Source organism: Streptomyces sp. JLYT201, from assembly GCF_059448825.1.
Genome location: NZ_CM182551.1, coordinates 5,525,471 through 5,582,539 on the forward strand (window position 1 = coordinate 5,525,471; position 57,069 = coordinate 5,582,539).

At 72.8% G+C, this 57,069-nt stretch carries 49 protein-coding genes (2 of these 49 only partly in view); 19 read left to right on the forward strand and 30 right to left on the reverse strand.

Going from position 1 to position 57,069, the window contains the following annotated elements; translation table 11 throughout:
* Positions 1-151: the end of a MarR family winged helix-turn-helix transcriptional regulator gene (locus AC5WAM_RS23145; protein ID WP_366795974.1), read on the forward strand. 272 nt of this gene lie to the left of the window's left edge; only the last 151 of its 423 coding nucleotides appear in the window; its start codon lies beyond the left edge, outside the window; it ends in the stop codon at positions 149-151.
* 49 nt (positions 152-200) lie between these two features.
* On the opposite strand, the gene AC5WAM_RS23150 is transcribed toward AC5WAM_RS23145, so the two are convergent.
* From AC5WAM_RS23150 to AC5WAM_RS23160, 3 genes are all read right to left on the reverse strand, one after another.
* A complete protein-coding gene (locus tag AC5WAM_RS23150) occupies positions 201-1,022 on the reverse strand; it encodes an enoyl-CoA hydratase/isomerase family protein (RefSeq protein ID WP_366795975.1) in 822 nt (273 codons plus the stop codon).
* Positions 1,019-1,450, reverse strand: coding sequence for a Zn-ribbon domain-containing OB-fold protein (locus AC5WAM_RS23155; protein ID WP_495523636.1), 432 nt, complete (start codon positions 1,448-1,450; stop codon positions 1,019-1,021). The genes AC5WAM_RS23150 and AC5WAM_RS23155 overlap by 4 nt, the downstream gene beginning before the upstream one ends.
* A 105-nt stretch (positions 1,451-1,555) precedes the next feature.
* Positions 1,556-2,806 carry a lipid-transfer protein gene (locus AC5WAM_RS23160; RefSeq protein WP_495518662.1) on the reverse strand — a complete coding sequence of 417 codons (1,251 nt, stop codon included), beginning with the start codon at positions 2,804-2,806 and terminating at the stop codon, positions 1,556-1,558.
* A 106-nt stretch (positions 2,807-2,912) separates the two neighbouring features.
* Between AC5WAM_RS23160 and AC5WAM_RS23165 the strand changes: the two genes are divergently transcribed.
* On the forward strand, positions 2,913-4,523 hold the full coding sequence (locus tag AC5WAM_RS23165) for a FadD3 family acyl-CoA ligase (RefSeq protein ID WP_495523637.1): 1,611 nt from the start codon (positions 2,913-2,915) through the stop codon (positions 4,521-4,523).
* Between the two features lie 28 nt (positions 4,524-4,551).
* Here AC5WAM_RS23165 and AC5WAM_RS23170 read toward each other — a convergent pair whose 3' ends face one another.
* From AC5WAM_RS23170 to afsR, 4 genes are all read right to left on the reverse strand, one after another.
* Positions 4,552-4,938, reverse strand: a complete 387-nt coding sequence (locus AC5WAM_RS23170) for a VOC family protein (protein ID WP_495518663.1) — start codon at positions 4,936-4,938, stop codon at positions 4,552-4,554.
* Between the two features lie 141 nt (positions 4,939-5,079).
* Positions 5,080-5,283 (reverse strand): hypothetical protein, encoded by a 204-nt coding sequence (locus tag AC5WAM_RS23175; protein WP_138960301.1) that lies wholly within the window; start codon positions 5,281-5,283, stop codon positions 5,080-5,082.
* Between the two features lie 181 nt (positions 5,284-5,464).
* Entirely contained in the window at positions 5,465-5,644 is a 180-nt protein-coding gene (locus AC5WAM_RS23180) for a hypothetical protein (protein ID WP_495518664.1), read from the reverse strand.
* 222 nt (positions 5,645-5,866) lie between these two features.
* The gene (afsR, locus tag AC5WAM_RS23185; protein ID WP_495518665.1) at positions 5,867-8,761 is read right to left on the reverse strand and encodes an SARP-family global regulator AfsR; all 2,895 of its coding nucleotides are present in this window, start codon (positions 8,759-8,761) and stop codon (positions 5,867-5,869) included.
* Positions 8,762-9,595: 834 nt separating this feature from the next.
* Here afsR and AC5WAM_RS23190 point away from each other — a divergent pair.
* From AC5WAM_RS23190 to AC5WAM_RS23220, 7 genes are all read left to right on the forward strand, one after another.
* Positions 9,596-10,873, forward strand: a complete 1,278-nt coding sequence (locus tag AC5WAM_RS23190; protein WP_495523638.1) for an amidohydrolase family protein — start codon at positions 9,596-9,598, stop codon at positions 10,871-10,873.
* A gap of 58 nt (positions 10,874-10,931) precedes the next feature.
* Positions 10,932-11,573 carry a pentapeptide repeat-containing protein gene (locus tag AC5WAM_RS23195; protein WP_366795981.1) on the forward strand — a complete coding sequence of 214 codons (642 nt, stop codon included), beginning with the start codon at positions 10,932-10,934 and terminating at the stop codon, positions 11,571-11,573.
* A 262-nt stretch (positions 11,574-11,835) separates the two neighbouring features.
* Entirely contained in the window at positions 11,836-12,798 is a 963-nt protein-coding gene (locus tag AC5WAM_RS23200) for a TIGR03619 family F420-dependent LLM class oxidoreductase (protein ID WP_495518666.1), read from the forward strand.
* An 11-nt stretch (positions 12,799-12,809) separates the two neighbouring features.
* Positions 12,810-13,595 (forward strand): SDR family NAD(P)-dependent oxidoreductase, encoded by a 786-nt coding sequence (locus tag AC5WAM_RS23205; protein WP_495518667.1) that lies wholly within the window; start codon positions 12,810-12,812, stop codon positions 13,593-13,595.
* 110 nt (positions 13,596-13,705) lie between these two features.
* Positions 13,706-14,824 carry an LLM class flavin-dependent oxidoreductase gene (locus AC5WAM_RS23210; protein ID WP_366795984.1) on the forward strand — a complete coding sequence of 373 codons (1,119 nt, stop codon included), beginning with the start codon at positions 13,706-13,708 and terminating at the stop codon, positions 14,822-14,824.
* Between the two features lie 126 nt (positions 14,825-14,950).
* Positions 14,951-16,684 carry an N-acyl-D-amino-acid deacylase family protein gene (locus AC5WAM_RS23215; RefSeq protein WP_495518668.1) on the forward strand — a complete coding sequence of 578 codons (1,734 nt, stop codon included), beginning with the start codon at positions 14,951-14,953 and terminating at the stop codon, positions 16,682-16,684.
* Positions 16,681-18,138, forward strand: coding sequence for an aldehyde dehydrogenase family protein (locus AC5WAM_RS23220; protein WP_495518669.1), 1,458 nt, complete (start codon positions 16,681-16,683; stop codon positions 18,136-18,138). Before AC5WAM_RS23215 ends, AC5WAM_RS23220 begins: the two co-directional genes overlap by 4 nt.
* Positions 18,139-18,194: 56 nt before the next feature.
* Here AC5WAM_RS23220 and AC5WAM_RS23225 read toward each other — a convergent pair whose 3' ends face one another.
* On the reverse strand, positions 18,195-19,712 hold the full coding sequence (locus tag AC5WAM_RS23225) for a CehA/McbA family metallohydrolase (protein ID WP_366795987.1): 1,518 nt from the start codon (positions 19,710-19,712) through the stop codon (positions 18,195-18,197).
* Between the two features lie 224 nt (positions 19,713-19,936).
* Between AC5WAM_RS23225 and AC5WAM_RS23230 the strand changes: the two genes are divergently transcribed.
* Positions 19,937-22,534: a bifunctional FO biosynthesis protein CofGH gene (locus tag AC5WAM_RS23230; protein ID WP_495518670.1), complete on the forward strand. Its 2,598-nt coding sequence runs from the start codon at positions 19,937-19,939 to the stop codon at positions 22,532-22,534.
* Between the two features lie 148 nt (positions 22,535-22,682).
* Here the strand turns inward: AC5WAM_RS23230 and AC5WAM_RS23235 are convergent, their stop codons facing one another.
* The 9 genes from AC5WAM_RS23235 to AC5WAM_RS23275 all read right to left on the reverse strand — a co-directional run bounded on the left by AC5WAM_RS23235 (position 22,683) and on the right by AC5WAM_RS23275 (position 31,214).
* Positions 22,683-24,116, reverse strand: a complete 1,434-nt coding sequence (locus AC5WAM_RS23235; RefSeq protein WP_495518671.1) for an FG-GAP-like repeat-containing protein — start codon at positions 24,114-24,116, stop codon at positions 22,683-22,685.
* A gap of 155 nt (positions 24,117-24,271) precedes the next feature.
* On the reverse strand, positions 24,272-25,735 hold the full coding sequence (locus AC5WAM_RS23240) for an FG-GAP and VCBS repeat-containing protein (protein ID WP_495518672.1): 1,464 nt from the start codon (positions 25,733-25,735) through the stop codon (positions 24,272-24,274).
* 55 nt (positions 25,736-25,790) lie between these two features.
* Positions 25,791-27,242 carry an FG-GAP-like repeat-containing protein gene (locus AC5WAM_RS23245; protein ID WP_495518673.1) on the reverse strand — a complete coding sequence of 484 codons (1,452 nt, stop codon included), beginning with the start codon at positions 27,240-27,242 and terminating at the stop codon, positions 25,791-25,793.
* 111 nt (positions 27,243-27,353) lie between these two features.
* The gene (locus tag AC5WAM_RS23250) at positions 27,354-27,857 is read right to left on the reverse strand and encodes a hypothetical protein (protein WP_495518674.1); all 504 of its coding nucleotides are present in this window, start codon (positions 27,855-27,857) and stop codon (positions 27,354-27,356) included.
* Between the two features lie 81 nt (positions 27,858-27,938).
* Entirely contained in the window at positions 27,939-28,157 is a 219-nt protein-coding gene (locus tag AC5WAM_RS23255) for a DUF397 domain-containing protein (protein ID WP_495518675.1), read from the reverse strand.
* 119 nt (positions 28,158-28,276) lie between these two features.
* Entirely contained in the window at positions 28,277-29,107 is an 831-nt protein-coding gene (locus AC5WAM_RS23260) for a helix-turn-helix domain-containing protein (protein ID WP_495518676.1), read from the reverse strand.
* Positions 29,104-29,634, reverse strand: a complete 531-nt coding sequence (locus AC5WAM_RS23265) for a DUF6879 family protein (protein WP_495518677.1) — start codon at positions 29,632-29,634, stop codon at positions 29,104-29,106. The genes AC5WAM_RS23260 and AC5WAM_RS23265 overlap by 4 nt, the downstream gene beginning before the upstream one ends.
* A 307-nt stretch (positions 29,635-29,941) precedes the next feature.
* A complete protein-coding gene (locus tag AC5WAM_RS23270) occupies positions 29,942-30,466 on the reverse strand; it encodes a DUF6879 family protein (RefSeq protein WP_495518678.1) in 525 nt (174 codons plus the stop codon).
* A gap of 127 nt (positions 30,467-30,593) precedes the next feature.
* Positions 30,594-31,214, reverse strand: a complete 621-nt coding sequence (locus tag AC5WAM_RS23275; protein ID WP_495518679.1) for a DUF1707 SHOCT-like domain-containing protein — start codon at positions 31,212-31,214, stop codon at positions 30,594-30,596.
* A 216-nt stretch (positions 31,215-31,430) separates the two neighbouring features.
* Between AC5WAM_RS23275 and AC5WAM_RS23280 the strand changes: the two genes are divergently transcribed.
* On the forward strand, positions 31,431-31,730 hold the full coding sequence (locus tag AC5WAM_RS23280) for a hypothetical protein (protein ID WP_138960284.1): 300 nt from the start codon (positions 31,431-31,433) through the stop codon (positions 31,728-31,730).
* Here the strand turns inward: AC5WAM_RS23280 and AC5WAM_RS23285 are convergent.
* Together AC5WAM_RS23285 and AC5WAM_RS23290 are read right to left on the reverse strand one after the other, a co-directional pair.
* Positions 31,718-32,029, reverse strand: a complete 312-nt coding sequence (locus AC5WAM_RS23285; RefSeq protein ID WP_495518680.1) for a DUF397 domain-containing protein — start codon at positions 32,027-32,029, stop codon at positions 31,718-31,720. The two genes, AC5WAM_RS23280 and AC5WAM_RS23285, sit on opposite strands and share 13 nt — an antisense overlap.
* The gene (locus AC5WAM_RS23290) at positions 32,026-32,838 is read right to left on the reverse strand and encodes a helix-turn-helix domain-containing protein (protein ID WP_495518681.1); all 813 of its coding nucleotides are present in this window, start codon (positions 32,836-32,838) and stop codon (positions 32,026-32,028) included. Before AC5WAM_RS23290 ends, AC5WAM_RS23285 begins: the two co-directional genes overlap by 4 nt.
* A 125-nt stretch (positions 32,839-32,963) precedes the next feature.
* Between AC5WAM_RS23290 and AC5WAM_RS23295 the strand changes: the two genes are divergently transcribed.
* The 4 genes from AC5WAM_RS23295 to AC5WAM_RS23310 all read left to right on the forward strand — a co-directional run bounded on the left by AC5WAM_RS23295 (position 32,964) and on the right by AC5WAM_RS23310 (position 38,428).
* Positions 32,964-33,386 carry an ATP-binding protein gene (locus AC5WAM_RS23295; protein ID WP_495518682.1) on the forward strand — a complete coding sequence of 141 codons (423 nt, stop codon included), beginning with the start codon at positions 32,964-32,966 and terminating at the stop codon, positions 33,384-33,386.
* 223 nt (positions 33,387-33,609) lie between these two features.
* Positions 33,610-34,386, forward strand: coding sequence for a helix-turn-helix domain-containing protein (locus AC5WAM_RS23300; RefSeq protein ID WP_495518683.1), 777 nt, complete (start codon positions 33,610-33,612; stop codon positions 34,384-34,386).
* Positions 34,387-34,421: 35 nt separating this feature from the next.
* Positions 34,422-34,985 carry a hypothetical protein gene (locus tag AC5WAM_RS23305; RefSeq protein ID WP_366791596.1) on the forward strand — a complete coding sequence of 188 codons (564 nt, stop codon included), beginning with the start codon at positions 34,422-34,424 and terminating at the stop codon, positions 34,983-34,985.
* A 101-nt stretch (positions 34,986-35,086) separates the two neighbouring features.
* Positions 35,087-38,428 (forward strand): tetratricopeptide repeat protein, encoded by a 3,342-nt coding sequence (locus tag AC5WAM_RS23310; RefSeq protein ID WP_495518684.1) that lies wholly within the window; start codon positions 35,087-35,089, stop codon positions 38,426-38,428.
* Here the strand turns inward: AC5WAM_RS23310 and AC5WAM_RS23315 are convergent.
* Entirely contained in the window at positions 38,407-39,240 is an 834-nt protein-coding gene (locus tag AC5WAM_RS23315; protein ID WP_495518685.1) for an MmyB family transcriptional regulator, read from the reverse strand. The two genes, AC5WAM_RS23310 and AC5WAM_RS23315, sit on opposite strands and share 22 nt — an antisense overlap.
* Positions 39,241-39,461: 221 nt before the next feature.
* On the opposite strand from AC5WAM_RS23315, the gene AC5WAM_RS23320 reads away from it, so the two are divergent.
* Together AC5WAM_RS23320 and AC5WAM_RS23325 are read left to right on the forward strand one after the other, a co-directional pair.
* Entirely contained in the window at positions 39,462-39,902 is a 441-nt protein-coding gene (locus AC5WAM_RS23320) for a VOC family protein (RefSeq protein WP_495518686.1), read from the forward strand.
* A gap of 104 nt (positions 39,903-40,006) precedes the next feature.
* Positions 40,007-41,125 (forward strand): ADP-ribosylglycohydrolase family protein, encoded by a 1,119-nt coding sequence (locus tag AC5WAM_RS23325; protein WP_495518687.1) that lies wholly within the window; start codon positions 40,007-40,009, stop codon positions 41,123-41,125.
* 74 nt (positions 41,126-41,199) lie between these two features.
* On the opposite strand, the gene AC5WAM_RS23330 is transcribed toward AC5WAM_RS23325, so the two are convergent.
* The 4 genes from AC5WAM_RS23330 to AC5WAM_RS23345 form a co-directional block, all read right to left on the reverse strand.
* On the reverse strand, positions 41,200-41,976 hold the full coding sequence (locus AC5WAM_RS23330; protein WP_495518688.1) for a DJ-1/PfpI family protein: 777 nt from the start codon (positions 41,974-41,976) through the stop codon (positions 41,200-41,202).
* Positions 41,973-42,977 carry a GlxA family transcriptional regulator gene (locus tag AC5WAM_RS23335; RefSeq protein WP_495518689.1) on the reverse strand — a complete coding sequence of 335 codons (1,005 nt, stop codon included), beginning with the start codon at positions 42,975-42,977 and terminating at the stop codon, positions 41,973-41,975. Before AC5WAM_RS23335 ends, AC5WAM_RS23330 begins: the two co-directional genes overlap by 4 nt.
* Positions 42,978-43,148: 171 nt before the next feature.
* Positions 43,149-44,711: a sodium:solute symporter family protein gene (locus AC5WAM_RS23340; protein ID WP_366791603.1), complete on the reverse strand. Its 1,563-nt coding sequence runs from the start codon at positions 44,709-44,711 to the stop codon at positions 43,149-43,151.
* A gap of 299 nt (positions 44,712-45,010) precedes the next feature.
* Positions 45,011-45,796 (reverse strand): SDR family oxidoreductase, encoded by a 786-nt coding sequence (locus AC5WAM_RS23345; protein WP_366791604.1) that lies wholly within the window; start codon positions 45,794-45,796, stop codon positions 45,011-45,013.
* A 74-nt stretch (positions 45,797-45,870) separates the two neighbouring features.
* Between AC5WAM_RS23345 and AC5WAM_RS23350 the strand changes: the two genes are divergently transcribed.
* Positions 45,871-46,725, forward strand: a complete 855-nt coding sequence (locus tag AC5WAM_RS23350) for a hypothetical protein (protein ID WP_495518690.1) — start codon at positions 45,871-45,873, stop codon at positions 46,723-46,725.
* Positions 46,726-46,853: 128 nt separating this feature from the next.
* Here the strand turns inward: AC5WAM_RS23350 and AC5WAM_RS23355 are convergent, their stop codons facing one another.
* The 3 genes from AC5WAM_RS23355 to AC5WAM_RS23365 form a co-directional block, all read right to left on the reverse strand.
* Entirely contained in the window at positions 46,854-47,063 is a 210-nt protein-coding gene (locus tag AC5WAM_RS23355) for a DUF397 domain-containing protein (protein ID WP_138960271.1), read from the reverse strand.
* Between the two features lie 255 nt (positions 47,064-47,318).
* Positions 47,319-48,176 carry a helix-turn-helix domain-containing protein gene (locus AC5WAM_RS23360; RefSeq protein WP_242719125.1) on the reverse strand — a complete coding sequence of 286 codons (858 nt, stop codon included), beginning with the start codon at positions 48,174-48,176 and terminating at the stop codon, positions 47,319-47,321.
* A gap of 705 nt (positions 48,177-48,881) precedes the next feature.
* Entirely contained in the window at positions 48,882-49,664 is a 783-nt protein-coding gene (locus AC5WAM_RS23365) for a GOLPH3/VPS74 family protein (RefSeq protein WP_366791606.1), read from the reverse strand.
* 178 nt (positions 49,665-49,842) lie between these two features.
* On the opposite strand from AC5WAM_RS23365, the gene AC5WAM_RS23370 reads away from it, so the two are divergent.
* Positions 49,843-52,521, forward strand: a complete 2,679-nt coding sequence (locus AC5WAM_RS23370; RefSeq protein WP_495518691.1) for a D-alanyl-D-alanine carboxypeptidase — start codon at positions 49,843-49,845, stop codon at positions 52,519-52,521.
* 78 nt (positions 52,522-52,599) lie between these two features.
* Here the strand turns inward: AC5WAM_RS23370 and AC5WAM_RS23375 are convergent, their stop codons facing one another.
* The 3 genes from AC5WAM_RS23375 to AC5WAM_RS23385 form a co-directional block, all read right to left on the reverse strand.
* Complete coding sequence (locus AC5WAM_RS23375; protein ID WP_366791608.1) at positions 52,600-54,264, reverse strand: DUF8823 domain-containing protein; 1,665 nt, start codon at positions 54,262-54,264, stop codon at positions 52,600-52,602.
* A gap of 342 nt (positions 54,265-54,606) precedes the next feature.
* Complete coding sequence (locus AC5WAM_RS23380) at positions 54,607-55,443, reverse strand: MerR family transcriptional regulator (protein ID WP_495523639.1); 837 nt, start codon at positions 55,441-55,443, stop codon at positions 54,607-54,609.
* Positions 55,444-55,550: 107 nt separating this feature from the next.
* Positions 55,551-57,069: the 3' portion of a transglycosylase domain-containing protein gene (locus AC5WAM_RS23385; protein ID WP_495518692.1), read on the reverse strand. The gene runs 407 nt beyond the window's last position; the window shows 1,519 of its 1,926 coding nt (coding positions 408-1,926); its start codon lies beyond the right edge, outside the window — the gene reads right to left on this strand; its stop codon occupies positions 55,551-55,553.

Genomic DNA, 57,069 nt, shown 5'->3' on the forward strand with positions numbered 1-57,069 from the left:
GCTCTCCGCCGCGGGGCGGGCACTCCTTGAGGAGGAGCGGGGGCGCAGGGCGGACTGGCTCGCCCGGGCGATCGAGGCGGAGCTGACGCCGGAGGAGCGGAAGCTGCTGGCCCGGGGGATCGGCCTCGTGGAGCGGCTCGCGGCCCACTAGGGGCCGGGCGGCGGAGCCCGGCCGTGAGGGGGCGGCCGCCGGACCGCCCCTACCGCAGCCGGTAGCCCCCGCCCGAGCCCCCGCCCCGGGCGCGGGCCGCGAAGAGTGCCGCCTGTCGCGCGGGCGGCGCGTTGCCCAGGGCGATGAGGTGCGGCGCCTGGGCGAGGGCCTGGGCGCGGGCGGCCTCCTTCGTGGCCCACAGGGCCCGGACCGTGCCCTGTACGGACTCGGTGGGGTAGGAGGCGATGGTCGCCGCCGCCCGGAGCGCCGCGGGCAGGAGCCCGGCGCCGGTGCACAGCTCGGAGACGAGCCCCACCTCGTACGCCCGCCGCGCGGACATCCGCTCGGCCGTCCCCATCAGGGCCGTGCGCGCCACCTCCCCGAACGGCATCCGCTGCGCCATGTGCACGGTCTCGTACGCGCTGACCATCCCGTACGTCGTATGCGGGTCGAAGAACGTGGCGTGCTCGGCGGCCAGGGCGAACTCCGCCTCGCCGAGCAGGTAGAACGCCCCGCCGCAGGCCATGCCGTTGACGGCGGCGAGCACCGGCTTCCACAGGTCGTTGGCCTTGGGCCCGACCGTGAGGAGCGGGTCGTCGAGGGAGTACGGCGAGGAGGGCTGGGGCACCTCGGCCGCCCGGTCGATGCCCGTGCAGAACGCCCGGTCGCCCGCGCCGGTGAGGACCACGGCCCGCACCGCGTCGTCGTGGCGGAACTCCCGCCAGGCCGCCGCGAGTCCGGCGGCCAGGGGCAGGTCGATCGCGTTGTGCCGCTCGGGCCGGTCCAGGGTCAGGACGGCCACCCCGGTCGCCTCGTCCCGCTCGACCCGCAGCCCGGCGGCGGGCCCGGTTCCGCTCGCGGGCCCCGTCACGGCCGCTCCAGGACCCAGCGCGGCACGACGACGCCGCCCTGGTCGGCGAAGACCACCTGGACCCGGGCCCCGACGCGGGGGCGCCCTGCCGCCACGGAGTCCAGGGAGGCCCCCGCCCGCGCGACGAGGTTGCCGACGAGCCGGATGTGCGGGGCCTCGGACAGCTCCACGACGACCGGGTGGTACGGGGTGAGGGCGGCGTAGGCGGGCAGCAGCGGCGGGTGCGGGACGACGTACGACCAGATCCGGCCCTTGCCGCTCATCCGGCGCCAGTCGGAGGCGAAGGACCCGCAGTGCGGACAGCAGGGGCGCGGCGGGAAGCGGAGCGCGCCGCAGCCGTCCGCGGCGCAGGCCTGGACGCGCAGCTCGCCGCGGGCCGCGTACTCCCAGAAGGGGGCGCCGTCGTCGTCGACGACGGGGGTCAGCAGTTCGTTCATGGTCTCCCAGCTCCTCCCAGCTCCTCCGTGCTTCCGTGCTCTTCCGCGCTCCTCCGTGCTCTTCCGCAAGGCGCGCGAACGCGCGGCTGCCGACGCTCAGTTCCGCAGCAGGACCGCCGACGTCGGTACGCCTTCACCCGCCGTGACCAGGCACGTCGACGCTCCGGGCACCTGTGCCGTGCCCGCGCCGCGCAGCTGCCGCACGCCCTCCGTGATCAGGTTGAAGCCGTGGACGTACGCCTCGCTGAGGCCGCCGCCCGCCGTGTTGAGGGGGAGGCGGCCGCCGATCTCCAGGGCGCCGCCCTCGGTGAACGCGCCGCCCTCGCCCCGGTCGCAGAAGCCGTAGCCCTCCAGGGACAGCGGGATGAGCGGGGTGAACGCGTCGTAGATCTGGGCGACGTCGACGTCCTCGGGGCCGAAGTCCGCGTGTTTCCACAGGTGTCGGGCGGCGGTCCAGGCGGGCCCGGAGAGCGGGTCTTCGTTCCAGTAGTTGACCATGCCGTGGTGCTGGGCGGGCAGCCCCTGCGCGACGGAGTGGACGTACACGGGCCGGTGGCGGCAGTCGCGGGCGCGGGCGGCGGAGACGAGGACGCAGGCCAGCGCGCCGTCGGTCTCCAGGCAGTTGTCGAAGAGGCAGAGCGGCTCGCTGATCCAGCGGGAGGTCATATACATGTCACGCGTGAGCGGACGCTCGTACATGATCGCGGCCGGATTCTGGTTGGCGCGATTCCTGCAGGCCAGGGCCACGTTGAAGAGGTGGTCGCGGCTGGTGCCGTACTCGTGCATATAGCGGCGGGTGAGCATCGCTATCTCGTCGACAGGACGAAGGAGCCCGAAGGGCCGGGTCCACTGGGCGGGCGTGGGGAGCTGGACGGCGGTGTTCTTCCACGGCCTCGGGCCGCTGCCGCGCTTGCGGGAGCGCCAGGCGACGCCGACCGTGGCCTGGCCCGTGGTGATCGCGGCGGCGAGGTGGGCGAGGGTGGCGCAGGAACCGCCGCCGCCGTAGCCCGCCTTGCTGAAGAAGGTCACGTCCCCGGCGCCGATGGCCTTGGCCACCTCCACCTCGTCGGTCTCCTCCATGGTGTACGAGGCGAAGGCGTCGACCTCGGCCGGGGCGATGCCCGCGTCGGCGAGCGCGGCGAGGATCGCGCGGCAGGCCAAGGCCTTCTCGCTCTCGGGGAGTTGCCGGGCGAAGGCGGTCTGCCCGATGCCGACGATCGCCGTGGCGTCCTTGAGCGAGGCGGTTCCCGCGGGCCTTCTGGCGCGGCCCGCGGGGCGCGTGGCCCTATCCGCCGCCGCTGGTCCTGTGGAACCGTCGGTTGCCGGCGGTTTTCTGGGGGAAGTCATCCGGGTGCCTCCAGACGCCTCGCGGTGCGCCACGCTGCTGACAGCGCGCCAGGCTACAGCTAATCTGACGGATAGTCAGCTACGGGACAGAGGGGGATGGGTGAGGATGCGCGGTGACCTGGAGTGGGGCAGTGTCCCGGGCCTGGTCCGGGCGGCGGTGCGGCGCTTCGGCGACCGGGAGGCGGTCGTCGAGGGCCGTACGCGCGTGACGTACGAGGAGCTCGGCGAGCGCGTCGAGCGGGCCGCCGCCGCGTGTCTGGCGCGCGGGGTGCGGGCCGGGGACCGCGTCGCCGTCTGGGCGCCGAACACCCTCGACTGGATCGTGTCGGCCCTCGGTGCGGTCAGCGCGGGCGCCGTCCTCGTGCCGATCAACACCCGCTTCAAGGGCACGGAGGCCGCGTACGTCCTGCGCCGCTCGCGCGCCCGGCTGCTCTTCGTCACCGGCACGTTCCTCGGCACGTCGTACGTGGCGGCCCTCAGGCGCGCGGCCGGCGACGGCTCCGGCGACGGACCGCTGCCCGGCCTGCCGCACCTGGAGGAGGTGGTGGTGCTCGCCGACGACGCCCCCGCCGACTTCCGCACCTGGAAGGACTTCCTCGCGGGCGGCGACGCGGTGCCGGACGCCGAGGTGCGGGCCCGCGCGGAGGCGGTCGAGGGCACCTGGCCCTCCGACATCGTCTACACCTCGGGCACGACGGGCCGCCCCAAGGGCGCGGTGATCACCCACGCGCAGACCCTGCGCTGCTACGAGATCTGGAGCGACCTCGCGGGACTCCGCGAAGGCGACCGCTACTTGATCGTGAACCCCTTCTTCCACACCTTCGGCTACAAGGCCGGGATCATCGCCTGTCTGATGCGGGGCGCCACGATGATCCCGCAGCCGGTGTTCGACGTGGACACCGTCCTCGCGAACGTGGTCGGCGAGGGCGTCACGGTGCTGCCCGGACCGCCCACCCTGCACCAGGCGCTCCTCGACCACCCGGCCCGGGACGCCCACGACCTGTCCGCGCTCCGGCTCGTGGTGACGGGCGCGGCGGTCGTGCCGCTGCGCCTGGTGGAGCGGCTCCGCGCCGAGCTGGGCATCTCCACCGTCCTGACCGCGTACGGGCTCTCCGAGGCCAGCGGCGTCGTCACGATGTGCCGCAGGGGCGACCGGGAGGAGGTCGTCGCGACGACCTCCGGCCGCGCGATACCCGGCACGGAGGTCCGGATCGTGTCGGTGGCGGGGGAGACGCTGCCGCCGGGCAGCCCCGGCGAGGTCCTGGTCCGGGGCTTCCACGTGATGAGCGGCTACTACGAGGACCCGTCCGAGACCAAGAAGGTCCTGACCGGCGACGGCTGGCTGCGCACCGGCGACGTCGGCGTCCTCGACGAGGACGGCAACCTCCGCATCACGGACCGGATCAAGGACATGTTCATCGTCGGCGGCTTCAACGCCTACCCCGCCGAGATAGAGCAGCTCCTCGGCGTCCACCCCGACGTGTCCGACGTGGCCGTGATCGGGGTCGCCGACGCGCGTCTGGGCGAGGTCGGCAAGGCGTACGTGGTGCGCCGTCCCGGCGCGACCCTCACCGCCGACGACGTGATCGCCTGGTCGCGGCGCGAGATGGCGAACTACAAGGTCCCGCGCGAGGTCGAGTTCGTGCCGGACCTGCCCCGCAACGCGAGCGGCAAGGTCCTGAAGGGCGAGCTGCGCCGGCGCGGCGTGACCGGCTAGCCGGGCTGCGGCCGGGCGCCGCGGCGGATCAGCCGTCGGTCGCGGTCCGCTCGGCCGCGCTGCGCTCCACGCAGAACTCGTTGCCCTCGATGTCGGCCAGGGTCACCCAGCCGAGCCCGTCGGGCCGCCGGTGGTCGGCGACGAGCGTCGCCCCCAGCTTCAGGAGCCGCTCCACCTCCTCGTCGCGGGACCGCTCCTGCGGCTGGAGGTCGAAGTGCACGCGGTTCTTCCCGGTCTTGGCGTCCGGTACGGCGACGAAGAGCAGGTCCGACCCCTCCGGCGTCCTGAGCAGGGCCTCCGGGTCCCCGGGGGTGTCGTCCTCGGCGAGCGACCCGCCGAGCACCCCGGCCCAGAAGGTGCCGAGCGCGTAGGCGTCGTGACAGTCGAATGTGATGTGGCGCACCAGTGTGGTCATGCGGCGGACTATCCGACACGCGGCCCGGCCTGTCCACCGATTTCCGGCCCGGACTCCGGTCCTCGAACGGCTCCGGGCCTCGAACGGCTCCGGGCCTCGAACGGTTCCGGGGCCGAGCGGGCGGCTCGGCCCCGGGGGCGCTCAGCTTCGCGGCGGGGTCGGCATCTGGCCGTCACCGGGCGGTGCCGGGAAGTGCCCGTCGCCCTGCGGGGTGACCGGGGTGTGGCCGTCCCCGAGCGGCGCCGCCACCGGGGAGTGGCTGTCGGCGAAGGCCGTCGTCGAGGCTCCCGCTGAGGCCGCGGCGACCACGGCCAGGGTGACGAGGATCTTTCTGGTTCGAGTCATTCCAACTCCTTGGAGGGGGACGGACTTTCAACAACCGACTCTAGCCGTACATAAGCCCTATATTCGAACAAATGCTGCTTAATCTTGCCGAGTTGGCGCAATCGGGCCACTCCGGAAACGCCTCGGCCGCGGCGGCTCCCCCTCCGCGCCGCCGCGGCCGATCCCCGTCAGGATGAAAGTCTCAGGCGTCCTTCGCGGGCGGGGCCGGCATGTGGCCCTCCCCCTTCGTGGTCGCGCCGCCCTTGGGAGGGACGGGCATGTGACCATCGCCGGTCGGGACTATCGGTCCGTCCTCAGGCGGTGCGGGCATGTGCCCGTCCCCCATGGGCTTGAGGACCTTCTTCTTCTTGCTGTCGCTCATGCGTGACTCCAGCTTGGTGCGGGGCTCCGGGACTAGACCGCCCGCTCGGCAACTCCCCCGAGGGTCGCCGAGCGGGCGGTCCAGGGCCGCTCACGATAGCTGTGGGGCCCACGCGACCCGTCTGCCCCCCGACGCGACGGATCGTTGAAATAAGAGTGGCAGCCCGTCATAAACGTTCGATGAACGTGCTCGAAGACGGCCCTGTGCGCTGCGGAGAAGGCCCTATGCGGCCGCTACCGGACGCAGCAGGACACGCACCTCGTCCGCCTCCGGCGCCGCCGTCTGCTCGTGCAGGGCCAGGGCCTTGCTCCAGCAGGCCCGCGCCCGGTCGATCTGGCCGAGGCTGTCGAGCGCCTTGCCGAGCACGGTGAGGACGTTGGCGCGCATCCAGTCGCCGCCGACACAGCCCGTGGCGAGGGCCTGCTCGGCGTGTTTCGCGGCCTGTGCCGGGTGGCGGGCCGCCAGGTGGATCTGGGCGATGCGGTAGTGCGCCGTGCCCTCCCACAGCCGCTGGCGGTTCTCCGCGAAGATCCGCTGGGCGTCGGTGAGCTGGACGAGCGCCTCCGCGTGCCGGCCGGCCTGGTTGAGGCCGATCCCCAGCGCGTACCGGGCGTTGGCGACCCGGAAGCTGATGCCGAGCTCGTCGTAGAGGGCCACGCCCTGGCGGGCGAGCTCGATGGACTGCTCGGTGCGCCCCATCATGGCGAGGACCCGGGACCAGTTGCACAGGGAGCTGGCCTCGCCGTGGCGGTTGCCGTCGAGCCGGAAGGCCTCGATGGCGCGCAGGACGTGCGTCTCGGCGGTCTTGAGCGCGTGCGGATCGCTGCCCGCGTGCTGGTTCATGCAGCCCACGGCGATGGCCAGTTCGTTGGCCGCGTTGCCCCGCGTCCAGGGGTCGCCGGTCGTCTCGCCGAGGTCCGCGGCGCGCTGCAGCTCCACGGCGGACTGCTCGAAGGAGCCGAGCTTGTTGAGGACCTGCCCGAGGGTCACGCGGGCCCGGCCCTCGGCGTGCGGGTCCGCCGCCGCGTGCGCGGCGTCGCAGGCCGCCCGGGTCACCAGCTCGAAGCGGTGCGAGCTCGCCCCCGACTCCACCAGGTCCTTGGCCGCGAGCAGCAGGTCCACCGCGCGCCGCAGCCCGGCCCGGCCCAGGGACTGCTGGACGCACGCCAGGATGCAGGCCGCCTCCGCGTGCAGCCAGTCCAGGGCCCTGGCGTCGTCCTCGAAGCCCCGTACGGGGTGGTCGACGGACTCCAGGTGATCCACTGTCCGGTCACCGGGACGCTCGAACGCGTACACCCGGGCCGCCGAGGCCAGGTAGAAGTCGAGGAGCCGGGAGAGCGCGGCCTCGCGTTCGCTGGGCGGGAGTTCGTCGCGTTCGGCGCAGGCACGGGCGTAGAGGCGGACGAGGTCGTGGTAGCGGTAGCGGCCGGGGGCCGCGGACTCCAGGAGCGAGGTGTCGACCAGGGACTCCAGGAGGTCCTCGGCGTCCTCGGGCGCGAGGTCGAGCATCGCGGCGGCGGCCGTGAGGGAGATGTCGGGCCCGTCGGCGAGGCCGAGGAGGCGGAAGGCGCGGGCCTGGGCGGGCTCCAGCTGGCCGTAGCCGAGCTCGAAGGTGGCCTCCACGGCGAGGTCGCCCGCCTGGAGCTCGTCGAGGCGGCGGCGCTCGTCGGCCAGCTTCGCGGCCAGGGTGGCGACGGTCCAGGTGCGGCGGGCGGCGAGCCGGGAGGCCGCGATGCGGATGGCCAGGGGCAGGAAGCCGCAGGCGGCGACCACGTCGAGGGCCGCCTCCCGCTCGGAGGCCACGCGCTCCTCGCCGACGATCTTCGTGAACAGCTGGAGCGCCTCGTCGGGGGACATCACGTCCAGGTCGACGAGGTGGGCCCCGGCCAGGTCCACCATGCGGGTGCGCGATGTGACCAGGGCGGCGCAGCCCTCCGTGCCGGGAAGGAGCGGGCGGACCTGGGCGGCGTCGCGGGCGTTGTCGAGCAGGACGAGGACGCGGCGGCCGTCCAGGACGGAGCGGAACAGCGCGGCCCGCTCCTCCAGGGTGTCCGGGATGTCGGGGTCGGCCGTGCCGAGGGCGCGCAGGAAGGCGCCGAGGACCGTCTCGGGCTCGGCGACCCTGGGGCCCGCGCCCTGGAGGTCGACGTACAGCTGGCCGTCGGGGAAGTGCGGGCGCGCGGCGTGCGCGACGTGCACGGCGAGGGTGGTCTTGCCGACGCCGCCGATGCCGGCCAGGGCGGACACCGCCATCACCCGGCCCTCGGCCGTGGAGAGGATGTCGCTCAGCTCCTTGACGAAGGAGACGCGGCCGGTGAAGTCCTGCACGGTGGCCGGGAGCTGGGCGGGCCGGATGACGCCCGCGGACGGTTCGGCCGCGGGGGCCGAGGGCTCGGCCAGGGCCGGGTCGGCGGTGAGGATGCGCTGCTGGAGCTCCTGGAGGCCGGGGCGCGGGTCGACGCCGAGCTCGTCGGCGAGCAGGCGGCGGGTGTCCGCGTAGACGGCGAGGGCCTCGGCCTGGCGGCCGGAGCGGTAGAGGGCCAGCATCAGCAGTTCGCGCAGGCGCTCGCGCAGCGGGTGTGCGGCGGTGAGGGCGGTGAGTTCGGAGACGGACTCGGCGTGGCAGCCCTGTTCGAGGTCCATGTCGAGGCGGGCCTCGACGAGTTGCAGGCGCCACTCCTCCAGGCGGGTGCGCTGGGCGTCGGCGTACGGTCCCGGCACGTTCGCGAGGGGCTCGCCGTCCCAGAGGGACAGGGCCTTGTTGACGAGGGCGCGGGCCTGGCACAGGTCGCCCTGGGCGCGGGCCCGTTCGGCCACGGTCCACAGGGTCTCGGCCTCGGCGAGGTCGAGCGCGCCCTCGGCGGCGCGCACGGCGTAGCCGCCGGACTCGCTGACCAGGGCGCCGGGCGGCAGGACCTTGCGCAGCCGCGACGCGTAGGTGCGGATGGCGGCGAGGGCCTGCGAGGGGGGCTCCTCGCCCCAGATGGCGTCGATGAGTTCGGACGCGGTGGCCGTGCGGCCGTCGCGCAGCAGCAGGGCGGCGAGCAGCGCGCGCTGCTGCGGTGACCCCGTGGACAGCTGCTGCTCCCCGAGCCAGGCACGCACGGGCCCCAGCACGCTGAACCGTGCGGTTGGCTGAACGTCCCCCTCGGCCTCACCGGAGCTACCGCCCGAGCCCGCGCCGCTTGCGCCTGCGACCTGGGCCGCGCCTACGCCTGCGGAACCCGCGGTGCCCGGGGCGCCTGCCGCGGATGTGCCGCCCGCCGCGCCCGGGGCGCTCGCCGTGCCTGCGGCGCCTGCGGCACCCGCCGCGCCTGCCGCAGTCGCCGTCCCTGCGGCAGCCGGGATGCCTGCGGCGCCTGCCGTGCCCGGGGTGCCTGCCACGCCCACCGGGCCTGCGGCACCCCCGGCGTCTGGGCCTGCGGCGCCTGTCGTGCCCGGGACGCTCGCCGTGCCTGCGGCACCCGCCGCCCCCACGGCCCCCGCCCGCCCGGACAGCGGCCCCGCCGCCAGCCCCCTCTTGCTCCGGCCGCCACGTGTCGCCCGGCCCGGGGCAGAGGGCCTGGCGGGGGCGGGGTCCGGGGCAGGGGTGGGTCCGGCCGGGGCCTGGCCGGGGTCCGGCTCCTGGCCCGTGCCCGGCGAAGCGCTTCCCGCAGCCGGACGCCGCTGCTCCGGAACTCGCGGTAGACCGTCCATCGCTCCCCCTGCTGCCCTGCCGCACGCAGTTGCCTATGTCTGATCAAATACGCCCAACTGTGCCCGGCTGTGCCCGGTTCCTGCCTGCTGTGCCCGATACGGGTCTGCCCAGCCCGTACGACGTACTGCGGTGCACAGTTTGCCTTGTCGAGGGCGAATGCGTCAGCCGTGCGAGACGGCTCTCACAGGGCCATCGCACGAGTGACCGTATTCGGACAACTGACGGATCGTCAGATGCGCGCTACCGTGGGCGGCATGGAGACCGTGGAGAACACTGCGGAGAGCACCCAGGACACCGCCGTCACCAGGCCCCCCTTCCCCCGGATCATCTCGGTGGACGACCACACGGTGGAGCCCCCGCACGTCTGGGCGGACCGACTGCCGGAGAAGTACCGCGACCGGGGCCCGCGCATCGTCCGCGCCCCCCTGAAGGAAATGTCGTTCTTGGGCGGTAAGTTCGCCCCGGTGATGGGGACGAAGGGGGACGAAGGCCCCATCGGGGACTGGTGGGTGTACGAGGATCTGCACCGGCCCCTGACCCGCCTCGACACGGCCGTCGGCTGCGCGCGCGACGAGATCAAGCTGGAAGTCATCACCTACGAGCAGATGCGCCCGGGCTCCCACAGCGTCCCGGAGCGCCTCGCCGACATGGACGTCAACCACGTCCAGTCCGCCCTGTGCTTCCCCACCTTCCCGCGCTTCTGCGGCCAGACGTTCACCGAGGCCGAGGACCGTGACCTGGGCCTTCACTGTGTGCGTGCGTATAACGACTGGATGGTGGAGGAGTGGTGCGGGCCCGCCGCCCGAGGTCGGCTGATACCGCTCACCCTGGTCCCGCTGTGGGACGCGGACCTGGCGGCGGCCGAGGTGCGGCGCAACGCGGCCCGGGGCGTGCGGGCCGTCGCGTTCTCCGAGATACCGCCCCACCTGGGGCTTCCCTCGATCCACACCGACTACTGGGATCCGTTCCTCGCGGCCTGCGACGAGACCGGCACGGTCGTCGCCATGCACATCGGGTCGTCCAGCAGGATGCCCTCCACGTCGGCCGACGCACCGCCCGCCGTCGGCTCCACCATCACGTTCGCGAACTGTTGCTTCTCGATGGTCGACTGGCTGATGAGCGGCAAGTTCGAGCGCTTCCCGCGCCTGCGGGTCATGTACGCCGAGGGGCAGATCGGCTGGATTCCCTACATCATGGAGCGCGCGGACGTGGTGTGGGAGGAGAACCGGGCCTGGGGCGGCGTCGCCGACAAGGTCCGCAGGCCGCCCTCCGAGCTGTTCGCCGAGCACGTCTTCGGCTGCTTCTTCGACGATGCCTTCGGGCTGCGGAACCTCGACGCGATCGGCGTCGGGAACGTCCTGTACGAGACCGACTACCCGCACTCGGACTCCACCTGGCCGAAGTCGCGCGAGGTCGGCGAGGCCCAGATGGAACACCTGGCTCCGGACGTCGTGGAGCGGATCGTGCGCGGCAACGCCATCGATCTGCTCGGCCTCACCCCGGCGGGGCTGTGGCCGGGGCCCGGGGCCTGAGCGGGGCCGACCGCCGGCTCCCGGGCGGTTGTCAGTGCCCCGGGGTTCAATCGGAGGCATGGCGATCAAACGTGAGCGGGCCAGTGTCGATCCCTTCTCGCACGAGCCGCCCGTGCCGGACGCGGAGCGGGTGGTGCGGCGCGGGGACTGGTACGGAAGGGACCTGTCGGGGGAGGAGTACGAGCGCTTCACGTTCTTCGACACGGATCTGACGGAGGCGGTCGCCGAGGGGGCCGTGTTCGACGGGTGCACCTTCGCCGGAGTGAAGTTCAACGCGGCGCGGTTCACCTCGGCGGCCTTCACCAACTGCACCTTCAAGCGCTGCGTGTTCTTCGACACCCGGTTCGAGCAGTGCAAGGCGGTGGGCAGCCTCTTCCAGCAGTGCGCGTTCACGGTCTTCGAGGTGCGCGGCGGGGACTGGTCGTTCGTCGCGCTGCCGGGCGCCGATCTGCGCAAGGCCGTGTTCGACGGGGTGCGGATGCGGGAGGTGGACCTCACGGCGGCGCGCCTCGAGGAGGCCGTCGTGACCTGCTGCGACCTGTCGGGCGCGCAGCTGCACAGCACCCAGCTCATGGGGGCCGACCTGCGCGGCAGCGACCTGTCCTCCCTCGACCCGCTGACCGTGGCGATCGGGGGCACGAAGGTCGATCCGGACCAGGCGGGGGTGATCGCCGGGGCGCTCGGCTTCGAGGTGGGCTGAGCCGGGGCGGGCCCGGGGCCGGGCGGTCCGGTCGGTCCGGGCGGGCCGGGCGCTCGTGACCCTTGTCTGATGGGTCGTCAGGTACGACGATGTGGTCCGTCGGCGGCGTGGTCCGTGGACGACGCGGTCCGTGGATGGCGTGGTCCGTGGGCGACGGGGTCCGTGGACGGCGCGGGCCGTCGACGACCTGGTCCGTCGACGTGCGCGGCGGACCGCCCGCCGGACCCGGCGGGCGCGCATCACGGCGAGGGATGGAGTTCCTATGGCGCCGGTGCCCGACCTGGCGGACGTCTTTCCTCCGGGGCGTCTCGCCTACGGCATGCAACTGCCCGTGCAGGCCCGCAGCGTGCTCTTCGCCGAGCCCTGGGAGGCGGGCGCGGGCGCGGCCGACCTGGTGGCGGTGGCGCGGGCGGCCGACGCGGCGGGGTTCGCGTACGTGGCGTGCTGCGACCACGTGGCGATCCCGCGGCGGCTCGCCGACGCGATGGGCACGACCTGGTACGACCCCGTGGCCACGCTCGCCCACCTCGCGGCGGTCACCGAGCGCGTGCACCTGCTCAGCCACGTCGCCGTGGTGGCCCTGCGCCATCCGCTGCTCACCGCCAAGCAGTACGCCACCCTCGACCACCTCAGCGGCGGCCGGCTGATCCTCGGCGTCGGCGCGGGCCACGTGCCGGAGGAGTTCGCCGCGCTCGGCGTGGACTTCGCCCGCCGCGGGGCGCTGCTCGACGAGACCGTGGACGCGCTGCGGGCCGCGCTCGGCCCGGCCGAGTACCCCGAGCACCACGGCCCCGCCTTCGACTTCGCGGACCTCGGGCAGCGGCCGCGGCCCGCCCGGGAGCGGGTGCCGGTCTGGGTCGGCGGCTCGTCGCCCGCCGCCGTGCGCCGCGCCGCGACGCGCGGCGACGGCTGGCTGCCGCAGGGCGACCCGCGCGACCGGATGCCCGCCCGCATCGGGGAGCTGCGGCGGCTGCGCGAGCGGGCCGGGATCACGGAGCCGATCACGGTCGGCGCCCTCACCGAGCCCCTGTACGTGGGCGATCCCTCCTGGCCGGTCGGGCGGCGCACCCTCACCGGCAAGCCGGAGGCGCTCGCCGACTCGCTGCGCGCGTACGCGGCGATGGGCGTGCACCAGATCCAGGTGCGGTTCCGCAGCCGGAGCCGCAGCGAACTCATCGACCAGATGGCGGCGTTCGGCGCTCAGGTCGCACCGCTGCTCGGCTGAAGGGAACCGGGATGGGCAAGCTCGACGGACGCGTGGTCATCGTCACCGGCGGGGCGCGCGGTCAGGGGGAGCAGGAGGCGCGGCTCTTCGTCGCCGAGGGGGCGCGGGTCGTCATCGGGGACGTCCTGGACGAGCAGGGGGAGGCGCTGGCCAAGGAGCTGGGGGACGCGGCCCGCTACGTCCGCCTGGACGTGGGGAGCGAGGACGACTGGCGGGTCGCCGTCGAGGCGACCGAGGACGCCTTCGGCAAGGTCGACGGGCTCGTGAACAACGCGGGCATCCTGCGCTTCAACGAGCTCGTCAACACGCCCCTGGAGGAGTACCAGCACGTCGTCCAGGTCAACCAGACCGGTGTGTTCCTCGGCATCAGGTCCGTGGCCCCGCGCATCGGCGAGGCGGGCGGCGGCACGATCGTGAACACCGCCTCCTACGCGGGGCTCACGGGCATGGCGCACATCGGGGCGTACAGCGCGACCAAGCACGCGATCGTCGGCCTGACGCGCGTCGCGGCGCTGGAGCTCGCGGCCCGGGGCATCCGCGTGAACGCCATCTGCCCCGGCGCCATCGACACCCCCATGAGCAACCCCGCCCAGCTCGATCCGGGGGCGGACGCGGAGCAGGCGGCCCGGGGGCTCGACGCGCTGTACCGCAGGTACGTGCCGCTCGGCCGGGTCGGCAAGGCGCACGAGGTGGCGCGGCTCGCGCTGTTCCTGACCGCCGAGGAGGACTCGGCGTACATCACCGGGCAGCCGTTCGTGATCGACGGCGGCTGGCTGGCCGGGGTCAACGTCTTCTGACGGCCCGTCAGTTCGACGGGGCACCTCTCTTGACGCTCTCCGCGCCCGGTGGAACAGTCGAGTCACTCGATCTGACGGTGCGTCAGAAACGTAGAGGACGGTGAACCGCCTTGGAATTCGGGCTCTTTGTACAGGGATACGTCGGCAAGCGGGCGCAGACCGACCCGCTGGCCGAGCACAAGGCGCTGATGGAGGAGACCGAGTACGTCATCGCGGCGGACAAGGCGGGTTTCAAGTACGCGTGGGCCTCCGAGCACCACTTCCTGGAGGAGTACTCGCACCTCTCGGCCAACGACGTCTTCCTCGGCTATCTGGCGCACGCCACCGAGCGCATCCACCTCGGCTCCGGCATCTTCAACCCCCTCGCCCAGGTCAACCACCCGGTGAAGGTCGCCGAGAAGGTGGCCATGCTCGACCACCTCAGCGAGGGCCGGTTCGAGTTCGGCAGCGGGCGCGGCGCCGGGTCCCACGAGATCCTCGGCTTCCTGCCGGGCATCACCGACATGAACCACACCAAGGAGATCTGGGAGGAGACCATCGCCGAGTTCCCCAAGATGTGGCTCCAGGAGGAGTACGAGGGGTTCCACGGCAAGCACTGGTCGCTGCCGCCGCGCAAGGTGTTCCCCAAGCCGTACGGGTCCTCCCACCCCGCCATGTGGTACGCCGCCGGGTCCCCGCCGTCGTACGCGATGGCGGCGCGGAAGGGGCTCGGCGTGCTCGGCTTCAGCGTGCAGAAGGTCTCCGACATGGAGTGGGTCCTCGAGCAGTACAAGACCGCGATCCGGGACGCCGACCCCGTCGGCGGCTTCGTCAACGACAACGTGATGGTGACGTCCACGGCGATCTGCGCGCCCACGCACGAGGAGGCCGTGCGCACGGCGGTGAACAGCGAGCTCAACTACCTCCAGTCCCTGGTCTTCCGCTACCACGACACCTTCCCCCGGCCCGAGGGCATCCCCCGGTGGCCCGAGGTCCTGCCCCCCTACACCGAGGAGATCGTCGAGCTGCTCATCGCCGAGGAGCTGATGATCTGCGGCGACCCGGACGAGGTCCTCCGCCAGTGCAAGCGGTGGGAGCAGGCCGGGGCCGACCAGCTGTCCTTCGGGCTTCCCGTGGGGATCTCGGCGGAGGACACGCTGCGGACGATCCGGCTGATCGGGGAGCATGTGATTCCCAAGATCGATACGGATCCCGTGCATCGCACCAGCCGGTTCCGTGCCGGGGCTTAGCCCTCGCGGGTGCGCCCCAGGCCCGCCCCTTCCCGATCCGGGGGCTCCGCCCCCGTGCCCCCGTTTTTCGCGCTTCGCGCTCGTCCTCAAACGCCGGACGGGCTGAATGTCGGAAGGCCTCTCGTGATGCTGGACCATCTCATCAAAGGCGCCACCGTCGTGGACGGTACGGGTGCGCCGGCCCGCGTCGCCGATGTGGGGATCCGGGACGGGCGGGTCGCCGTCGTGGCCCCGAACGTCTCAGAGGAGAGCCGCACCGTCGAAGACGGCCGCGGCCTCGTGCTCGCGCCCGGGTTCGTGGATCCGCACACGCACTACGACGCGCAGCTGTTCTGGGATCCGTACGCGACACCGTCGTTGAACCACGGGGTGACGACCGTGGTGGGCGGGAACTGCGGGTTCACGCTGGCGCCGCTGCATCCGGGGCGGCCCGAGGACGCCGACTACACGCGCCGGATGATGTCCAAGGTCGAGGGCATGTCGCTGGTGGCCCTCGAAGAGGGGGCGCCCTGGTCGTGGCGGTCCTTCGGCGAGTACCTCGACGCGCTGGAGGGGCGGATCGCCGTCAACGCCGGGTTCATGGTGGGGCACTGCGCGCTGCGGCGGTACGTGATGGGGGCCGACGCCGTCGGGGGGCAGCCGTCCGCCGGGCAGCTGGAGCGGATGGTCGCGCTGCTGCACGAGGCGATGGCGGCGGGCGCCTGGGGCCTGTCCACGACGCAGTCGTCCACGCACGCGGACGGCGACGGGGCGCCGGTGGCGTCCCGGCACGCGCGGCCGCAGGAGCTGCTCGCGCTCGCGCGGGCGGTCGGCGAGCACGAGGGCACCCAGCTGGAGGCGATCGTCGCCGGGTGCCTGGACCGGTTCAGCGACGCGGAGGTCGACCTGCTCGTGGAGCTGAGCGCGGCCGCCGGACGCCCCCTGAACTGGAACGTGCTCACCATCGACGCGGCCGTGCCCGAGCGCGTGCCGCGCCAGCTCGTGCCCAGCGAACGGGCCCGGAAGGAGGGCAGCCGGATCGTCGCCCTGACCATGCCGATCCTCACGCCGATGAACATGTCCCTCGGCACGTTCTGCGCCCTGAACCTCATCCCGGGGTGGGGGGACGTGCTCGGCCTGCCGGTCCCCGAGCGCATCGCGCGGCTCCGGGACCCGGACGTGCGCGCGGAGCTGCTGCGCCGCGCCACCAGCGAGGAGGCGGGTGTCTTCCGGCGGCTCGCGCGCTTCGACCGGTACGTCATCGGGGACACGTACTCCGAGGCCAACGCCGGGCTCGCGGGCCGGGTCGTCGGCGACATCGCGGCCGAACGCGGCCAGGAGCCCTTCGCCTGCCTGGTCGACATCTGCGCCAACGACCGGCTGCGGACCGTCCTGTGGCCCATGCCGACCGACAACGACCCGGCGTCGTGGGCCCTGCGCGCCGAGACCTGGGAGCACGAGGACGTCCTGCTCGGCGGCTCCGACGCGGGGGCGCACCTGGACCGCATGTGCGGGGCGCCGTACACGACGCGCTTCCTCGGCGACTGTCTGCGCGGCCGCAAGCTGGTCGGCCTCGAGCGGGCGGTGCGGATGCTCACGGACGACCCGGCGCGCCTGTTCGGCCTGCGCGGGCGCGGCCGCGTCGCCGAGGGCTACCACGCGGACCTCGTCCTCATCGACCCGGAGACCGTCGCCGCGGGCCCCGCGACGCTCGTGCACGACCTGCCGGGGGACAGCCCGCGCCTGGACTCCAAGGCGCTCGGGGTGCGGGCCGTGTGGGTCAACGGCGTCGAGGCGATCCGGGACGACGTGGTGACGGGCGCGGTGCCGGGCCGGGTCCTCCGGTCGGGCCGGGACACACGGACGGTGGCCACCCGGTGACGCGCGCGGAGAGCCTGTTCATCGGCGGCGAGCCGGTCGAGCCCGACGGCGGCCACTACGACGTGATCGACCCGGCGAGCGAGGAGGTCGTGGGCCGCGCGCCCGAGGCGAGCCCCGCGCAGGCGCGGCAGGCCGCGGCGGCCGCGCGGGAGGCCTTCGGCCCGTGGTCGCGCACGGCGCCCGAGGAGCGCGCGGCCGTCCTCGACCGGGCCGCCGGGATCATCGAGCGGGACTTCGACGCGCTCGCCGCCCTCGCCCAGGCCGAGACCGGCGCGACGACGGCGACCGCACGCGGCATGCAGGTCGCGGTGGCCGCGGCACGCCTCCGGCGCTATGCGAAGGGCGCCCTCGAACCCGTCGAGACGGCCCTGCCGCCGCAGGTCAACGAGGCCGGGCCGCTGGGGCGCGCGGCCGCGGTCGGCGCCGTGGCGGTCCGCGGGCCGGTCGGCGTCGTCACCTGCGTCACCTCGTACAACAACCCCTGGGCCAACGCGGTGGGCAAGGTCGCCCCGGCCCTGGCGATGGGCAACACCGTCGTCGTGAAACCGGCCCCCCAGGACCCGCTGTCCGTCCACCGGATGGCCGCGGTCCTGGCCGAGGCGGGGGCGCCGCCCGGCGTGGTGAACGTCGTCGGCGGCACCTCCACGGCCGTCGGCGAGGCGGCCGTGGCGGCCGCCGAGGTCGACATGGTGAGCTTCACCGGCTCCACGGCCGTCGGGCGGCGCATCGGCGAGGTGTGCGGCCGCGGCTTGAAGCGGCAGCTCATGGAGCTGGGCGGCAAGGGCGCCGCGATCGTCTTCGCGGACGCGGACCTGGACGCGGCGGTCGCCGGGATCGGCACCACGTTCTCCTTCTACAGTGGCCAGATCTGCACCGCGCCGACCCGGGTGATCGTCCAGCGCGAGGTCTGCGCGCCCCTCCTGGAGAAGCTGACCGCCTACGCCTCGCACCTGAAGGTCGGCGACCCGCGGGCGAAGGGCACGGTGGTGGGCCCGGTCATCTCGGCGGCGCACCGCGACCGCGTCGAGGCGTACGTGGAGCTCGGCCGCAAGGAGGGCGCGCGGCTGCTCACGGGCGGCACCCGGCCCCCGGGCCCCGGCTTCTACGTCGCGCCCGCGCTCCTGGCCGACTGCACCCCCGACATGCGCGTGGTCCGGGAGGAGATCTTCGGCCCCGTCGTCGTGGTCGTCCCCTTCGACGGCGACGAGGACACGGCGGTGGAGCTGGCCGACGACAGCGACTACGGCCTGCTCTCCTACGTCTGGTCGGCGGACGTGGCCCGCGCCTTCCGCGTCGCGCGGCGCCTGCGCGCGGGCGGCGTCGGCGTGAACACGATCGCCCGCAACATGGAGGCCCCCTTCGGCGGCTTCAAGGCCAGCGGAGTGGGCCGCGACTGCGGCTCGTACGCGCTGGCCGCGTACAGCGAGACGCAGTCCGTGGTGTGGTCGGGGTGAGGGGCCTCGGCACCCACACGTTCACCGTACGCGTGGGTGCCTCGGCCGGGCGGTGATCAGCGGCCCAGGAAGATCGGGTTCGTGAGGGCCCGCATGGGGCCCGGGAGGGGCGGGGTCAGCTGGGGCTTGCGGACTTCGGCGCGTACGTAGGCGGCGTAGGAGGCCGTGGTCCGCCACTCGGCGGAGCCGGTGCCGGTGTCGTCGATGGGCGGGCCGGTGAACAGGACGCCCTGGTCGGTGACGAAGCGGATGACGCAGCCGGGGGCGCCCTTGACGTCCAGGCGCACCGTCACCGGGTCGTCGGCGTCCACGCGCAGGCGCTCGCCGATGCCCGCGTGGCGGCCCTTGCCGCCCGCCGCGGAGAAGGTCAGCTCGACCTCCTTGGCCTCGGCGATGTAGGAGCGGCCCGCGCGGATGCCCTCCTGGACGGCCTCGCGGGTCAGGTCGTCGGCGAGGACGACGGTCTGCGGGCGGCCCACCGGGTCCGGGTCGCGGTGGGCGTCGCTGTTGCCCATCGCGGGAGTCCAGCGGCGCCCGCCGCGCGCGGCCGCCACCAGGGCGTTGTCCCACTCGGAGAGGGCGACCTCGTCCTCGGGGGAGTAGGCGCCGTTCCACACCTCGACCGCGTCCGCCTCGCCGAAGCCGAACTTCCAGTTGCAGCCGACGCAGGTGGCGTGCGGGTGGGCGGGCACCACGAGGCCGCCGGAGCGGCGCACGGCGCGGGCGTAGTGGCCGAAGCGGTTGTCGCGGGCCCGGTAGCGCCAGTCGACGAAGGTGCCGGGCTCGGTGCCGATCGCGAGGACGTGGCCGTTGCGGGTGGTGATCTCCTCGCCCAGCAGGACGAGCAGGTCGTCGCCGGCGACATCGGACCAGTGGGCGTGCGACGAGTGCGTGTTGTGGTCGGAGGTGTTGATGAAGTCCAGGCCCGCCGCGCGGGCGAGCGCCCCGATCTCGGCGGGGGTGCGGCGCCCGTCGGAGTACCAGGTGTGCAGGTGGCAGTCGCCCCGGTACCAGGCGCGGCCCCGGCCCTTCGCCCGCTCCGGCGGGTACGACGGCTTCGGGGTGGTGCCGGGCTCGCCGTAGGTGAGGGTGATGGTCACCTCGTACGGCAGGCCCTGCGGGGCCACCGTGTACGGGCCGAGCGCGATGTGCCAGCGGCCCGCGCGCACCGGTCCCGGCAGATAGCCGGGGGTCGCGTCGTCGGCGCGCACGAAGAACTCCGTGCGGGCGCCGCCGGACCAGCCGCGGAAGCCCTTGCCGCCGAGGTCCGTGCCGCGCTCGTCGAAGATGCCGATGTCCAGGGCGTTGCCGGCGGTGCCCGCGGGGACGGGCGGCTTCTCGTAGGCGTAGGCGACGTGGATCTCCCGCACGCCGCGCGGCACGTCCACCGGGAGGTACACGAAGTCCGGTGCGCCGGTGGGCAGCGTGCCCCTGACGGTCTTCGTCTCCTTGCCGGAGCGCCGTTCGGCGGCCCCCGCGTCGTCTGCGAAGCTCACGGTTCCCAACGTAAGGGCCGTGGCCGCGCCCGTCACGAGCAGCGCCCGTCTGTTCAGGTGGCCTTCGTCCTGGCACATGGATGCTCCCCGGAGTCGGTGGCGACGGTGACGACGACACGTGAGTGGTGCCTGCAACTCTGGTATTGAGCCGTGAACTCCCTTGTAAGGGAAGGGGATCGACAGGTTGCCGCCCGGGGACGAGGGGGGCGCTCCGGGGTGGCCGCGCCGGTGCCCGCGAGACCGTCCCGACCTGGCGGAAGTGTCTGTGGGTGTCGCGTGTTGTCGCTCGTATGCTCAAGGACATGACCAACAGCGCACAGCCCCCCGAGGACGGACGTCCCACAGCCAACGCCATGCGGCGGGCCCTGCGGCGGGCCAGGGACGGGGTCGCGCTGGACGCGGCGGAGGCCGCCGTGCTGCTCCAGGCGCGCGGCGACGACCTGGAGGACCTGGCGGCCTCGGCGGCCCGGGTGCGCGACGCGGGTCTGGAGGCGGCGGGGCGCGCGGGGGTCATCACGTACTCGAAGAGCGTGTTCGTCCCGCTCACCCGGCTGTGCCGGGACAAGTGCCACTACTGCACGTTCGTCACCGTGCCGGGCAAGCTGCGCCGGGCCGGGCACGGGATGTTCATGTCTCCGGACGAGGTTCTGGACATCGCCCGCAAGGGCGCCGCGCTCGGCTGCAAGGAAGCCCTCATCACCCTCGGCGACAAGCCCGAGGACCGCTGGCCCGAGGCCCGCGAGTGGCTGGACGCGCACGGCTACGACGACACGATCGCGTACGTACGGGCCATATCGATCCGCATCCTGGAGGAGACGGGCCTGCTGCCCCACCTCAACCCCGGGGTGATGTCCTGGACCGACTTCCAGCGGCTCAAGCCGGTCGCCCCCTCCATGGGCATGATGCTGGAGACCACCGCCGAGCGGCTGTGGTCGGAGCCGGGCGGCCCGCACCACGGCTCGCCTGACAAGGAACCGGCCGTGCGGCTGCGCGTCCTCGAAGACGCGGGCCGCTCCTCCGTGCCCTTCACCAGCGGGCTGCTCATCGGCATCGGCGAGACGTACGAGGAGCGCGCGGACTCGCTGTTCGCGCTGCGCCGCGTGGCCCGGTCGTACCACGGCGTGCAGGAGCTGATCATCCAGAACTTCCGCGCCAAGCCGGACACGGCGATGCGCGGCATGCCGGACGCCGAGATCGACGACCTGGTCGCCACGGTCGCCGTCGCCCGGCACATCATGGGCCCCTCCGGCTGCATCCAGGCCCCGCCGAACCTCGTCGACGGCGAGTACGCCCGGCTCATCCGCGCCGGGATCGACGACTGGGGCGGCGTCTCGCCGCTCACCATCGACCACGTCAACCCGGAGAAGCCCTGGCCGCAGATCGAGGCGCTCGCCGAGCAGTCGGCGGCCGAGGGCTTCGAGCTGCGCGAGCGCCTCTGCGTCTACCCCGAGTTCGTGCGGCGGGGCGAACCGTGGCTCGACCCGCGCCTGCTGCCGCACGTGCGGGCGCTCGCCGACCCGGAGACGGGGCTCGCGGACCCGGACGCCCCGGTCCGGGGCCTGCCCTGGCAGGAGCCCGACGAGGGGTACGTGGCGTCGTCCGGCCGCACCGATCTGCACCGCACCATCGACACGGAGGGCCGCACCGCCGACCGCCGCGACGACTTCGACGAGGTGTACGGCGACTGGGAGGCGCTGCGCGAGCAGGCCGCGCCCGGCATGGTGCCCTCCCGCCTCGACGGCGACGTCCGCTCCGCCCTCGCCACGGCCGCCGACGACCCGACGCGCCTCACCGACGCCGAGGCCCTCGTGCTGCTGCACGCGGACGGCCCCGCCCTGGACGCGCTCTGCTCCGTCGCCGACGACGTCCGCAAGTCCGTGGTCGGCGACGACGTCACGTACATCGTCACGCGGAACATCAACTTCACGAACGTCTGCTACACGGGCTGCCGCTTCTGCGCCTTCGCGCAGCGCCGCACCGACGCCGACGCCTACACCCTGTCCCTGTCACAGGTCGCCGACCGCGCGGCCCAGGCCTGGGACGTCGGCGCGGTCGAGGTGTGCATGCAGGGCGGCATCCACCCCGACCTGCCGGGAAGCGCGTACTTCGACATCGCCGCGGCCGTGAAGGAGCGGGTGCCCGGCCTGCACGTGCACGCCTTCTCGCCCATGGAGGTCGTCAACGGCGCGACCCGCACGGGCCTTTCGATCCGCGAGTGGCTCCTGCGCGCCAAGGAGTCCGGCCTCGACTCCGTCCCCGGCACGGCCGCCGAGATCCTCGACGACGAGGTCCGCTGGATCCTGACCAAGGGCAAGCTCCCGGCGGCGACGTGGATCGAGGTCATCAAGACCGCCCACGAGGTGGGCCTGCGCTCCTCGTCCACGATGATGTACGGCCACGTCGACCAGCCCCGGCACTGGCTCGGCCATCTGCGCACGCTGGCCGGGATCCAGCAGGAGACCGGCGGCTTCACGGAGTTCGTGACGCTGCCCTTCATCCACACGAACGCGCCCGTCTACCTCGCGGGCATCGCCCGTCCCGGCCCCACCATCCGCGACAACCGCGCGGTGACCGCCATGGCCCGGCTCCTGCTCCACCCGCACATCCCCAACATCCAGACCAGTTGGGTCAAGCTCGGCACCGAAGGGGCCGCGGAGATGCTGCGCTCCGGTGCGAACGACCTCGGCGGGACGCTGATGGAGGAGACCATCTCCCGGATGGCGGGCTCCAGCTACGGCTCGTACCGGTCCGTGAAGGACCTCGTCGCCATCGCCGAGGCCGCGGGGCGGCCCGCGAGGCCGCGCACCACCCTGTACGGCGAGGTCCCCGACGAGCGCGTCCAGGCGGCCGCCGCGTCGGACGGCCACCTGCCGGAGTTGCTGCCGGTCCTCGACGCGTAGGCCCTGCCGGGGGCTTCCCCAATCCCGCCCCTTCCCGAAACTGGGGCTCCGCCCCAGACCCCGCTCCTCAAACGCCGGAGGGGCTGGATCTTCCAGCCCGTCCGGCGTTTGAGGACGAGGCGCGGAGCGCCGGAAAGCGGGGGGTGCCTCAGTAGCGGCCCACGTCCTGGCCGAACGTGGCGTTGGCCTCCGGGGCGCCGAGGGTCTTCGGGCCGAAGGAGACGAGGCCGGTCGTGGTGACTCCGGCGCGCGTGCCGGGGAAGTGCCAGGCGGCGCCGGAGTCCTTGTACGCGCCGTCCTCACCGCGCGCGGTGACGGTCAGGTCGTCCTTCCCGTCCCCGTCGACGTCGGACAGCAGCACCCGGTTCCCGAAGTAGTCGCGCTTCTCGGAGGCCCCGGGAACCCCGGGCTTGGACTGGTCGAAGGCCTGGGCACCGGTGCCGCTGAGCCCGGTGCGGGAGCCCTTGAGGAGGACGAAGGACCCGGCGTCGGAGACCTTCGCGGAGCCGCTGCCGATGTCCTCGCCGGGCACGCCGACGGCGATGTCGGCGTAGCCGTCGCCGTTGACGTCGCCCGCGCTGATGTCGGAGCCGAACTGGTCCCCGGTCTCGCCGACGCCGGGCACGCCCGGCGAGTCCTGGGTGATCTTCTTGGTGCGGGTGGCGGCGGGCCCGTTCTTGCTGCCGTAGTCGACGCGGACGGTGCCCTTGTCGCTCTCGTTGTCGTCGTTGCTGGTGCCGTTGTCGCGGGTGACGAAGTCGCCGTAGCCGTCGCCGTCGACGTCCGCGACGGCGCCGCCGAGGGAGGACTTGAGCTTCTGGGTGGTGCCGGTGAGCCCGTCCTTGGTGCCCTTCCAGAAGCGGCTGGGGTAGGCGCTCTCCTCGAAGCCGTGGGCGGTGACGAGGTCGTCGATGCCGTCGCCGTTCAGGTCGCCGGGGACGAGGTAGGCGGGACCGAACGTCTGGCTGGTGTGGATGGCCTCCTGCCGCTGGGGCTTGCCGTCGCGCGTGAAGGGGCCGTACGAGACGGTCATCCCCTCCTCGTCCTCGTCGTTGTCCGGGTAGTCGTTGCTGACGAGGTCGCGGTGGCCGTCGCCGTCGAAGTCCCCGGTGGTGAACCCGGCGGAGGTGGCGGGCAGTTCCTGGGCGGCGCCGGTGAGGCCGTCCTTCGACCCCCACAGGGTGACCAGCCTGTCGCTGTACCCGCTGCCCACGACGAGGTCGGTGAACCCGTCCCCGTCGAGGTCCCCGACGGTCACCAGCGTGCCGAAGGTGCCGTCCTTCTCGATCTCGCCCGGCACCCCGGCCGTGCCCCGGTCGAGGATCTTCGGGTGCGCCCGGTCGGGCCCGTTCTTCGAGCCGTAGACGACGGCGACGTACCCGGCGTTCGTCTTGCCGCCGACGGTGGCGTACGGCGCGGAGACCGCGAGGTCGGCGTACCCGTCGTGGTTGAAGTCGGTGACGGGGACGCGGGGTGCCGGCGCGGCGGGCGCGGCGGCGTGCGCCGTGCCGCCGACGGCGAGCGGTAGGGCTACCGCGGTCGCCGCGACGGCTGTGATGGCTGCGGTGAGAGAGCGTCGCACGGATCCTCCTGTGGCTGATGTGAGTTGCGCCGGTGCACTGGGGGAGACCCGCGAGGCGAAGGGACGGTTGCACACCGGTGAAGACGGGGCGTACGGCGGGCCGTTGCACTCCCCGGCCCGGGCCCCGGCCCCGGACGTCCGGGGCCGGGGCAGGGTCAGCGGCCCACCCAGGCGCCGAAGTAGGAGCGCTCGTCCGGGGCGCCCAGGGCGGCGGGGCCGAAGGACGTGCTGCCGGTGGCCGTCAGGCCGGACTTCGTGCCCTTGAGGACCCAGGCGGCGCCCACGTCCTGCACGGTGGTGTCCTCCAGGGGCGCAGTGCCGGTCAGGTCGGCCTTCTTGTCGCCGTCGACGTCGGAGAGCAGGACTTCGGAGCCGAAGCCGTCACCCGTCTCGGACACGCCCGGAACGCCTGCCGTGGACTGGGTGAAGGACTGCGCGCCCTTGCCGCTGAGGCCGCTCCTGGCACCCTTCAGCAGGACGACGCCGCCCGTGTCGTAGGCCTTCTTGCCGCCGGTGGTGACGTCCTTGCCGGGGATGCCGACGGCGATGTCGGCGTAGCCGTCGCCGTTGACGTCGGCCGCGCCGATCGAGGCGCCGAACTGGTCGCCGCGGTGGTACTCGCCGTCCGCGCCGGGGACGGGGCCGCCCCGCTCGCCCGCGCCGGGCACGCCCGGGCTGTCCTGGGTGATCTTCACGCTGCGGGTGGCGGCGGGCCCGTTCTTGCTGCCGTAGTCGACGCGGACGGTGCCCTTGTCGTCGGACTGCGCCTCGCCGTCGCCGCTGACCGCGCGGGTGACGAAGTCGCCGTAGCCGTCGCCGTCGACGTCCGCGACGACGCCTCCCCGGGAGGGCTTGAGGGCCTTCGCGGAGGTGCCGCTGAGGCCGTTCCTCGTCCCCTTCCAGAAGCGGCTCGCGAGCGGGCCGTCCTCGTCGCCGTTGTTGGTGACGAGGTCGTCGACGCCGTCGCCGTTCAGGTCCCCGGCCACGAGGTCCAGGAGGCCGGGCTCCGTCGGGACGCGCACGGCCTTCTTCCTGGCCGGGTGGCCCTGGGCCGTGAACGGGCCGTAGGAGACGGTCAGGGTCGCCACGTCGTTGCCGTGCTCCGGGTACACCTCGTTGACCAGGTCGCGGTTCCCGTCGCCGTCGAAGTCCCCGGCCGTGATGTTGCCGTAGGCCCCGTTGGCGACTTCGCCGGAGGTCCCGGTCAGACCGGCGGCGGAGCCCCACAGGAGGACCGCCTTGGTCAGGGGGTGCCCGCCGGCGACGAGGTCGGTGTAGCCGTCCTTGTTGAAGTCGCCCACGACCAGTTCGCTGCCGAACAGGTCGTCCTCACGGGCGTCACCGGGGACGCCCGGGGTGGTGCGGTCGATGAGGCGCGGGTGCGCGCGGTCGGGCCCGTTCTTGGACCCGTACACGACGGCGACGTACCCGGCGCCCTTCTTGCCTCCGGCGGAGCCGTACGCGGCGCTGAACGCGAGGTCGGCGTACCCGTCCTTGTTGAAGTCCGTCACCGGCGCCTTGGGGGGCCTGGGCGCTGCGGACGCGGTGCCCGTCGCGGTGAGCGTGAGCGGTACGGCGACCGCGGCCGCCGCGACGGCTGCGATGAGGGAGCGGCGCACTGTTTCTCCTGTTGGTGTGCGTACGGGGTGGTCGCGTGTCGGGGGTGGTGCGGGGCTAGCGCGCGAGGCGCTCGCCCAGGCGGGCTTCCTTCTGAGGGGCGCCGAGCGCGGCCGGGCCGAAGGAGGCGATCCCGGCCGTCGTCAGGCCGGTGGCGGCGCCCTTGAACACCCAGGCCGCGCCCGAGTCCTGGTACGTGCCGTCCTCCCAGGGCGCGGTGACCGTCAGGTCGGCCTTCTTGTCGCCGTTGACGTCGGCGAGCAGGACGCCCGCGCCGAAGCGGTCGCCCTTCTCGGACGCGCCGGGCACGCCCGCCGTGGTCTGGGTGAAGGCCTGCGCTCCGGTGCCGCTGAGGCCGCTCTTGGCGCCCTTGAGGAGAACGAAGCTGCCGCTGTCCAGAACGTTCTTTCCAGCGGTGGTGACGTCTTCGCCGGGGATGCCGACGGCGATGTCGGCGTAGCCGTCGCCGTTGACGTCGCCCGCGCTGATCGAGGCGCCGAACTGGTCGCCGCTGTTGAACTCGTCGCCGACGTACCCGCCCGTCTCGCCGACGCCCGGGACGCCCGGGCTGTCCTGGGTGATCTTCACGCTGCGGAGGGCGGCGGGGCCGTCCTTGCTGCCGTAGTCGACGCGGACGGTGCCCGCCTCGGTGTCGTTGTCCTCGTTGCTCGTGCCGTTGTCGCGGGTGACGAAGTCGCCGTAGCCGTCGCCGTCCACGTCCGCGACGGCGCCGCCCACGGAGGCCTTGACGCCCTTGTACGTGTGGCCGAGACCGGCCTTGGAGCCCTTCCAGAACCGGCTGCCGTACGCCCGGTCCTCGAAGCCGTGGCTGGTGACGAGGTCGTCGACGCCGTCGCCGTCCAGGTCGCCCGCGACGAAGTCGCCGAGCTCGCGGAAGGAGCCGAACCCGATCGCGTCCTTCCTGGCCGCCTCGCCGCCGCGCGTGAACGGCCCGTACGAGACGGTCATGCCCGTGTCGTCGCTCTCGGGCGCGGACTTGTACTCCTGCGTCACCAGGTCGCGGTGCCCGTCACCGTCGAAGTCGCCGGTGGCCAGCGACCCGCCCGCGCCCGGCAGTTCGGCGGCCGCGTCCGTGAGCCCGGCGGCGGAGCCCCAGAGCACCACGGTGGCGCCCGTGTACGAGCCCACGACCAGGTCCGTGTACCCGTCCCCGTCGAGGTCGGCGGTGGTCAGCTCCTGGCCGAAGGCGCCGTGCTCGCCGACCTCCCCGGGCACGCCCGCGCTCGACCTGTCGATGATCTTCCGGTGCGCCTGGTCCGCCCCGCTCCTGGACCCGTACACCACGGCCACGTACCCGGCTTCCTGCTTGCCGCCGACCGTCGCGTGCGGGGCGCCGAGCACGAGGTCGGCATAGCCGTCCTTGTCGAAGTCGACGACGGGGGCCGCGGCCGCCCTCGCCTGGGGTGCGGCGGACGCGGTGCCCATGCCCATCGCCAGTGGTGCGGCGAGAGCGGCGGCGGCGATGGCGACGACGAGGGAGCGACGCACTGTTCCTCCTGTGACTGGTGGCCCTTCTTGATCAAGAGCCGACAGACAGGAGACAGCCGAGGTGACGCGAGGGTTGCACGATCCTGAACGAGGAGAAACGGAAGCCCCGGCTCAGCCCGCCGGGGCCGGTCGGCCCAGCGGGCAGGACAGGTCCGGTCCAGCCTTGTTCGGGGAGCAGCAGACCAGGGCCAGCGACAGGTACGAGGGGCGTTCCAGATAGAAGCCGTGGGACACGTCTCCACCCCACCCGAGAGTCTCGGCAGCAGAGTTGACCAGTATCGCCAGGCGTGTGCTGTCACGATCCGTCTCGGACATGAACCGGGGTGCGTACTCCGTGAGCCGTCCCCCGAGCCACTCCGCGGCCTCCTTCGGCTCGTCCCAGGTGCCTTGGACCAGGCTTCCGGGCTTCATGAGCCATAGGGCTGTCTCCAATGGAGGCAGCGGTCCCGTACGGAACTCTGCCGCTGCTTCCCTGTACCGGTGGTTGAGTCTGATCCCGTCCGTGTCGTCGGCACCTGCGGGTGGCGGCGGAGGGGTGAGGTGCGGAGGCCGCCTGTGCCCCTCCTGGTCGAACCGCTTCCTGTCGCCGGTCCAGATGTATCCGTGGTGGTGCAACTGCTCTTCCCGTCCCGAGCGGTTCAAGGCGGCCCCCGCCCTCCCCGGAGAGCAGAGACCGCCAGGCAGTGAGGGGGACTGTCAGACCGAGACGGTGAAGCGGGCCGGGTCGATACCGGCCGCGTCCAGTTCCTCCGTGGTGAAGCGCAGGGGCGCCATGCCGGGCTCCTTGCTGTCGCCCAGTGCCCATGCGTCCTCACCGATCTTGGTGAGGGTGACGCATCCTTCGGTGCAGGGACCGCCACAGGCCTTGCTGAAGACGGCGGTCTCGGGGATGGAGAGGCTGTACAGGTCTGTCATCGCAGTGCCTCCCGACGGCTTGGGACGGGGGCCATTCGCCAACGCTGCGGGGTTCTTCTGTCGAGGGTTCTTCGATTCGGTCGGCATGGGTACATCCTCGGACTGCCGAGGGGCAACCTCTAGCCCGTTTCCTGTTCTCTCAAGAAGTCATCCCTGATTCCTGCTACGAGGGTTCGCATTTCCTCACCCGTCACGGCCGCGCCTTCGAACCCTTCGAACTTCCTGGCGTACAGCTCAACGTCTCTGGCATCGCTGGTGGTTACCTCGGCATGCGGGATCTCGATAATGGCCAGGCTGGTGTCGAAGAGGGCGAACGAGCAGCTGGGCAGGTCGGTCATAGGTGCCGACAAACGAAGAACCCCAATGCTCACGTTGGGCATCCTCGACATAGTGATGAGCTTGTCCAGCTGGGCTGCCAGCATGCGGGGCGGAACGATCTGCCATCGAAGTACGGATTCGGTGACCACGAAACGGAATGTGCGCGAGACGTCGTAGAGAACTTCCTGACGCAGGAGACGTGAGCCCATCATCTTCTCCAGGGCCCCCTCCGTGTAGTCGTGCCTGCCGAATACGGCGCGGGCGTACTCCGGAGTCTGGAGCAGGCCGGGGACACAGGCGGGCTGAAAAAGCCGCATGAGGCTTGTCTGAGCCTCCATGGCCCTGATCTCATCCTGGTGCTTGTGGAGCCCTGTGCGGCGGTATATGCGCCACGCTGTGGCCTCGGTGGCCGCCTTGCGGGCCGCCTCGGTCAGCCGGGACTTGACCTCCTCCGAGACCTCCAAGGCCGTGAGGAGGCGCTCCACGTCGATGAGGCTCGGAGTGAGTACCTCGTGCTCGATCTTGCTGAGCTTGCTCGGAGACATGACGGCGCTACGGGCGACCGCCATGGCCTGCTTCCCGCTGGCCTCTCGCAGTTCCCGTAGGGCCCGACCGATGTTGATGTGGTTCACGCCGGCTTGTGCTGCTCCCACCAGTCACGGAAGGGGGCAGCGCTGCGCATCGCAGAGTCTCGACGTTCCAGCCATTCCTGGGCTCGTCCTTCCGGGATCAGCTCGGCTCCCAGGAATTCTCCGCCGTCGCCGTAGTGCATGGTGACGACGGTACGTTCATCGAACGCCCAGAAGTCAGGCACACCCTCCAGTGGGTTCTTCGATTCTGTGGTGTCGAGAATGAAGAACTCTTCTCCGGCTGCCTGGTTGCGGACATAGCCCCAACCGAGCTCAAACCGCAGATAGTCGGTCAAGGGCCGGGAGAGGATGTGAACCCGGTACATGCGTTTACCGGATTGCACGGCATCACGAACAGTAGTGACCCAACCGGCTCGCTTGTACTCCTCCGGTTGTGACCTACCGGCTAGAAACGCCTGATAGGCTTCCACTCCGCCCGACTTTGCATAGTCGTCCAGGGTTTCGAGGCGGAAGGCTTCCCTCTGAAACTCCTTGAACAGGTTCCCGAAGTCTTCAGGCGAGATGTTCACGGGCCACCCTCAGAAGCAGGGACATGGGGATACGTACGGCGGTCTCGTTGTTCGGTAGTCGCATGGCGCTGAGTGCTTCATCGTCGTCCACCTTGAAGCCCTGCACCAAGACGTTCTCCGTGCCCTCTACGGCCCACACTGTCGGGCACGGGCCTTCGTCGCACTCGCTTGCGAGCCGGTTGAGCTTCACGGGCTGCCCCCAGGCTTGGTCGGGTGTCCTGTTCGATCCTCGCGACGCTGCGACAGGCGGGTCAAGGAGACCCGGTTGAGAGAACAGGAAACCCGGGCCGGGCACATCGGACCCGGTTCAGACCGGCTGGTACTCCTCATGTGGGATGGCGCGGTTCCATACGGACTCGAAGGCCGCGGAACAGAGGCGCACGGCGTCCGGATCGCGCGTGCGCTCCTCGTCGCCCTCGGGGGACAGTTCTCCCTCGCCCGTGAAGTGCAGGAACAGGACCAGCGCGTCGTCGAAGAGCCAGAAGTCGTTGCCGGGCAGCGCCAAGTCCGAGGCCCTGCGCCGTGGCAGCCAGCGGACCTGTTCTCCGGCTGCCATGTTGCCCGGGGTGAGGTGGTGCTCGAACCGTAGGTAGTCGCTCATCGGTTCCGAGAAGATCCGGGCCCGGCGTACGACAACGCCGCGATCGGTGGTCTCCGTCATCAGGGAGAGCCAAGAGCGCGAGACCGGGTCGTGCTGCGCCGGAACACTGCGAGGGTCCCGGGACCAGGAGATGAACTCCGGGTCGGACCGCATGTACCCGTCGCGCATCTCCAGGTGCACGGCGGAGTGCTTGGCCTGCCGGAACAGGTCCTCAAACGTCGGTTCCTCCACCGCTGCCCACCTCCGCGAAGAATGGCACGCTGACTCGCAGTCGGGGGACTCAGGCCCCCGGGCCCAAGCCTGCCCTCAGCCACCGTGGCAGTGCCCATGACTTGCAGGAGCTTGCACGATCTCGGGGTCAGCCCGTGTTGACTGAGCCAGGCTTGCCGCGGCGCTGCCAGGGCAGGCGGCGGGGCGGGCGGGCCACTATGTCGCCGCCGGTCGACGTGCCGGAGAGCAGGACGCGCAGGCGTATCGGCGTCTCCGGGCCCGGGACCGGGGGGAGCTTGATGTCGCCACGGCTCTTGGTGATCCCGTCCGCGTCGACGACGACGCCCGGCGGCACCACCAGCGTCAGATCGCCGCCCACGCGCAGGTCCACCTCGATCTCCAGCGTGCTGTGCGCGATCACGGCCTCGGTGAAGTCCAGCTTCAGGTCCCCGAACATCAGCCGCACCTCCATCCGGCGCGGCACCCGCCACCGCCCCGCGCGCTTGGCGTCCCCGAAGCGCTGGTCTATCCGGAGCACCTCGCGCGGCTGCGGCGGCAGGCCCTCCAGCGGAAGGTCCGCCGTCAGGTCCCGGAGGTCGCCGACGGTCTTCGCCGCGAGCGCCGCCTCCACGCGCTCGTCCAGCTCCGCCGCCGTCAGCCGGCCGCTGCCCGCCGCGAACCTGAGGATCTCCACCGCCTGGTCCCGGTCCTCGTGCGACACCCGCAGCCCGGCTGCCAGGGCGGATGCTCCGGTGCTCTCGTCTCCCATGCCCCCAGTGTGCGCGCCGCCCGAACACCCCGGCAACGGCCGCCAGCGAAGATCAGGGAACACCCTGACGGATCTCAGGGTGCCGCCGCCCCTCGGGCGAATGTCCCGAAAGCGCCCTTTGCGGACCGCCGTCCCGCTGCTTGACTCCCTCCTCGCACAGGGGCAAACCGGGAGTGCCGCCCGGCACTCCCGCGGGTGCGAGAGAGGGGTACCACCATGAGCATGACCCAGAGCGGCAAGCTGACCATGGACTCGTCCCACTCCACCGAAACCCAGGGCGGGAAGACCGACACCTTCAACCAGGTCACCTTCCCCACCCCGTTCCCCACCGGGTCGGACGTCGTCGTCCAGGTCACCGTGCAGACCTTCAACGGGCCCGAGACCCCCGGCGTCCGCCTGCACGACGTGACCCGCACCGGCTTCAAGATCCGCTTCAACGAGATCCTCGGCGGCGGCGTCAGCGCGGACGGCAAGCACGTCACGGAGACCGTCGGCTGGACCGCCTACACGGTCTGAGCCCCCGCGGCGAAGCCGACGAACGGAGCCCAGGCCGCGCCTCCGACGGCCACCTGGGCTCCGTTCTTGTTCTTGGAGTCGCGGATGTGGACCGTGGCGGGGGCTATCGCCACCTCAACGCACTCGGGCCCGTCGTTGCCGCTGTGGCTGCTCTTGCGCCACTCCTGGGCGACCTCGACGCAGTCCGCGTCGTCGTTGCCGCTGTAGCTGCTCTTCTGCCACTCCAGCGCTACTTCGACGCAGTCGGGTCCGTCGTTGCTGCTGTAGCTGCTTTTGAACCACGCCAGCTCGGCCGTCATGTCTCGTCTCCCAGCACTTTCTTGATGAACGCGAGTGACTCACGGGGCGTGAGAGCCTGCGCCCGGATCATTCCATAGCGCATCTCCAGGATCTGGACTTCCCGGGGATCGCTGATCACGCGACTGTGGAGCTGGGCTTCGGAATGCCCCAGCGTCTTGCCGTCGCGCAATTTCAGCAGGCGAAGCGGCCCGGCCATGCCCGCGTGATCCTCGCAGTCCGTCGGCATCACCTGGATCTCCACGTGCCTCAACCTGCCGACCTCCAACAGGTGTTCGAGCTGGCGCCGCAGAACCAGTCTGCCCCCGATCGGCCGCCGCAATGTCACCTCTTCCTGGACGAACGTGAGATGTGGCCGAGGAGTGCGCTCGAAGACGGACTTCCGAGCCATGCGTGCTGCTACATGACTCTCGATCTCATCCTCCGAGTACGCGGGCAGCCGCATCTCGTACAGCGCCTGGGCGTACTCCGGGGTTTGCAGCAACCCGTGGACGTGAAGGCTGGCGTAGGCCCCCAGCTCGACCGACTCCTCCTCCAGCTTCTTCAGGTCCCGCACCTTCTTCGGGTACCGGGCCTCCTCCACGTCCTTCTTCATCGCCGCGATCTTGCCGCCCGCCCCGAGCGCCTCGTCGGCCGCGTCCAGGAACTCCGGCTTCGGGACGCGCCGCCCCCGCTCGACCGACGACACCATCTCCTCGCCGTACCCGATGGCCGCGCCCAGCTCCGCCTGGGTCATGCCCGCCGCCTCGCGCCACGCCTTGATCTGGCGGCCCACCGCCTTGAGTACCGCCGTCGCTTCCTCGTCCTCCATGCCGCCACCTCTCCGCGTACGAGCCGGACGGCCCCGAGCGGTACCCGGACAGTCGCTCTGCGTACCGGCTTCTCTGCTGTGCAGCCTAGACACGAGTGGCCACGCTGAGTGATGTGAATGGTGAAGTGACCCAAGCCGCCGTCCCTGTACGGCTGTTCTCAAAGCTGCTGCCTGCGACGCGCAAGGGCGCACGGCAGGCGCGTACGCTCACGGAGCGTCAACTTGACGCCTGGGGTGCGCCGTCGTGCGCCGCCCTCCACGTCGTCGCCGAGCTCGCCGCGAACGCGGTGCTGCACGGGCACGTGCCCGGCCGGAACTTCCGGCTCGCGCTGCACCTGGACCCGGCCGGAACGCTCCGCGTCGAGGTGACCGACGCCCGGGGCGACCGGGTCCCGCGTATCCACGACCCGGAACCGGGGGGCTGGGCGGAGTCGGGGCGGGGGCTGCTGATCATCGGTGGGTACGCGGACCGTTGGGGGGTGGTGGAGGCGCCCGCCGGCTGCAAGACGGTGTGGGCGGAGGTCGCGCCGGATCGCGCGGATCCGTGACCCGGCCGGGCCCGACGCAAAGGAGAAAGAAGCCGGGGAAGTACCCCCACGCCCCACCGCCCCCGCAGCTCACCCTCAAGGGTGAACATCGCCAACTCGGCTGGCGCGCAGGGCAGTCGATGGTGCAGCGTCGGCGCCAACAACCGCAGACATGAAACGGCCCTCGCCGGGACTGGCATCCCACTGCGAGGGCCTGTTCACCGAGGAAGGCTCCAGCTTCCCGATGACTACTCAGCAGCCTAGCGCGCCGTCGCGCCCGGCGTCCGGACGTTCCGGCTCCGGACTCCGCCACGTAACCGGACCGCACCGCGAACGCTTCACCGTGGTCGGAAACCATCTCGCACAGCATCAAGATCTGTCATTGACGGCGATCGGCCTGGCGACCCACATCCAGTCGCTGCCCGCCGGTGCCAGGGTCGGGATCAAGGCGCTGGCGCAGCGGTTCCCCGAGGGCGAGATGCGGATCGCCGCGGCGTTACGGGAGTTGGAGGCGCACGGGTATCTGGCCCGGGTCAAGGAGCGGCTGCCGTCCGGGCGGATCGTGACGCGGACGGTGTCGTACAACAAGCCGATGACACCGACGGCCCCGCCCGCCGAGGCCGAAGCCGAGGCCCCGCGCGAGCCGGACCCGCCCCCGCGCCCGGCGCCCGTCGGCGCCCCGGCCGACCTGCTGCTCGGGCTGCGCGCGAGCGACCCCCGCCTGCTGCTCACCGAGCGCGACGTACGACGCCTGGCGCCCGGGGTCACCGCGTGGCTGGCGCGGGGCGTGCCGCCGGACGTCGTACGGGGGGCGCTGACGGACGGCCTGCCGGAGGGGGCGATCCGGCACCCGGCCGCCCTCCTGGCCCACCGGCTCACCGCCCTGCTGCCACCACCGCTGCCCGACCGGCGCCCGGTCCCGCCGCCCGATCCGCTCCAGACGTGCGACGGCTGCGACCGCGCCTTCCGGGCGGCCCGCCCCGGCCGGTGCCGGGACTGCCGCCCGTACGCCGCCGCTTGACCTCAAGCGCGCTTGACGTACGAGAGTCGTCCGGCATGACGTACTTCCGCGACCTCGTGCACCCCGCCGCCGGAACGGCCCTGATCAGCCAATGGATCACCGGCACTTCCGAGCGGACGCGTGCCGCAGCCGACGCCGTGACCGAGGAGTGGGCGGCGGGGGAGTGGCCGCCCGCGCTGCTCTCCCAGCACGTGTTCCGGGCGACGGACGGGACGGGCCTGCTCTTCTACGCCCAGTGGACCAGCGACGAGGAGCACCTGACGTGGGCCCGCGCCCGGCGCGGCGCGCTCGTGAGCCGGGTCGACACGCTCGTGCCGGGCATCGAGCGCCCCGGGCTCCACCGGACCCGCCTCCACCGCAGCGTGGTGCACGACGACGGGGGCCGCCCGCCCGGCGCCCTCGCGCTGACCCGGACGACGCCGGACACGGCACCGGGCCTCCTCGCCGCGCACATCCACCTCACGAAGAACGGCGAGGAGCCCTTCGTGATCGAGGAGTGGTCCGACGCCGCCTCCTTCGAAGCAGCCGTCCGCCCCGCCGCCCGCACCGCCAAGCGGTACACGCTCCACCACTCCTTCCTCAACACCCACGCGGGGTGAGGGCCCCGGGCCGCCAGATCGGCCCGGGGGCGTGATCCCCAGCGCTTCGGGGAGTCCTGGGGGACACTGGAGCGCCAGGGGGTGCGGGGCAGGGGAGGGTGATGAGCGAGCCGTCGATGCAGGAGTTGATCCGCAGGCGCAGGCGGTCGGGTTTCGTGGGGCGCCGGAGCGAACTCGCCGCGTTCCGCGACAACTTCGACGTGCCGGTGACCGACGAGCGGCACCGCTTCCTCTTCCACGTGCACGGCAACGCGGGCGTCGGCAAGACGTCGCTGGTCCGCGAGCTGGAGCAAGTGGCCCGGCAGCAGGGCGCGCTGACCGCCTACGTGGACGAGGTGGTCGACAGCGTGCCGGACGCGATGGCCGCGGTCAGCGCCGAGTTCGCCCGGCGGGGCCGCAGGTGCAAGGAGCTCGACCGGATGCTCGCCACCCACCGGGAACGGCGGCACGAGGCCGAGATGGCGAGCCTCGCGGCGACGGCCGACCCCGGCCAGGACCCGGGCACCGTCCCGCCCCCGTCGGCGGGCAGCATGACGGCGGCCCGCGCGGGCCTCGCGGGGCTCGGCCTGCTGCCCGGCGTCGGCGCGTTCGCGGGCGCCATCGAGCCCGCGCAGCTGGCGCAGGGCGCCGACCGGCTGCGGGCGGGCCTGAGCGCCCGGTTCCGCAATCAGGAGGACGTCCAGCTGGTCCTGTCCCCCGAGCGGGTCCTGACCCCGGTGTTCCTCGGCGAACTGGTCGAGGCCGCGCGCGCGTATCCGTGGGTCGTCCTGTTCTTCGACACGTACGAACGGACCGGGCCGTTCCTCGACGGCTGGCTGTGCGACCTGATGACGACGGACCGGTACGGGGCGCTGCCCGCCCACCTCGTCGTGGTGACCGCAGGGCAGCAGGCCTTCGACGCGGCGCGGTGGGACGGATACCTCGACTTCATGGCGGACGTCCCGCTGGAGCCGTTCACGGACCTGGAGGCGCGCGGACTCCTGGCGGGCAAGGGCGTCACCGCCGAACCGGTCGTCGAGGAGGTGCTCCGCCTCTCCGGCGGCCTGCCCGTCCTGGTGTCGACGCTCGCGGAGAGCCGCCCCACCGGTCCGGACGGCGTCGGTGACCCGTGCGCCACGGCCGTGGAGCGCTTCCTGAAGTGGGAACCGGACCCGGTGCGGCGCGCGGTGGCCCTGGCGTGCGCGCTGCCGCGCGGCCTGGACGAGGACGTGTTCCGGGCGGCGGTGGACGGCCTGTGCGCGGACGAGGAGGTGCCGGGCCTGTTCGCGTGGCTGCGGAAGCTGCCGTTCGTCAGCGACCGCGGGGACCGGCTCGGCTACCACGACGTGGTGCGCGACCCGATGCTGCGGCTGCAGCGGCAGCGGTCGCCGCGGGGCTGGGCCGAGCGGCACGGGAGGCTCGCGGAGACGTTCGGGGCGTGGCGGGCCGAGACCGAGGCCTCACTCGGCGCCGACGAGGCATGGGCCGACGGGCGGTGGCGGGAGCTGCGGCTCGCGGAGTCGTACCACCTGCTGTGCGCGGGCGAGCGGGCGGCGCTGCCGGACGTCCTGGGCGATGTCGTCAGCGCCTGCAACCAGGGGGAGTCCGTCGCCCGGCAGTGGGCGCGGGTCCTGGCCGACGCGGGCGGGGACTCCACCGGCCGGGCGGCCGAGGAGTGGGGGCGCGACCTGCTGGCGGCGCTCGCCCACGACGACCTGACCGTGCCGCTGGGGCTGCTGCTCGACCGGGCCGGGCTCGACCCCCGGCGCCGGGCCCTCGCGCACGCGGCGCGGGGCCGCTTCCGGCGCCAGAGCGGTGCCTACGAGGACTCGCTGGCCGACTACGACCGGGCCGTCGCGCTCGACCCGGACCTGATGCGCGCCTACCGCGGCAGAGCCAGCACCCACGGCAAGCGGGGCGACTACGCCGCCGGGCTCGCGGACCTGGACCGGGCCGACGCGCTCGTGCCGGACCAGATCGTGACCCTCCGCATGCGGGGCGAGTTCCAACGGGTCCTCGGGCACTACGAGAAGGCCGTCGACGACCTCGGCCGGGCGATCGGGCTGGCCCCCGAGCAGGAGTACGCCTGGGCGTCACGGGGCGCCGCCCTGCACAGCCTCGGCCGCCACGACGAGGCGCTCCGCGACTTCGGCCGGGCCCTGGAGCTGAAGCCGGAGTACGCCTGGGCGCGGGTGAAGCGCGCGCGGCTCCACATGAGCCTCGGCCGGTCCGAGTGCGCCCTCGCGGACCTGGACCGGGCCGTCGACGACTCCGGCGAGTGGGCGTGGGTGTGGTGCGTGCGGGGCGACGTGCTGCGCCTCGGGCGCCGCTACGAGGAAGCGCTCGTGGACTACGGCCGCGCGCTCGGGATCGAGCCCGGCTACGCGTCCGCCCACGCGGGCCGCGGCGTCACGTTCCTCGGCCTCGACCGGCCGCGCAAGGCCCTCGTGGACCTGGACCGGGCCCTCGAACTCGCCCCGGACCGCGCATGGGCGCTCGCCCAGCGCTCCCGCGCCCGCCGTCGCCTCGGCGACCACGCGGGGGCCCTCGCCGACGCCGACCGGGCGGTCGAGCTGTGGCCCGACTCGCCGTGGGTGCGGTACTGCCGGGCCCGGGTCCTCGTCGCCCTGCACCGGCACGAGGACGCCCTCGCGGACCTGGACCGGGCTGTCGGCGAGGACCCGGGCTACGGACACGCGCTGGCCCTGCGCGGCCGGGTCCACTCCGAGCTGGGGCTCCACGAGCGGGCGCTGGAGGACCTGGACCGCGCGGTGGCGACCGACGAGGACGGCTCCTCGTTCCGTGAGACCAGGTGCGTCATCCGGGTGTGCGTCGGCCGGCTCGACCGGGCCCAGGAGGACCTCGCCCGGCTCACGGCCCCGGACGGGCCCACGGACTGGGCGTGCTGCATGAGAGCGGCGCTCGACCTCATGAACGGGCGCCCCGACCTGGCACTCGTCGGACTCACCGCCGAGGGCGGGCGCGGCGTCGCCCGGGTCGCCTTCGGCGCCGACGCGCTGGCCCAGGCGTACCGCCTCCTGGGGCGCTGGCCGCAGGCGCGCGCGGCGGCCTCGGCCCTGCGCGCCCACGACGAGACGCTCGGCGCGCTGGCCCTCGCCCTCGCCGTGAGCGGGGGCGAGGGAGCGGCCGCGGCCCGCCCGGCCTGGCAGGACACGGCCCGGCTGCTGCGGGCCGACGGGCGCAGGCCCGCCGAGGCCGCGTACCTGGGCGCGGTGGTCGCCGCCGGGCTCGCCGACTGGACCGCGCTCGACGCCCGCCTCGCCCGCTGCGTCCCGCTCGACGCGCCCCGCGCGAACTGGGCGGACCGCGCCGAACTGGCCGCCCTCCTCACGGAACTGCTCCGCGCCCCCGGCGCCGACCGGGCCCGGCTCGCGCCCCGCGTGGCACGGGTGGCCGAGGCCCGCGACGCCTTCCGGGCGCGCTACGCGGAGCCGTCCGTGTAGCGTCGGCGGCCCGGCGCGGAAGGCGCCCCGTCGACCGGTGTCTGGACCAGGAACGCGCCGCCCCCCGGCTCCGGCGCGAGCAGCAGCGTCAGTTCGTACGGGCGCGGGCCGCCGTCGGGAGTGGTGAGGGTGACGGTGCGGGGAGCGAAGTCGGCGACCGAGCGGCAGGACCACCAGGCGTCGAGTTCGGGCCGTTCGGCGCGCAGCAGGGCGGTCACCTCGTGGCTGCGGGACGCCGGGGGCTCGCGGTCGGCGCGGGTGCGGAAGTGGCGGTAGAGGTCGGTGGCCAGCGGCTCCCAGGCGGGCAGGACGCGCTGGTGGGCGGGGTCGGTGGCCAGGAGCAGCAGGAGGTTGCGGCGGTCGGCGGGCACGCGGGCCGGGTCGGGCCAGAGCGCGGCGTACGGCGCGTTCCAGGCGCGCAGGTCGAGGGACGGGGCGAGGAGCGCCGCGGGCGTGGCCAAGGCGTCCAGCAGGCGCTGGTGGTCGGACGGCGCGGCGGGCGCCGCGCCGGGGGCGGCGTACCCCGCCAGGGCGAGGGCGTGGCGGTGGGCCGCGGCGTCCAGGCGCAGGGTCCGCGCCACCGCGTCCAGGACCTGCCGGGAGGTGTCGACGCGGCCCTGCTCCAGCCAGGTGTACCAGGCCACCGAAACGCCGGAGAGCGCCGCGACCTCCTCCCGGCGCAGGCCGGACGTGCGGCGCCGGGGCGTGCCGGGGAGCCCGACGTCCGCCGGGGTCACGCGCTCGCGGTGCGCCCGCAGGAAGCCGCCCAGCTCGCGGCGGAGCGCCACCGGGTCCGGCATCGGGTCTGTCACCGGGTCTGGCATCGGGTCCGCCACCGGGTCTGGCATCGGGGCTGGCACCGGGTCCGTCACCAGGTCCGCCACCGGGTCTGGCATCGAGCCCGTCATCGGCGCACCGGGCCGTCACCGGGTGCGGCGTCGGGGTCCGCCGTCGGGTCCGTCATCGTGTTACCTCCGCTCACCCCATGAACACCCGCCTGGCTGGCGTCCATTCCCCGGGCGAGGCTTGCCGCATGAGCAACGACACCGACCTCACCCCCGTCGTCCGGCGCCGCGTCAACGACTCCTCCGGGTTCACCGAACCCCGCACGCTCATCCGCGTGTACACGCCCCTGGGCACCCTGGAGTCCGTCACCGGCTTCTACGAGCGGCTGCTCGGCGTGGAGCGGGACATGTGGTTCACGTATCCGCAGCAGCGGCTCGCGCTCGCCGTCGTCGGGAGCTTCCTGCTCGTCGAGGGCGACGAGGAGACGCTCGCGCCGTTCCGGGCCACCGACGGCACGCTGATCATCGACTCCGCCGAGACCTATCTGGCCCGGCTCGCGGCGGAGGAGGGCACGGAGGTCCTGGACCCGCCGCACCGCGTCCCGACCGGCACCGGCTTCACCGTCCGGCACCCCGACGGCACGATCGTCGAATACGTCGAACACCGCCCAACTCCCGACGGGAACTAGGGAAACCGCACCTTCGGCACAAACCACTTGCCCCCTGAACCCACCGTTCCCGTTCGATTACAGTGCTGCGGAGTCGGACGGCGAGGCACGGGAAAGGAGGTTCGGTGAGTGCCGTAGCAGCCACCTCGGTGTGGGGCCGCACCGAGCAGCAGGACTTCCGCAGCCGGGTCCGCGGCACGCTGCTCGCGGCCGCCGTCGGTGACGCGCTCGGGGCGCCCGTGGACGGCGCGGACCTGGCGGAGATCCGGGCCGCGCACGGCGCCGAAGGCCTCACCGAACTCGCCCCCGCGCACGGCAGACGCGGCGCCGTGACCGCCGCCACGCAGCTGTCCCTGTTCACCGTGGACGGTCTGATACGCGCCCAGGTGCGGCGCGACACGGGCGCCTGGCACCCGCCGACCGATCTGCACCGGGCGTACCGGCGGTGGGCCGTGACCCAGCGCGACTGGGGGCCCGACGAGCGGCGCAAGGAGGACGGCTGGCTGGCCCGCGAGGAGTGGCTGTACTCGCGGCGCGGGCCCGCCCGCGCCTGCCTCACCGGGCTCGCCGACGAGCGCATGGGCACCCTCGACGTGCCCAAGAACCCGGGCGAGCGCGGCCCGGAGGCCGCCGTCAGGTCCGCGCCCTTCGGGCTGCTCGTGGGGTGGGAGCCGCAGCTCGTGTTCCAGCTCGCCGTGGAGTGCGCCGTGCAGACCCACGGGCACCCCCACGCCTACCTCGCCGCGGGCGCGCACGCCGTGCTCGTGCACGGCCTCGCCCGGGGGGAGTCCCTCGACGGGGCCGTGCAGCGCGCGCTGTCCCTGCTCGCCGCGCGGCCGGGCCACCAGGCCGTCACCGACGGGCTGCGGCACGCGCTCGGCGCCGTACGGCAGGGCATGCCGAACGCGGCCCGCGTCGAGGAGCTGCTCGGCGAGGGCGAGGCGGAGGGCGTCCTCGCCGCCGCCGTGTACTGCGCCTTGGTCGGCGAGGACGTCCGCCACGGCCTGCGGCTCGCCGTCAACCACGGCGCGTCCTCCACGGCGGCGGGCGCGCTGTGCGGGGCCCTGCTCGGCGCGCTGCACGGCGAGACCGCGCTGCCGCCCGCCTGGCTCACCGAACTGGAGGGCCGCGCCACCGTCCTGGAGCTCGCCGACGACTTCGCCATGGAGATGACCCAGGGCCCGGCCCTGCACAGCCCGGCGGGCGCGGCCCCGGGCTGGCTGGCGAGATATCCGAGGGCGTGAAGGGGGGCGCAGCCCCAAAGGGGCGCGGGGAACTGCGCGACCAGCCGAGTCAGATCCGCAGACAAAAGGACGGCCTAAACCTGCGAGTCCTCCAGGAGTTTGAGGGCCCGGGCCTTCAACTCCGCACTGGCCCGACGCCAGTCGCCCGAGTCGAAGGGCGGACGCGGATCGTACTCGACCGCCAGCTGGATCGCGCGAGCGGTATCCGCGTCGGTGAGGCGCGCCGCGAGGTGCAGGGCCATGTCGAGCCCGGCCGAGACCCCGGCCGAGGTGATGAACTTCCCCGACTCCACGAAGCGTTCCGGTACGTACGTGACGTCGTAGGTCTTCTCCAGGTACTCCGCCGACGCCCAGTACGTCGTCGCGCGGCGGCCGTCGAGGAGCCCGGCCGCGGCGAGCACGAGGGAGCCGGTGCACACGGACGTGGTGAAGCGGGTGTGCCGGTCCGTGGCGCGGATCCACTTCAGGAGGGTCGGGTTCTCCATCGCGGCGACGACGCCCCGGTTGCCTGCGCCCGGGACGAGGAGCACGTCGAGGCGGCCCGCCTCGGCGAGGGAGCGCTCGGCGACGACGGCCACGTCACCGGTGTCGGTGCGGACCGGGCCGCGCCGCTCGGCGACCATCGTGACGCGCGCGCCCGGCACGCGCGACAGCACCTCGGCGGGTCCTGCGGGGTCGAGGAGGCTGTAGCCGTCGTAGAGGAGGATGCCGATGCGCGGGCCGTCGGCGCCGGGCTTGCGGGGTGCGTCGGCGTGGGCGGCGGCGGGCCGGGCGGCAAGGCCGGCGGTGGCGAGGGCGGCGGTGGCCGCGGTGGAGCGCAGCAGGGTGCGGCGGGAGGTGGGGTGCGTCATGCCCCGGGAGTCTGCCGCCCGGGTGCCCGCCGCGGGCGGGGCATGTCCGGCATCTTGCGCATCGTGTCCCCGCTGACGCCGTACGCGTCGAGGAGGGCCTGGCGCAGCGTCTGCGCGGAGCCGAAACCGCAGCGGCGGGCGATGGCGGCAAGGGACAGTTCGCTGGAGCGCACGAGGTGCGCGGCGGCCTCGGTGCGGGCGGCGCGCACCGCGCGGGCCGGGGTGGTGCCGAGGTGCGTGCCGAACAGGCGCGTCAGATGCCGGGTGCTCACGCCCGCGCGGGCGGCGAGCGCGGCGGGCGACAGGTCCTCGGTGAGGTGCGCGGCGATGTGGGCCGCCAGGTCCCGGACCAGGCGGTCGCCCGGCGGCGGCGCGGCCAGGAACATGCTGATCTGGGCCTGGTCGGCGGGCCGGTGCAGATACGAGACGAGTTCGCGGGCGACCGTGCGGGCCAGGGTCGGGCCGTGGTCGTCCTCGATCAGGGACAGGGTGAGGTCGAGCGCGCTGGTGACGCCCGCCGAGGTGTAGACGTTGCCGTCGCGCACGTACAGCGGGGCGGTGTCGACGGCCACCGCCGGGTGCCGGGCGGCCAGTTCGGCGCCGTAGCCCCAGTGGGTGGTGGCGCGGCGGTGGTCGAGGAGCCCGGCGGCGGCCAGGACGTAGGCGCCGGTGCACACCGAGGCGATCCGGCGGCTCGTGCGCGCGAGCCGCCGGACCTGGGCGACCAGGCGGGCGTCGGCCGCCGCCCGCGCGTACCCGGCGCCGCCCGCCACGAGCAGCGTGTCCAGCGGCCCGGCGACCGCCTCCAGGCTCAGCCCGGCCCCGAGGGCGATGCCCGAGCTGCTGCGCGCCGGGGCGCGGCCGACGGTGCCGAGCTCGATCTCGTACGGCGGCTCGGCCCCGTACCGGTTCGCGATGTCCAACGCCCCGCTGGGACAGGCGACATCGAGTATCTGCGTGTCGTCGTACGCAACGATAAGAACGCGCCTCGCGCTGGGCATGAAGCCATCCCACCACGCCGCCGTTAGGGACCCGGCTTCGAGGGCGCCCCCGTAGGGCCGCGGGCTCGGGCTTGAGGGGCGCCCCCGAAGGGGCGCGGGGCCCTGTTGATTTGCGGCTCCGCCGCGCGGGCGCGACCAGCCAGGACGGACCCGCAGACGAAGAGGCACCCGCTAGGGACCCGGCTTGGAAGGCGCGGCCTCAGCCTGCCCCGCCAGGGGAAGGGCGGCGGCGGAGCCGTCGTCGTCCGTGTTGATGCGCTCGATCAGCGCGTCCCGCTCCGGCGTGTCCTCCGGCTTGATCCAGCCGATGACGACGAACAGGACGAGCGACACCGCCAGCGGTATGGACACCTGGTACTGGAGGGGCACGCCCCCGTCGACGTTCCAGTTGACGGGGTAGTTGACCAGCCAGAAGGCGAGCAGGCCGAGGCCCCAGCTGGTGAGCGCCGCCGTGGGGCCCGAGCGGCGGAAGGTGCGCAGCAGGCCGAGCATCATCGGGATGGCGATGGGGCCCATGAGTCCGGCGACCCACTTGATGACGACGGTGATGATGTCGTCGAAGGTGGGGGAGTTGACCTGGGTGGCCACCGCCATGGAGAGGCCGAGGAAGACGACGGTGGTGAGGCGGGCCGCGACGAGGCCCGCGCGGTCCGTCCACTGCCGGGCCCTGCGGGACAGGACCGGTGCCACGTCCCGGGTGAAGACGGCCGCGATGGCGTTGGCGTCGGAGGAGCACATGGCCATGGTGTGGGAGAAGAAGCCGACGATGACCAGGCCCAACAGGCCGTGCGGCAGAAGCTGTTCGGTCATCAGGGCGTAGGCGTCCGAGCCGTCGGGCTTCTTCGCGTCGACCAGGAGCGGCGACATCCACATGGGGAAGAACAGGACCAGCGGCCACACCAGCCACAGCGCGGCGGACAGCTTCGCGGACCGCGCGGCCTCGCGGGCGTTGGCCGTGGCCATGTAGCGCTGGGCCTGGTTGAGCATGCCGCCGTTGTACTCGAAGAGCTTGATGAAGAGGAAGGCGAGCAGGAACACCGTGCCGTACGGGCCGACCAGCGGCTTGGCGTGGCCGTCGAGCTCCGGGCGGTCCCACACCCCGAAGAAGCCGCCGTAGTCACCGAGCTTCACGACCACGGCCACGAACATCGCGACCCCGGCGAACAGCTGGATGACGAACTGGCCCAGCTCGGTCAGGGCGTCCGCCCACAGGCCGCCGATGGTGCAGTACACGGCGGTGACCGCGCCGGTGATGAGGATGCCCTGGTTCAGCGAGACCCCGGTGAACACGGACAGGAGCGTCGCGATCGCGGCCCACTTGGCGCCCACGTCGACGATCTTCAGGAGCATGCCGGACCAGGCGAGCGCCTGCTGCGTGGGCAGGTTGTAGCGGTTCTTCAGGTACTCGAGGGGGGACGCCACGTGCAGGCGCGAGCGCAGCCGGTTGATGCGCGGCGCGAAGAGGCGGGCGCCGATCGCGATGCCGAGCGCGATGGGGAAGGACCAGGTGACGAAGGACGTGACGCCGTACGTGTAGGCGATTCCGGCGTAGCCGGTGAACATCACCGCGCTGTAGCCGGACATGTGGTGCGAGATGCCGGACAGCCACCACGGCATCTTGCCGCCGGCGGTGAAGAAGTCGCTGACGTTGTCCACGCGCTGGTGGGACCAGACGCCGATCGCGACCATCACGCCGAAGTAGCCGATGAGCACGGCCCAGTCGAGACCGTTCATATCCCCCTCCCGGGGTCCGCCTTGTGAACTCGGTCAACTCCGCTGATCTGGTGGGGACTTCACCCGTGCGGCGCGGGAACGGCCGGGAAGGGCCCGCTCATCGTCGGTTCGGCCGCGCGGCACGGACAACCGCCCGCACGGTCAAGAGGAAGTAAAATCGTTCGAGTTGGCGACCTTCATTCATATACGTGACCATGAGGGGGAAGGGGAAACCCCCGGCCGCGGGCCGGGGGTGCAGGGTTGGGCGGGCCGGGGGCGCCGGTCGGGGCGGACCGGGACCCGGCGCGCGGGCGGGTGCCTCAGCGCATCAGCTCCCCCGCGTTCACCAGGAGTGACTGCCCGGTGATGGCCCGCGCCCGGTCCGAGGCGAGGAACACGCACGCCTGCGCCACGTCCCCGTCCGTGGCCAGGTCGGGCAGCGCCATGCGTGCGGTGAGCCGCCGCTTCACCTCGTCCTCCGGCACGCCCTCGGCCCGCGCGGTCAGCGCCACGTACGCCTGGACCGGCGGGCCCCACATCCAGCCGGGCTGCACGGTGTTGACCCGGATCCGCAGCGGGCCCAGCTCGCGCGCCAGGGAGTACATCGCCGAGGTCAGCGCGCCCTTCGACGCCGCGTACGCCGCCTGGCGCACCTGCGAGGGGGCCGCCACCGACGACTGCGTGCCGATCAGGACCACCGAGCCGCCGCGCTCCCGCAGCGCGGGCAGGCACGCGCGGGCCATGCGCAGCGAGCCGAGCAGATTCACGTCCAGGACGTCCGCCCAGGTGGCGAAGTCCGCGTCCTGGAGGCCGCCGAAGTGGCTGTCGAGCGCGGCGACCTGGACCAGCGCGTCGACCCGGCCGAACCGCTCGACGGCGAGGTCCGCGAGCGCCGCGCACCGGGCCTCGTCGGTGATGTCCGTCGTCCGGTACGCGGTGCGGGCGCCCCCGGGGTCGATCCGGTCCGCGGCCTTGGCGAGGTTCGCCTCCGTGCGCGCGCCGAGCACGGCGTTGCCGCCCTCGGCCACGACGGCCGCGGCCACCTCGTGCCCGAGCCCCGCGCCGACGCCGGAGACGATCACGGTCTTTCCCTGGAGCAGCGGCATGCGGGCCTCCCGGCTCTGGCCTTCTGTCTGACGGGGCGTCAGAGTATGGGTCCGCGCGGAAGAAGGGGAGAGGCATGGGCGACGACACCCGGTCCACGAAGGCGCCCGGCGAGGCGTACGGCGCGCTCGCCGCGGTCGGGCCCTACGGCGTGCGCCCGGGGCACGCGCTGATCACCATGGTCGAGCCGCACCCGGGACACGAGTTCGCGTACAACCGCTGGTACGAGGACGACCACTACTACGCGGGCGCGATGGCGATGCCCTGGATGTACGCGGGCCGGCGCTGGGTGGCGACCCGGGACCTCCAGCTCCTGCGCGTGCCCGAGAAGTCCGCGGTCGCCCAGCCGGTGACGGCGGGCTGCTACCTGTCGACGTACTGGATCACCGAGGGGCGCTACGCCGAGCACATGCAGTGGACCGTGGCCATCAACAAGCGCCTCAACCGCGACGGCCGCGTCCACCAGGCCCGCACGCACGTCTTCACGGCCTTCCAGGACCACGAGGCGACCGTCTACCGCGACGGCGCCGCCGGGCCGCGCGATCTGCACGCCCTCGACCACCCGTACCAGGGACTCGTCCTGGAGGTGATCGACGCCGCCGGTCCCGGGGAGCGCGCGGAGCTCCTTGAGTGGCTGCGCGCCCGGCACCTGCCCCGGGCGCTCGGGGGTTCGCCCGCCGCCCTGGTCACGATCTTCCGGCCGACGCCGCTGCCGGGCGACCGGATGACGTACGTGAAGCAGGTCGAGGGCGTGGACACCCGGCTCACGCTGCTGTGGTTCCTGGAGTGCGATCCGCGCGCGTGCTGGGCGGAGCGCTTCGCGGCGCGCGAGCCGGAGGTGGCCGCGTCGGGCCTGGGCCGCGTGGAGCTGCTCGCGCCGTTCGTCCCGACGGTGCCGGGCACGGACCGCTACGTCGACCAGCTGCGCTAGCGCTCGACCGGCTGCGCCGGCGCGCCGGGACGAGGCCGAGCCCCCTCGGCCGGGACGGCGGACCAGTCGAGAGGGCTCTGCGGGTGGAGCTATGCGGTTGTCTCTGCGGTTGCCTTCACTGGCACGTATCACCCGAGGTCGTGGGACCCTTCCCGCACCTCGCTCACGAAGGCGTTCCACGAGTCGGCCGGGAAGGCGAGGACCGGGCCGCCCGTGACCTTGGAGTCCCGCACGGAGATCGCGTGCAGAACGGGGGACTTGACCTCGACGCACGCGCCGTTCCCGGTGGAGTAGGACGACTTGGTCCACGAGGGCGACGCGCCTTGCTGGATTGCCATGTTTGCTCCGTTGTGCGCAGTTGGTGAATTGCGGTATCCCGCGGGAGAGCGGTATACGCCAACGCCGTTGCTCTGTTGGCGTGAATGACGCTACTCGCCAACATCGAGTGGCGGATGGTTCGTTCACTCAACCGGATGGCATATTCCAGAGGGGTCTTCCGTCCCGACGCGGCAAAGGTGTACCGTGCGGCGGCTTCGCGGCCGGAGGGTCTCCTGGGATGTCCGGAAGGCTTGCTTCCGAATATTGGCGTGAGGTCAGCGGGCGTAGTCCTTGGCGATGTCGGCGATCAACTGCCGTGACTGGTCCACATTGAGCGCCTGGGCCCGCAAATGCTCGTACATGACGCTGTACTGCTGCACGTCATTGGCCTTTTCCAGATACAGGTCGCTGGTGACGCCCTCGATGTAGACGACGCTGGAATCCGACGCGTCCGGGAACTCCAGGATCGCGTACTGGCCATTCAGGCCGGGGTGCGCGCCCATCTCGAAGGGGATCACCTGCACCGTCACGTGCGGCAGCTGGGACTGCTCGACCAGGTGCTCCAGCTGCTCGCGCATCAGCGCGCGGTTGCCGACGACGCGGCGCAGTGCGGACTCGTCGAGGACGGTCCACAGGCGCAGCGGATTCTCCGGCGCGGCGATGCGCTCCTGGCGGCGCATGCGGACCTGGACCCGTTTCTCGATGTCCGTCGGCGTGGTCTCCGGCAGCGCGCCGGTGATCAGTGCCTCCGCGTACGGCCTGGTCTGGAGCAGACCGGGGACGACCTGCGGGTCGTAGACGCGCAGCGACGCGGCGTCGGTCTCCAGACCGATGTACACGCTGTACGGGATGTCGCCGAAGGAGTGCCACCAGCCCTGCTGGCGGGAGTCCTTGGCCATCTGCATCAGCGAGTCCACGATGCGGTGGTCCTCCACCTCGTACACCCCGCACAGATCGCGGACGTCGCGCTGGCTGATGGAGCGGCGGCCGTTCTCCAGGCGGCTGATCTTCGACTGCGAGACAAGCAGACGCTCCGCCACCTCCTCCGCCGTCATGCCCTTGAGCTCACGGAGCCGCCTCAGCTCCTGGCCGAGCCGGCGACGCCTGACGGTGGGATTGACGTTGGACGCCACGGGAAGTGCACCTCCGGCAAATATGCCTCTACATTGCGTGTCTGCTGTGGAGCAGAGTGCCACCAAGGGGCAACTCGCCGCTGGGAAACAGCAGATACGGCGGCTCTGTGGGGGTGCCGACGCCCCGCGGCGTCGCGTGTGCTTCTCAACGGGCGTGTCGCGTGCGGTGGTTGCGGCCGTGCGGGGCTCGGGCGCCGGTGTGGCCGGCGCCCGAGCCCCGCACGGACCGGCGGCTCCCGAACCGGGTCTCGGGGGACTGCGGCGCGGAGCTTGCGGTGGTGCGGCGCGCCTCACGGCGCGGGGTGCGCCTTGCGGTGCGGTGTGCACCTCAGGGCGCGTGTGCACCTGGGGGTGCGGTGTGCACCTCGCGGTGCGGTGTGCACCTCAGGGGGCGGTGAGCCCCTGGGGGTGCGGGTGCGCCTCACGGTGCGTAGGCGCGGGGTGCGTCACACGGTGCGGGTGACGCGGTGCCGCGTGCGTGCGCGCGTCGGGTGAACGTGCGTGCCGCGGGTGCTGCCGGTTGCTGTGTGCGGCCGTGCCGGGCGCCGCGGCCGGTGCGGGCCGGTGCGCTCGTGGTGCTGGTGTGCTGGTGTGCCGGATCCGGTGCCGGTGCCGGTGTCGGCGGCCGTACCGGTGCCGGTGCGTGCTCGTGCTGTGCCGCGGCCGCGCTGCCCGGGGATCGGCTCCCCGTGCGTGGCCGTTCGATCAGTGGGCCACCGCGCGGGCCATGGCTCCCGCACCCCGGCGCGGCTGCATCGGCACCCTGCCGGGTTCCGTCGCCGCCCTCGCCGTCGTCCGTGCGGGCGGCCGTGCGCCCTGCGGCTGTCCCTGCCCCGCCGTCGCGGGGCTGCGGCGGGGCTGCGCCGCCACGCCGTTCTGGACGTCCATCACGGCGTGTGCCACGAGGCCGCCCATGGGGTCGTGGCGGATCAGATCCCGCAGCCGGGAGCGGGACGATCGTCCCTCGTTGCCCGGATACAGGTGCTTGCCGAGGCCGACCGCGTGGGCCAGCGCGGCGAGCGCCGCGGTCCGTGGGTCCGGCGGTACGCCGGTGCGGATCGCCGAGTCCAGCCGGGACCTGATCTCCCGGCTGATCGCCGTGTCCGTCGCCTGGTAGCGAGTCGTCGGCAGCACTCCGCACATCTGGCCCGCCACGGCATGCACCATGCCGCACCGCTCCAGGTGCGAAAGGTAGGTCTGGCGCAGCCCCAGGCGGGGCCCGCCGATCCAGTGGACCGCGCGAACCGGGCTGCCGCGCCTGCGCAGCAGTTCCAGTGCGGAGTCCAGAGTCGGATCTCCCGTCGGCCGTGGCATCACCACGGCGATACGATCCCCGTCAGGGGCTATCCGTCCGGCCAGCGCCAGCTCCACTAGCTGTGCTCCGGCCAGACCGAGGTCGAGCGACTGCGGCTGCGCTGTGGTACCCGTGGCCGGGTCCAAAGCGAGCAGCAGAAGCTCCTCCGGAATTGTTCTGCGGCTCCTGCCCATCCATGCCTCCCCGCGTGGATGAATGACAGGGTGACCCCTCTCACATTGGTCTGTCGAGAGCGCGTGGGCGGTACGTACGGGAACCAGTAGGTATGTCGTTCTCGTCTACCACGGGGGTTAAGCCCTCACACAGGACACTGGTACATGGTTCGGACAGTGGGTCCGGGCCTCGGTCGGTGTGGCGAAGCACGGCGAGTACGGCGAGTACGAGGAGGAATCGGTGGCGGGCGAGTACCCCGACAGTTCGAAGACGGTTTCTGGCGGGGGCGCCTCTGAGGACGACGCGGCCGCCTCGCCCCCCACGTCCCCCTCGGCCGGTGCGGCCAACGGGGACGCGCGCCTGCGGAACGCGGTGGCGGCCTGGGTCGCCACGGCGGACGCGAAGGACGAGGGCGGCGAGGGCGAGAGCGCTGCTCCGGCCGGAGGTGACGTTTCCCCTGAGGCGGCGGACACCGCGGACGGGACCGCCGCCGACACCGCGGACCGCGCCTCGGGCGAGGGCGCGGATCAGGGTGCCGACGAGGCCGTGGCGGAGCCGGAGGCGACGACCTCTGGCGACGCGTCGGACACGCCGGACGCGCCGAAGTCCGACACGGCCACGGCTGTGTTCCGGACCGACCGGCAGCGGGGCGAGGCCTCGGACGAGGGCGCGGGCGAGAGCGAGGCGGCCTCTGGCGACGCGTCGGACGCGCCGAAGTCCGACACGGCCACCGCCGTGTTCCGGACCGGCCGGCCGCGGGTCGAGACCTCTGGCGACGGCGGTGCCGACGCGGGTGGGCCTCCCGCCGACAAGGCGACCGCGGTGTTCAAGACCGTGCCGTCGTGGGCGAAGAAGGACGAGGCCGAGGACGCCGCTGCCGCCGAGGACGCCGAGCCGGAGGCCGACGCGGACGCCAAGTCCGACGACGCCAAGGCAGGCGAGGGCAAGTCCGGCGAGGCGAAGCCGGGCGAGGGCGAGGCGGCCGCCGCCGACCCGCGTGCCCCGCGAGGCACCGAGTCCGACGACGCCAAGTCGGCCGCCGCCAAGTCCGGCGAAGCCGACAAGACCGGTGCTGCCGAACCGGGCGACGCCAAGTCCGGCGACGCCAAGCCGGAAGGCGCCAAGTCCGGCGACGCCAAGCCGGAAGGCGCCAAGCCCGGCGACGCCAAGCCGGAAGGCGCCAAGCCCGGCGACGCCAAGCCGGAAGGCGCCAAGTCCGGCGACGCCAAGTCCGGTGACGCCAAGGCCGTCGACCAGGCCACCGCCGTCTTCAAGGCCGTCAAGCCCACCGGCCCCGGTACCGGCTCCGGCGGTGTCGACCAGCCCACCACCATGCTCAAGCTCGGCGACGTCAAGGGCGAGAAGCCCAAGGCCGAGTCCGAGTCCGAGCGGACCAGCAAGTTCGTCGCGCTGAAGCCGCTCGACGAGCCCCGCGCCACGCCCGAGCGGAAGGCCCCGCCGCAGGGCGCGCCCAAGGCCCCGGCCGCCTCCGCCGCGACCCCGGCCGCCGCCGCGCAGGCCCCGCAGGCCCCGCAGGCGGCCAAGCCGGAGCCCGCGGAGCGGACCACCCAGCAGCCGCTGCCGCCCAAGCCGCCGCTCGACCTGCTCGCCGAGCTGACGAACACGCCGCCGCCCCCGGAGACCCCGACCCGCACCCTCGTACGGCGGTTCAAGATCTGGACGCCGCTCGTGCTGCTCCTGGCGATTGTGTTTGCAGTCGTACAGGCCGTGCGTCCGCTGCCGGACGCGAAGCTCCGCATGACCGCCAAGGACACGTTCTCCTTCGGCGGCGGCAAGCCCTCCATCCCTTGGCCCGCCGACGGTCAGGCGGCCATGGACGTCGACGGCATCGGCACCTTCGGCACCTCGGGCAAGCCGAAGCCCGTGCCGATCGCGAGCATCGCGAAGGTGATGACGACGTATCTGATCCTGCGCGACCACCCCATCAAGAAGGGGACGGAGGGCAAGACGCTCACCGTCGACGCCCAGGCGCAGCGCCACTACGAGAAGGGCAAGCCGGAGAACGAGTCCGTGGTCAAGGTGACCGAGGGCCAGAAGATCAAGCAGTACGAGGCCCTCCAGGCCGTCATGCTGCCGTCCGCCAACAACGTCGCGCGGATGCTCGCGCGCTGGGACAGCGGCGGCGACGAGAAGAAGTTCGTGGCCAAGATGAACAAGACGGCCAAGGAACTCGGCATGACGAACACCCACTACACGGACCCCAGCGGCCTCGACAAGACCACCGTGTCGACCGCCGAGGACCTGGTGAAGCTCGGCCGGGTGGCGATGGAGAACCCGACGTTCAAGGAGATCGCCCGCCAGCCCAAGTACGAGGACCTCAACGGCGACGAGCAGAAGAACTACTTCGGCCTCGTCCCGACGGTCGCCATCGGCATCAAGACCGGCACCACCACGGCCGCGGGCGGCAACATCCTGTTCGCCGCGGAGAAGAAGGTCGGCGGCAAGACCCAGGTGATCATCGGTGCGGCCCTGGCCCAGTTCGGCAAGCCCGGCGTCGCCAACATCGACCAGGTCACGAACGTCGTGAAGGACCTGATCAGCGGCGGCCAGGACGCGCTCACGGCGAAGACCGTGGTGAAGAAGGGCACGGTCGTCGGCCACGTCGACGACGGCCTCGGCGGCGAGACGCCGGTCATCACCACCAAGGACGTCACGGCCGTCGGCTGGTCCGGTCTGACCGCGAAGCTGGAGCTCACCGACGGCGGCAAGAAGGTCCCGCACACGGCGAAGAAGGGCACGAAGGTCGGCGTCCTGTCCGTGGGCGACGGCACCAACGGCGCCATCAAGGTGCCGGTGGCCCTGGGGAAGGACCTCGCGGAGCCGGGCCTCGGCGCGAAGCTCACGCGGATCGGCTGACGGAGCGCGCGCGAGCGCGAGCGAAAGGGGTGGGGGCGAGCCGGAAGGCTCGCCCCCACCCCTTTGCCGTGCTCCGGGTCAGTCCTTCTCGTTCTCGGGCGCGCAGCGCGGCTGCGGGCCCGAGGGGCCGCTGTAGTTCGAGCCGATGCGCACCTCGCCGGGCTTGGTGACGGTCAGGCGCGTGAAGTCGCCGTCCTTGCGCAGACAGGCGCCCTCGGCCCACAGCCACGGCGAGTAGGCGACGCGGACGATGACGGAGCCGGGCCGCGACATCCGGACCGTCATGTTGGCGCCGTCGGCGGCGACCAGGGTGCCGGGCTTGTCGACGAGCGGCACCGGGTCCTTGACCCGGTAGATCCGCCAGTTGTCGTCGTGCCAGACCTCCTTGAGGTAGCTGGGCCCGCTGGTCACGAGGTTGTGCTCGCGCTCGGCGGCGCCGTCCGGCACGCTGTCGCCCTTGTAGAGCACCACGAAGCCGACGGCCCACTGGTTCAGCCACTGGCGGTAGGAGGCCGAGGAGAAGGCGCCCTCCTTCACCTCGGAGACCGGGCGGCCCTCGTAGAAGAGACGGCCGCGCTCGACGTCCGCCTGGCGGTTCCAGCCGCGCGCCATGTTGATGTACGGCGACAGGACGGCGGCCTCGCGGTGGTCGCGGGCCGGGACGACCTCGACGCGGGTGCGGTCGGCACCGAGCCGCTTGAGCTCCTTGACGACGCCGTCGGTCTCCACGGCCCAGGTGGGCACCTTCGTGTACGCCACTATGTCGGAGGTCGTCTTGATCGACACCCAGATGAGGGACAGGGCGACGGCGCAGATGAGCAGGGCGTGCCGCCAGAGCAGGGCGGGCCTGCCGTTGGGCTTGAGCAGCCGTCCGCGCGGGAAGTCGCGGTTCAGGACGGCGGCGAGCACTATGGCCGGGGCCGCGAGCTCCGCGAGCCGCTCGACGTTCGTGCCGATCGGCGTGGGGATGATCCAGGTCAGCACGACGCCGACCGCGTACACGGCGGCACCGAGCTTCAGCAGCCGCCAGGCGGGCGGCGCGGCCAGGATGACGACCAGGCAGAGCAGGACCGGCGGGAAGATCCGGACGAACGCCATCGGCTGCTCGCCCTCGAAGGGGAACAGCCAGGTCGTGAGGCCGACGACGGCGAACGGCGGCAGGATCAGGGCGAGCGCCTTGCCCCACTCCCGCGACAGCAGATAGGCGGCGCCCACCACGACGATGAACAGGCCCGCCACCGGGCTGCCCATGGCCGCGAGCGCCGCGCAGGCCACGGCGGCCGCGAGCCTGCCGCGGCCGGTCTTGCCGGTGGCGGCGAGGACGGCCCCGACGCCGAAGGCCACACCGAGCATGAAGGTGGCGCGCCCGCACACCACCTGGCACCACAGCGAGAAGCCGACGATGATCGCGGGCCACAGGGGTCTGCGGATGCCGACGCGGGTGATGAGCGCGACGGCCATCCAGGTCGAGGCGAGGCCCGAGGCCATCGCCACGGTCCGCACGCCGAAGGCCGCCATGAGGTACGGCGAGATCACGCTGTAGTTGGCGGTGTGCACCCCGCCGTACCAGAAGAGCCCGTACGCCGAGCCCGGGTAGCGCCGGACGAAGCCGGCCCAGGCCTGCTGTGCCGCGAGGTCGCCGCCGCCCGTCGCGAAGACCGTCCACCACAGCGCGTAGAGCGGCAGTAGACCCAGCGTGATCATCAGTGGCAAGCGGTAGCGCCAGTACCAGGGCTCCCTCATGTCACTCCCCTGATGGCTTCGGGAGAGTGTCGGCGGAGACAGTTCGGCAGAGGCCACGGGCGGCGATCCGTTCGGCTGGCGGGGTCAACTCCTTCGGAGTAGACGCTAACCGCTGCGGAATGGTTGGCGGACAGCGACCCCGAGCCCAGGTATCCGTCAGTATGCGACCGATCGCGGACGGTCGCAGTACATCCACGTCAGAGGCGTCCCGGCCCGTGCGGGAGCAGGTGGAGGGGCCTCTCGGGGGCGGCTTCGACGACCCCGGAATTTGCGCGCGTGTATTTGCTCACAGAGGGTGTCCGGGGAGCGCGGGAGGGTGCGCGGCGGGCGGAGGAGACACGGTCAGCGGACCGGGTAGGCCACGTCGCACACGTCGTCCTCGGGCCCGGCCGCGTCCCAGTCCGTGAAGTACACCTCGCGGCACGGCCCGGCCTGGGTCAGGCCCTCCCGGTCGATCCACTCCTCCACGGCGTCGAAGGCGGCCACGATCTGCGGATAGGCCACCTGCGCCTTGGTGATCCGGACGTACGCGAGCCGGTACGCGGGCTCGGTGCGGGCGGTGAGGTCCCGGCCGCGCCCCTGCGCCGCGACCCAGGCGCGGGCCGCCGCCAGGTCGGCGACGGGCACACAGGCCTCGGCGGGGCCGTCGCTCTCCTCGGTGACCTCGGCGTGGTAGATCACGAACGGCGCCCCGGTGACCCCGCCGCAGGCCTCCTCCGCGGCCCGCTCCAGACGGCCGGTCGCGGCGTCGATCCACGGGGGCAGCTCCTCGTTGAACAGGTGCCGCGTCTCGCAGAGGACCGGGGTGGCGGGCACCTCCACCGTCGCGACCTCGAAGTCTCCGTACAACGTCGTGCTCCTTCCGGACAGCCTGGCGCGGAGGTAGCCCGCGAGGGTGCGCTGACCCGCGTGCCGTTCCTCGACGCGGGCCCAGTAACCGGCGAGGGCCTCGGCCGCCCGCTCGCCGTCCAGGCGGACGAGGGCCGCGATCTCCGCGAGCGGCATGTCGAGACGGCGCAGCATCGCCACGGTGCGGGCCTGCTCGATCTGCTCGGGCAGGTAGGAGCGGTAGCCGGTCGTCTCGTCCACGTACGCCGGGGTGAGCAGGCCCTGGCGGTCGTAGAGCCGCAGCGCCTTCGCCGAGAGCCGGGTGCGGCGGGCGAAGGCGCCGATGCTCAGCCGGCCGTCGGGTCGGTCGGCGCCGGGCCGGTCGGCGCCGGGCCGCTCGGGTGCGTCCGTGTCCTGTGCGCTGTCCACGGGACTCATCCTCCGTGACCGGAGGCGGGTCAGCGGGGTGCCGGGGCGGGTTCCCCGGCACCGGAGAGCCTGGACCCTGCCCCAGGGGCAAGGTCAATGCCGCGGAGCGCGTCCGTCCAGACGCGCTCGACCAGGGCGTTCCCGTACCGCGACCCCTTGCCGCCGACGCCGGACAGCGGCTGGAGCAGCGGGTCGCCCTTGCGCATCCGGAACAGCGTGACGGCCGTGGACACCTCGGGCGTGTACCCGGCGAACCAGGCGGACCGCAGCCGGTCCCGGTCGGTGGTGCGGCCCGCCGCGACCGGGCGGCCCCGGGTGCTGGTCACCCGGCCCAGGCTGTCGGTGGCCGCCCCGCGCAGCGCGTCGGCGACCTTTCCCGCGACCCGGGAGTCCAGGGCCCGGCGGGTGGGCGGCCGCTCCAGGCCCTCGATCTCCTCGCCGTCCTTCGTCACGGAGGTCACCGAGTACGGGTCGTGCTGGAGCCCGCCGCGCGCCAGCGTGCCGTACGCGCCCGCGAGCCGGATGGCGCTCGGCGTGGAGGTGCCGATGGCGAACATGTCCTCCTTCGGGCCCATGCTGGCGGGCAGCATCCCCGAGTCCACGGCGACCTCGCGCATCCGCTGCCAGCCGATCTGCTTGCCCAGGTGCAGATAGGTGGCGTGGCCGCCCTCGATCAGGGCCTGGCGCGGGGTCATCCCGGTGGCGCCCTTGCCGGTGTCGACGCCGTCCTGGAGGGCGGCGGCCAGGACGAACGGCTTGAAGGCCGAGCCCGCGGGGACGCCGGAGGTGTCGGCGTTGTTGCTGAAGTGCCGGGTGGCGTCGGCGCCGCCGTACAGGGCGAGCACGGCCCCGTCCGAGGTCCGCACCGAAGCCGCGCCGATCTCCACCCCGCGGTCCTGCGCGCGCCGCTCGGGGGCGAGGTCGCGGCGGGCCACGCGCTGCGCGGCCCGGGCGAGCTGCCGCACCCGGCGCTCGTCGAAGGTGGTGCGGATGCGGTAGCCGCCGCGGGCCAGGTCCTTGTCGGTGAGGCCGGTGCGCTGGCGGACGTACTTGTTGGCGATGTCGACGAGGTATCCGGCCTGCCCGTTGTGGGCGTTGAGGCTGGTGGAGCGCGAGCGGGCGAGCGGCTCGGGGAACGTGCGGTACCGCGCGCGCTCGGTCTTGCTCATCCGCCCGACCTCCACCTGGCGGTCCAGGATCCAGGACCAGCGCGCCTTCGCCCGGCGGTGGTGGGCCGCGCTCACCGACGGGTCGTACAGCTCGGCGCCCTTCAACAGGGCGGCCAGGAAGGCGCCCTGGCTGGGGTTCAGCTTCCGTGCGGGGATGCCGTAGTAGGCGTGCGCTGCGGCCTCGATTCCGTAGGCGCCGCGGCCGAACCAGCTGCTGTTCAGGTACCCCTGGAGGATCTCGTCCTTGCTCTTGCTCCGGTCCACCTTCAGGGAGATGACGAACTCCCTGACCTTGCGCGTCACCGTCTGGTCCTGCGAGAGGTAGGTGTTCTTCACGTACTGCTGCGTGATGGTGGAGCCGCCCTGGGTGTCGCCGCCG

Coding starts and splice junctions, on each gene's coding strand:
- AC5WAM_RS23160 (WP_495518662.1), bottom strand. CDS start 2,806: ATGACTTCCCCCAGAAAACCGCCGGCAACCGACGGTTCCACAGGACCA.
- AC5WAM_RS23165 (WP_495523637.1), top strand. CDS start 2,913: ATGCGCGGTGACCTGGAGTGGGGCAGTGTCCCGGGCCTGGTCCGGGCG.
- AC5WAM_RS23170 (WP_495518663.1), bottom strand. CDS start 4,938: ATGACCACACTGGTGCGCCACATCACATTCGACTGTCACGACGCCTAC.
- AC5WAM_RS23175 (WP_138960301.1), bottom strand. CDS start 5,283: ATGACTCGAACCAGAAAGATCCTCGTCACCCTGGCCGTGGTCGCCGCG.
- AC5WAM_RS23180 (WP_495518664.1), bottom strand. CDS start 5,644: ATGAGCGACAGCAAGAAGAAGAAGGTCCTCAAGCCCATGGGGGACGGG.
- AC5WAM_RS23190 (WP_495523638.1), top strand. CDS start 9,596: ATGGAGACCGTGGAGAACACTGCGGAGAGCACCCAGGACACCGCCGTC.
- AC5WAM_RS23195 (WP_366795981.1), top strand. CDS start 10,932: ATGGCGATCAAACGTGAGCGGGCCAGTGTCGATCCCTTCTCGCACGAG.
- AC5WAM_RS23200 (WP_495518666.1), top strand. CDS start 11,836: ATGGCGCCGGTGCCCGACCTGGCGGACGTCTTTCCTCCGGGGCGTCTC.
- AC5WAM_RS23205 (WP_495518667.1), top strand. CDS start 12,810: ATGGGCAAGCTCGACGGACGCGTGGTCATCGTCACCGGCGGGGCGCGC.
- AC5WAM_RS23215 (WP_495518668.1), top strand. CDS start 14,951: ATGCTGGACCATCTCATCAAAGGCGCCACCGTCGTGGACGGTACGGGT.
- AC5WAM_RS23225 (WP_366795987.1), bottom strand. CDS start 19,712: ATGTGCCAGGACGAAGGCCACCTGAACAGACGGGCGCTGCTCGTGACG.
- AC5WAM_RS23230 (WP_495518670.1), top strand. CDS start 19,937: ATGACCAACAGCGCACAGCCCCCCGAGGACGGACGTCCCACAGCCAAC.
- AC5WAM_RS23255 (WP_495518675.1), bottom strand. CDS start 28,157: ATGACAGACCTGTACAGCCTCTCCATCCCCGAGACCGCCGTCTTCAGC.
- AC5WAM_RS23275 (WP_495518679.1), bottom strand. CDS start 31,214: ATGGGAGACGAGAGCACCGGAGCATCCGCCCTGGCAGCCGGGCTGCGG.
- AC5WAM_RS23280 (WP_138960284.1), top strand. CDS start 31,431: ATGAGCATGACCCAGAGCGGCAAGCTGACCATGGACTCGTCCCACTCC.
- AC5WAM_RS23285 (WP_495518680.1), bottom strand. CDS start 32,029: ATGACGGCCGAGCTGGCGTGGTTCAAAAGCAGCTACAGCAGCAACGAC.
- AC5WAM_RS23290 (WP_495518681.1), bottom strand. CDS start 32,838: ATGGAGGACGAGGAAGCGACGGCGGTACTCAAGGCGGTGGGCCGCCAG.
- AC5WAM_RS23300 (WP_495518683.1), top strand. CDS start 33,610: ATGACTACTCAGCAGCCTAGCGCGCCGTCGCGCCCGGCGTCCGGACGT.
- AC5WAM_RS23305 (WP_366791596.1), top strand. CDS start 34,422: ATGACGTACTTCCGCGACCTCGTGCACCCCGCCGCCGGAACGGCCCTG.
- AC5WAM_RS23310 (WP_495518684.1), top strand. CDS start 35,087: ATGAGCGAGCCGTCGATGCAGGAGTTGATCCGCAGGCGCAGGCGGTCG.
- AC5WAM_RS23320 (WP_495518686.1), top strand. CDS start 39,462: ATGAGCAACGACACCGACCTCACCCCCGTCGTCCGGCGCCGCGTCAAC.
- AC5WAM_RS23330 (WP_495518688.1), bottom strand. CDS start 41,976: ATGACGCACCCCACCTCCCGCCGCACCCTGCTGCGCTCCACCGCGGCC.
- AC5WAM_RS23335 (WP_495518689.1), bottom strand. CDS start 42,977: ATGCCCAGCGCGAGGCGCGTTCTTATCGTTGCGTACGACGACACGCAG.
- AC5WAM_RS23340 (WP_366791603.1), bottom strand. CDS start 44,711: ATGAACGGTCTCGACTGGGCCGTGCTCATCGGCTACTTCGGCGTGATG.
- AC5WAM_RS23345 (WP_366791604.1), bottom strand. CDS start 45,796: ATGCCGCTGCTCCAGGGAAAGACCGTGATCGTCTCCGGCGTCGGCGCG.
- AC5WAM_RS23350 (WP_495518690.1), top strand. CDS start 45,871: ATGGGCGACGACACCCGGTCCACGAAGGCGCCCGGCGAGGCGTACGGC.
- AC5WAM_RS23355 (WP_138960271.1), bottom strand. CDS start 47,063: ATGGCAATCCAGCAAGGCGCGTCGCCCTCGTGGACCAAGTCGTCCTAC.
- AC5WAM_RS23365 (WP_366791606.1), bottom strand. CDS start 49,664: ATGGGCAGGAGCCGCAGAACAATTCCGGAGGAGCTTCTGCTGCTCGCT.
- AC5WAM_RS23375 (WP_366791608.1), bottom strand. CDS start 54,264: ATGAGGGAGCCCTGGTACTGGCGCTACCGCTTGCCACTGATGATCACG.